50 protein-coding genes and 7 pseudogenes are annotated in these 56519 nt (G+C 57.9%); 33 read left to right on the forward strand and 24 right to left on the reverse strand.

The window, feature by feature from the left end:
* Window positions 1–34 precede the first annotated feature (34 nt).
* Complete coding sequence (locus ACA044_RS12000; protein ID WP_497446528.1) at window positions 35–469, forward strand: PRC-barrel domain-containing protein; 435 nt, start codon at window positions 35–37, stop codon at window positions 467–469.
* A 293-nt stretch (window positions 470–762) separates the two neighbouring features.
* Here the strand turns inward: ACA044_RS12000 and ACA044_RS12005 are convergent, their stop codons facing one another.
* The gene (locus ACA044_RS12005) at window positions 763–1143 is read right to left on the reverse strand and encodes a winged helix-turn-helix transcriptional regulator (protein WP_497446529.1); all 381 of its coding nucleotides are present in this window, start codon (window positions 1141–1143) and stop codon (window positions 763–765) included.
* Window positions 1144–1238: 95 nt separating this feature from the next.
* On the opposite strand from ACA044_RS12005, the gene ACA044_RS12010 reads away from it, so the two are divergent.
* The gene (locus tag ACA044_RS12010) at window positions 1239–1649 is read left to right on the forward strand and encodes a DoxX family protein (RefSeq protein ID WP_497446530.1); all 411 of its coding nucleotides are present in this window, start codon (window positions 1239–1241) and stop codon (window positions 1647–1649) included.
* Between the two features lie 11 nt (window positions 1650–1660).
* Window positions 1661–2404 carry an SDR family NAD(P)-dependent oxidoreductase gene (locus ACA044_RS12015; RefSeq protein ID WP_497446531.1) on the forward strand — a complete coding sequence of 248 codons (744 nt, stop codon included), beginning with the start codon at window positions 1661–1663 and terminating at the stop codon, window positions 2402–2404.
* 149 nt (window positions 2405–2553) lie between these two features.
* Here ACA044_RS12015 and ACA044_RS12020 read toward each other — a convergent pair whose 3' ends face one another.
* Window positions 2554–3453: a LysR family transcriptional regulator gene (locus ACA044_RS12020; RefSeq protein ID WP_497446532.1), complete on the reverse strand. Its 900-nt coding sequence runs from the start codon at window positions 3451–3453 to the stop codon at window positions 2554–2556.
* Between the two features lie 191 nt (window positions 3454–3644).
* Between ACA044_RS12020 and ACA044_RS12025 the strand changes: the two genes are divergently transcribed.
* Together ACA044_RS12025 and ACA044_RS12030 are read left to right on the forward strand one after the other, a co-directional pair.
* Window positions 3645–4673, forward strand: coding sequence for an alpha/beta hydrolase (locus ACA044_RS12025; RefSeq protein WP_497446533.1), 1029 nt, complete (start codon window positions 3645–3647; stop codon window positions 4671–4673).
* Between the two features lie 164 nt (window positions 4674–4837).
* A complete protein-coding gene (locus tag ACA044_RS12030) occupies window positions 4838–6097 on the forward strand; it encodes an MFS transporter (RefSeq protein WP_497446534.1) in 1260 nt (419 codons plus the stop codon).
* Here ACA044_RS12030 and ACA044_RS12035 read toward each other — a convergent pair.
* The 10 genes and pseudogenes from ACA044_RS12035 to ACA044_RS12080 all read right to left on the reverse strand — a co-directional run.
* Window positions 6053–6472, reverse strand: a pseudogene (locus tag ACA044_RS12035) (LysR substrate-binding domain-containing protein); the annotation flags it as partial. The gene ACA044_RS12030 and the pseudogene ACA044_RS12035 overlap by 45 nt on opposite strands.
* A pseudogene (locus ACA044_RS12040) lies at window positions 6472–6993 on the reverse strand (aldo/keto reductase); the annotation flags it as partial. The pseudogenes ACA044_RS12035 and ACA044_RS12040, both read right to left, overlap by 1 nt.
* 58 nt (window positions 6994–7051) lie before the next feature.
* Window positions 7052–7642 (reverse strand): flavodoxin, encoded by a 591-nt coding sequence (locus ACA044_RS12045; RefSeq protein ID WP_497446535.1) that lies wholly within the window; start codon window positions 7640–7642, stop codon window positions 7052–7054.
* 228 nt (window positions 7643–7870) lie between these two features.
* On the reverse strand, window positions 7871–8761 hold the full coding sequence (gene yghX, locus ACA044_RS12050) for a YghX family hydrolase (RefSeq protein ID WP_497446536.1): 891 nt from the start codon (window positions 8759–8761) through the stop codon (window positions 7871–7873).
* Window positions 8762–8998: 237 nt separating this feature from the next.
* Complete coding sequence (locus ACA044_RS12055) at window positions 8999–10564, reverse strand: amino acid permease (RefSeq protein WP_497447212.1); 1566 nt, start codon at window positions 10562–10564, stop codon at window positions 8999–9001.
* 117 nt (window positions 10565–10681) lie between these two features.
* Window positions 10682–11842: an iron-containing alcohol dehydrogenase gene (locus ACA044_RS12060; protein ID WP_497446537.1), complete on the reverse strand. Its 1161-nt coding sequence runs from the start codon at window positions 11840–11842 to the stop codon at window positions 10682–10684.
* Window positions 11843–11845: 3 nt separating this feature from the next.
* Complete coding sequence (locus ACA044_RS12065; RefSeq protein ID WP_497446538.1) at window positions 11846–13237, reverse strand: aldehyde dehydrogenase family protein; 1392 nt, start codon at window positions 13235–13237, stop codon at window positions 11846–11848.
* 23 nt (window positions 13238–13260) lie between these two features.
* Entirely contained in the window at window positions 13261–14634 is a 1374-nt protein-coding gene (locus tag ACA044_RS12070) for a glutamine synthetase family protein (RefSeq protein ID WP_497446539.1), read from the reverse strand.
* Window positions 14635–14813: 179 nt separating this feature from the next.
* Complete coding sequence (locus ACA044_RS12075; protein WP_497446540.1) at window positions 14814–15194, reverse strand: RidA family protein; 381 nt, start codon at window positions 15192–15194, stop codon at window positions 14814–14816.
* 197 nt (window positions 15195–15391) lie between these two features.
* Entirely contained in the window at window positions 15392–15805 is a 414-nt protein-coding gene (locus tag ACA044_RS12080) for a tautomerase family protein (RefSeq protein ID WP_497446541.1), read from the reverse strand.
* Window positions 15806–15958: 153 nt separating this feature from the next.
* Between ACA044_RS12080 and ACA044_RS12085 the strand changes: the two genes are divergently transcribed.
* From ACA044_RS12085 to ACA044_RS12120, 8 genes and pseudogenes are all read left to right on the forward strand, one after another.
* Window positions 15959–16873 carry a LysR substrate-binding domain-containing protein gene (locus ACA044_RS12085; protein WP_497446542.1) on the forward strand — a complete coding sequence of 305 codons (915 nt, stop codon included), beginning with the start codon at window positions 15959–15961 and terminating at the stop codon, window positions 16871–16873.
* A 327-nt stretch (window positions 16874–17200) separates the two neighbouring features.
* Window positions 17201–17865: pseudogene (locus ACA044_RS12090) on the forward strand (DUF2238 domain-containing protein).
* A gap of 566 nt (window positions 17866–18431) precedes the next feature.
* Window positions 18432–19724, forward strand: coding sequence for a TackOD1 domain-containing metal-binding protein (locus tag ACA044_RS12095; protein WP_497446543.1), 1293 nt, complete (start codon window positions 18432–18434; stop codon window positions 19722–19724).
* A gap of 15 nt (window positions 19725–19739) precedes the next feature.
* A complete protein-coding gene (locus ACA044_RS12100; protein ID WP_497446544.1) occupies window positions 19740–21056 on the forward strand; it encodes a glycosyltransferase family 2 protein in 1317 nt (438 codons plus the stop codon).
* A gap of 1 nt (window position 21057) precedes the next feature.
* Complete coding sequence (locus tag ACA044_RS12105; RefSeq protein ID WP_497446545.1) at window positions 21058–21969, forward strand: hypothetical protein; 912 nt, start codon at window positions 21058–21060, stop codon at window positions 21967–21969.
* 6 nt (window positions 21970–21975) lie between these two features.
* Complete coding sequence (locus tag ACA044_RS12110) at window positions 21976–23091, forward strand: HlyD family secretion protein (protein ID WP_497446546.1); 1116 nt, start codon at window positions 21976–21978, stop codon at window positions 23089–23091.
* Between the two features lie 7 nt (window positions 23092–23098).
* Window positions 23099–24046 (forward strand): NAD-dependent epimerase/dehydratase family protein, encoded by a 948-nt coding sequence (locus ACA044_RS12115; RefSeq protein WP_497446547.1) that lies wholly within the window; start codon window positions 23099–23101, stop codon window positions 24044–24046.
* A 265-nt stretch (window positions 24047–24311) separates the two neighbouring features.
* Entirely contained in the window at window positions 24312–27512 is a 3201-nt protein-coding gene (locus tag ACA044_RS12120) for a glycogen debranching N-terminal domain-containing protein (protein ID WP_497446548.1), read from the forward strand.
* Between the two features lie 47 nt (window positions 27513–27559).
* Here ACA044_RS12120 and ACA044_RS12125 read toward each other — a convergent pair whose 3' ends face one another.
* Entirely contained in the window at window positions 27560–27826 is a 267-nt protein-coding gene (locus ACA044_RS12125; RefSeq protein WP_497447213.1) for a hypothetical protein, read from the reverse strand.
* A 160-nt stretch (window positions 27827–27986) separates the two neighbouring features.
* Between ACA044_RS12125 and ACA044_RS12130 the strand changes: the two genes are divergently transcribed.
* A complete protein-coding gene (locus ACA044_RS12130; protein WP_497446549.1) occupies window positions 27987–29048 on the forward strand; it encodes a hypothetical protein in 1062 nt (353 codons plus the stop codon).
* Between the two features lie 16 nt (window positions 29049–29064).
* Window positions 29065–29419 (forward strand): annotated as a pseudogene (locus ACA044_RS12135) (DUF1428 domain-containing protein).
* A 14-nt stretch (window positions 29420–29433) separates the two neighbouring features.
* On the opposite strand, the gene ACA044_RS12140 reads toward ACA044_RS12135, so the two are convergent.
* The gene (locus ACA044_RS12140; protein WP_095635147.1) at window positions 29434–29628 is read right to left on the reverse strand and encodes a hypothetical protein; all 195 of its coding nucleotides are present in this window, start codon (window positions 29626–29628) and stop codon (window positions 29434–29436) included.
* Between the two features lie 125 nt (window positions 29629–29753).
* Here ACA044_RS12140 and thpR point away from each other — a divergent pair, with 125 nt between their 5' ends.
* The 3 genes and pseudogenes from thpR to ACA044_RS12155 all read left to right on the forward strand — a co-directional run.
* Window positions 29754–30293, forward strand: a complete 540-nt coding sequence (gene thpR / locus ACA044_RS12145) for an RNA 2',3'-cyclic phosphodiesterase (RefSeq protein ID WP_497446550.1) — start codon at window positions 29754–29756, stop codon at window positions 30291–30293.
* Window positions 30294–30653: 360 nt separating this feature from the next.
* Window positions 30654–31202 carry a cupin domain-containing protein gene (locus tag ACA044_RS12150; RefSeq protein ID WP_497446551.1) on the forward strand — a complete coding sequence of 183 codons (549 nt, stop codon included), beginning with the start codon at window positions 30654–30656 and terminating at the stop codon, window positions 31200–31202.
* A gap of 128 nt (window positions 31203–31330) precedes the next feature.
* A pseudogene (locus ACA044_RS12155) lies at window positions 31331–31423 on the forward strand (NUDIX hydrolase); the annotation flags it as partial.
* 108 nt (window positions 31424–31531) lie between these two features.
* Here ACA044_RS12155 and ACA044_RS12160 read toward each other — a convergent pair.
* The 3 genes from ACA044_RS12160 to ACA044_RS12170 all read right to left on the reverse strand — a co-directional run bounded on the left by ACA044_RS12160 (window position 31532) and on the right by ACA044_RS12170 (window position 34071).
* Window positions 31532–31774 (reverse strand): hypothetical protein, encoded by a 243-nt coding sequence (locus ACA044_RS12160; RefSeq protein ID WP_497446552.1) that lies wholly within the window; start codon window positions 31772–31774, stop codon window positions 31532–31534.
* 12 nt (window positions 31775–31786) lie between these two features.
* Entirely contained in the window at window positions 31787–32266 is a 480-nt protein-coding gene (locus ACA044_RS12165) for a hypothetical protein (RefSeq protein ID WP_497446553.1), read from the reverse strand.
* 323 nt (window positions 32267–32589) lie between these two features.
* Window positions 32590–34071 carry a leucine-rich repeat domain-containing protein gene (locus ACA044_RS12170; protein ID WP_497447214.1) on the reverse strand — a complete coding sequence of 494 codons (1482 nt, stop codon included), beginning with the start codon at window positions 34069–34071 and terminating at the stop codon, window positions 32590–32592.
* 587 nt (window positions 34072–34658) lie between these two features.
* On the opposite strand from ACA044_RS12170, the gene ACA044_RS12175 reads away from it, so the two are divergent.
* Both ACA044_RS12175 and ACA044_RS12180 read left to right on the forward strand, forming a co-directional pair.
* Complete coding sequence (locus ACA044_RS12175) at window positions 34659–35048, forward strand: hypothetical protein (protein WP_497446554.1); 390 nt, start codon at window positions 34659–34661, stop codon at window positions 35046–35048.
* Between the two features lie 15 nt (window positions 35049–35063).
* The gene (locus ACA044_RS12180) at window positions 35064–35486 is read left to right on the forward strand and encodes an HD domain-containing protein (protein WP_497446555.1); all 423 of its coding nucleotides are present in this window, start codon (window positions 35064–35066) and stop codon (window positions 35484–35486) included.
* Between the two features lie 145 nt (window positions 35487–35631).
* On the opposite strand, the gene ACA044_RS12185 is transcribed toward ACA044_RS12180, so the two are convergent.
* Both ACA044_RS12185 and ACA044_RS12190 read right to left on the reverse strand, forming a co-directional pair.
* Window positions 35632–36063: a hypothetical protein gene (locus ACA044_RS12185; RefSeq protein ID WP_497446556.1), complete on the reverse strand. Its 432-nt coding sequence runs from the start codon at window positions 36061–36063 to the stop codon at window positions 35632–35634.
* A gap of 847 nt (window positions 36064–36910) precedes the next feature.
* Window positions 36911–37747 (reverse strand): NAD(P)H-dependent oxidoreductase, encoded by an 837-nt coding sequence (locus tag ACA044_RS12190; protein WP_497446557.1) that lies wholly within the window; start codon window positions 37745–37747, stop codon window positions 36911–36913.
* Between the two features lie 85 nt (window positions 37748–37832).
* Between ACA044_RS12190 and ACA044_RS12195 the strand changes: the two genes are divergently transcribed.
* From ACA044_RS12195 to ACA044_RS12205, 3 genes are all read left to right on the forward strand, one after another.
* On the forward strand, window positions 37833–38726 hold the full coding sequence (locus ACA044_RS12195) for a LysR family transcriptional regulator (protein WP_497446558.1): 894 nt from the start codon (window positions 37833–37835) through the stop codon (window positions 38724–38726).
* Between the two features lie 213 nt (window positions 38727–38939).
* Window positions 38940–39176 (forward strand): hypothetical protein, encoded by a 237-nt coding sequence (locus tag ACA044_RS12200; protein ID WP_497446559.1) that lies wholly within the window; start codon window positions 38940–38942, stop codon window positions 39174–39176.
* Window positions 39177–39300: 124 nt separating this feature from the next.
* Window positions 39301–39537 (forward strand): hypothetical protein, encoded by a 237-nt coding sequence (locus ACA044_RS12205; protein ID WP_497446560.1) that lies wholly within the window; start codon window positions 39301–39303, stop codon window positions 39535–39537.
* A 154-nt stretch (window positions 39538–39691) separates the two neighbouring features.
* Here ACA044_RS12205 and ACA044_RS12210 read toward each other — a convergent pair whose 3' ends face one another.
* The 4 genes from ACA044_RS12210 to ACA044_RS12225 all read right to left on the reverse strand — a co-directional run bounded on the left by ACA044_RS12210 (window position 39692) and on the right by ACA044_RS12225 (window position 43420).
* Window positions 39692–40585, reverse strand: coding sequence for a hypothetical protein (locus tag ACA044_RS12210; RefSeq protein WP_497446561.1), 894 nt, complete (start codon window positions 40583–40585; stop codon window positions 39692–39694).
* 11 nt (window positions 40586–40596) lie between these two features.
* Entirely contained in the window at window positions 40597–41079 is a 483-nt protein-coding gene (locus ACA044_RS12215; RefSeq protein WP_497446562.1) for a hypothetical protein, read from the reverse strand.
* A gap of 86 nt (window positions 41080–41165) precedes the next feature.
* Window positions 41166–42533, reverse strand: coding sequence for a chromate efflux transporter (gene chrA, locus ACA044_RS12220; RefSeq protein ID WP_497446563.1), 1368 nt, complete (start codon window positions 42531–42533; stop codon window positions 41166–41168).
* A gap of 35 nt (window positions 42534–42568) precedes the next feature.
* Window positions 42569–43420: a CAP domain-containing protein gene (locus ACA044_RS12225; protein WP_497446564.1), complete on the reverse strand. Its 852-nt coding sequence runs from the start codon at window positions 43418–43420 to the stop codon at window positions 42569–42571.
* A gap of 250 nt (window positions 43421–43670) precedes the next feature.
* Between ACA044_RS12225 and ACA044_RS12230 the strand changes: the two genes are divergently transcribed.
* From ACA044_RS12230 to ACA044_RS12260, 7 genes and pseudogenes are all read left to right on the forward strand, one after another.
* Window positions 43671–44291, forward strand: a complete 621-nt coding sequence (locus tag ACA044_RS12230) for a cell wall hydrolase (RefSeq protein ID WP_497446565.1) — start codon at window positions 43671–43673, stop codon at window positions 44289–44291.
* A gap of 311 nt (window positions 44292–44602) precedes the next feature.
* Window positions 44603–46504, forward strand: a complete 1902-nt coding sequence (locus ACA044_RS12235; RefSeq protein WP_497446566.1) for a potassium transporter Kup — start codon at window positions 44603–44605, stop codon at window positions 46502–46504.
* A gap of 333 nt (window positions 46505–46837) precedes the next feature.
* Window positions 46838–48319 carry a tyrosinase family protein gene (locus tag ACA044_RS12240; protein WP_497446567.1) on the forward strand — a complete coding sequence of 494 codons (1482 nt, stop codon included), beginning with the start codon at window positions 46838–46840 and terminating at the stop codon, window positions 48317–48319.
* A gap of 10 nt (window positions 48320–48329) precedes the next feature.
* Window positions 48330–49106 (forward strand): copper chaperone, encoded by a 777-nt coding sequence (locus tag ACA044_RS12245; RefSeq protein WP_497446568.1) that lies wholly within the window; start codon window positions 48330–48332, stop codon window positions 49104–49106.
* Between the two features lie 28 nt (window positions 49107–49134).
* Window positions 49135–51090 carry a hypothetical protein gene (locus ACA044_RS12250; RefSeq protein ID WP_497446569.1) on the forward strand — a complete coding sequence of 652 codons (1956 nt, stop codon included), beginning with the start codon at window positions 49135–49137 and terminating at the stop codon, window positions 51088–51090.
* Window positions 51091–51242: 152 nt separating this feature from the next.
* Window positions 51243–51479: pseudogene (locus ACA044_RS12255) on the forward strand (phosphotyrosine protein phosphatase); the annotation flags it as partial.
* 58 nt (window positions 51480–51537) lie between these two features.
* The gene (locus ACA044_RS12260; protein WP_497446570.1) at window positions 51538–51699 is read left to right on the forward strand and encodes a DUF2986 domain-containing protein; all 162 of its coding nucleotides are present in this window, start codon (window positions 51538–51540) and stop codon (window positions 51697–51699) included.
* Between the two features lie 225 nt (window positions 51700–51924).
* Here the strand turns inward: ACA044_RS12260 and ACA044_RS12265 are convergent, their stop codons facing one another.
* On the reverse strand, window positions 51925–52725 hold the full coding sequence (locus tag ACA044_RS12265) for a GNAT family N-acetyltransferase (RefSeq protein ID WP_497446571.1): 801 nt from the start codon (window positions 52723–52725) through the stop codon (window positions 51925–51927).
* Between the two features lie 373 nt (window positions 52726–53098).
* Here ACA044_RS12265 and ACA044_RS12270 point away from each other — a divergent pair, with 373 nt between their 5' ends.
* The 3 genes and pseudogenes from ACA044_RS12270 (at window position 53099) to ACA044_RS12280 (ending at window position 56055) form a co-directional block, all read left to right on the forward strand.
* A complete protein-coding gene (locus ACA044_RS12270) occupies window positions 53099–53617 on the forward strand; it encodes an isochorismatase family protein (protein ID WP_497446572.1) in 519 nt (172 codons plus the stop codon).
* A 344-nt stretch (window positions 53618–53961) separates the two neighbouring features.
* A pseudogene (locus ACA044_RS12275) lies at window positions 53962–54982 on the forward strand (alpha/beta fold hydrolase).
* A 317-nt stretch (window positions 54983–55299) separates the two neighbouring features.
* Window positions 55300–56055 (forward strand): substrate-binding periplasmic protein, encoded by a 756-nt coding sequence (locus ACA044_RS12280; protein ID WP_497446573.1) that lies wholly within the window; start codon window positions 55300–55302, stop codon window positions 56053–56055.
* The last annotated feature ends 464 nt before the right edge of the window (window positions 56056–56519 follow it).

A 56519-nucleotide genomic window follows, 5' to 3' on the forward strand; every position in this document is an offset into this window, starting at 1 on the left:
TTGATTGATTGGCGATTGCTGATAGGAGATTGCAATGAACTACGTAGATCGAGATACCTATGGCATATACAAAACCAACCTCCTGCGAGATACCAGCGCTGAGGAACAGGGGCCTGGCCCCGACCTGATGGGGGCAGACACACTCATTGGAAATGATGTTTATAACCATAATGAAGAAGACTTGGGGGATATTAAGGAAATCATGCTGGATGTTCGCAGCGGAAGAGTGAGTTATGCCGTTCTGTCCTTTGGTGGATTTCTTGGCATGGGAGAAAAACTGTTTGCAGTACCCTGGAATGCATTGACACTGGATACAGTAAACAAGCGCTTCGTACTCAACGTAGAGAAAGAACGCTTGGAAAGTGCACCAGGTTTTGACAAGGACAGCTGGCCTAATATGGCTGACGAGTCTTGGGCCACAGAAATCCATTCTTTCTATGGAACTAAACCCTTCGATTACAATGGCTAGTTGTCCATATCCGAAACGAAGAGTGATGCGCGCCGAGTGGTCGTTGGGGGCCAGACCCTAAGGCGCGCATTGCGTTGAGAAAAGGTTCTGGGATTCCTATTCCAAACACATGCAGCAGAAGGGACTTACTGCCAACCCAATGGAGTTCACCTACCGATTTGTAGATACCAACCTGATCGCTAATCAGGGCGTCCGCTTTTGGGCCGGCCTCGATCATCCCGCCGGTTGAATCCACAACCCATTGCAGCCTTCCAGACTGCGCAAAGATCGACTCAAATCGGTCCCTGACCCGCTTAAGTGCTTTTTGCTTTGCGGCCACGTGAGGCTGGCTTCACCGGCACGCTTTTCCCGTATTCGTTCCACCATGTCGAGAGAGCCTCCATCGTCGGCCCGAGTGCACGTGCTTTTGCTGTCATTTCATATTCAACACGCGGGGGCACTTCCGCGAAGACCGTTCGCGAGATCAGGCCATCGTTCTCAAGCTCCCGAAGTTGCGCCGTCAGCATATGTTGCGTGATGCCGTTGATCGCCTTGCGCAGTTCCCCAAAGCGGTAGATTCGCTGGTTTAGCAGCCACATGATTTCCAGCTTCCACTTGCCTGAAAGCAGCGAAAATGCACGCCGCATTTCCTCGTGCATGTTGATCTTATCGTCATCATTAGTCTGGTTTTCCATACTAAGCACCACTTTTTCATCCTACTTGTGGGTTTTCATGTTAGGCGACATCTTTGCCCTAAGTTGACGTAACAATACCTGCTTAGGAAAACCTGATGATCGAAAACTATGTTTATTGGATCAGCACGACGCTGTTGTCGCTGCTCTATTTCGCTTCTGCCTCCCTGTACATCGCCAAAGGAGACTATGTTCGAAACGCGCAAGCGAAGTTGGGCTATTCAGCCTCCCACCTTGTGCCTTTGATGATCGTGGTCAAGGTACTGGGGCCCGCCGCGATTTTGTGGCGCTTCAACATGGCACTCAGTGATCTTGCCTATGCCGGCATGTTTTATCACCTGTTGCTCTCCGCTTTAGCACACCTGGGTGTTCGCAAACCCAAAGGCTCTATCCCGGCGGTCGTAGGACTCATCCTCTTGGTCGCCTCCTTCATGACACAAAACGCCGTTCGCGAATCTCCGTCGCCTTATGCACCGCCGGCGGCGGTCATCCAAACGACTCTCAAATAATGGAGGTCCATATGACTCGACTCAGTGGAAAAGTGGCCATTGTCACCGGCGCCGGTCGTGGTATCGGCCGAGCCACCGCCAAGCTTTTCGCGGTGCAGGGCGCGAAAGTCGCGATCGTTTCGCGCACGGCTGAAAATGTCGATCAGGTGGTTGCTGATATCCAGGCCGCGGGTGGCGTCGCCCTTGGAATCGTTTGCGATATCGCTGATCCTGATCAAATTACTGCCGCTGTCGACAAGGTGATAGCTGCCTATGGACGGATCGACATTCTGGTGAACAATGCTTTCGATCCCTCTGTGGTTTTTTCATCGGTGGTCGAGCTATCCGCCGAGCAGTTGCAACGTAATTTTGAAATGGGACCGATTGCTTATCTGCGAACGATGCAGGCGTGCTATCCCCATCTCAAAGCCAGCGGTGAGGGCAGGGTTATCAACTTCGCTTCCCTGGCCGGTGTTATCGGCATGCAGGGCTACGCGCCTTACAACATGGCAAAGGAGGCGGTACGTGCCTTGACTCGCTCGGCGGCCAGGGAGTGGGGCGCTGACAAGATCACTGTCAACAATGTCATGCCGGTCGCTGACACTTGGGGAACTGCGGTCGATGTGCCGGCACCCACTAACGTACTTGGCCGTTATGGATCACCGGAAGAGGATATTGCGCCGGTGGTGTTGTTTCTCGCCAGCAAGGATGCGCAGTTCTTGACGGGATACAGCCTCACGCCTGACGGAGGCCAAATCATCGACAGCGCCCGGTAACTGTAGTGTTCAAACACCAGACGTCGACTTAACCGAAATCACGAGACATGCCTTGGCGTGTCTCGTGGTTGTTGTTCAAGCGGCATCTTGATGGGATTGTGGCGGTCACCGCATTCGATCCAAAGCAACCCTCCATCCCATGCGCTGCGTTAAAAGAAAGCCTCACCTCGAAGAGCATTCAGAACAAGCGTAAAGGCCGGAGTTGGCAAACGACGGCTTGGGTAGTACAGGTGATAACCCGAGAACAAAGGGCACCAGTCTTCTAGAACCCGTACCAAGCGGCCATCCTCAATGTGCGGGGCAAATTCTTCTTCCGGTAAATAGGCGATGCCTAAGCCGTTCACTGCCGCAGCCGGGACGTGTGCGCTTGTGTTCACAATGACCTGGCCAACGACACGCACGTTGACCTTGCGACCGCGCTTTTCGAATTCCCAAGCATCAAGTCCGCCAAGGGTTGGATAGCGTATGTCGATACAGCTGTGATTCACCAGATCCTGCGGCTTCTTTGGCACGCGGTTGCGTGCGAAATATGATGGCGATGCCACTGTAGCCATCCGTACCTCGGGTCCGATTGGAACGGCGATCATATCTTTATCGACGGTGTCGCCAAATCTGATGCCCGCATCGAAGCGGTCAGCAACGATGTCTCGGAAGCCATAGTTGATATCAAACTCAACCTTGATATCGGGGTATTCAAGGAGCAAAGGCGTGAGCCGCGGAAGGAGGATTGTCTTCAGAACAAAATCACCGCAGGTAATGCGCACCGTGCCTGCAGGCTTGTCACGGAGCTCAGTCAAAGCATCCAGCTCGGCCTCGATCTCGTCGAAACGATGACCAATGGCTTGCATCAGGCGTTCACCGGCGCTGGTCGGCGAAACGCTACGAGTGGTGCGCGTAAGTAGACGAATCTTCAGCCGCTTTTCAAGCCCGGAAACAGTCTGGCTCAGCGCGGACTGCGTGACACCCAAGTGGGCAGCCGCTCGGGTAAAGCTGCCTTCCCTGGCGACCGTCACAAAGGCCAGAAGGTCGTTCAGATTATGTCGTGGCATCGAAGCCTGCCTATCTATATTGATTAGCCGTACTTATAACTACAACAAGCTTTCATTAGATTATCAAGCGCGACGTATTCCCAGAGAATAGGGCAAGCCTCACCTGGAGTCACAGGCATGGCTCATACCACTCGCTGATCCAGACCCAGCAACCAGGTTGATCAGCAACTATTCACTGATGGGAGCACTTCATGAGAAAACTCGTTATCTTGCTCGGCCTTCTGATGGCGTCGCTCTCCGCACTGGGAGCAGACATGTCTAACGGAGCTGAAAATTTTTTCAAAAGTGAGAAGGTCACGATGCAGAAGGTGACCTTCAAAAATCAGTACCAGATGAAAACTGTAGGGAATCTGTTTGCCCCTAAAGATTTGAAGCCCGGTAGCAAAAGCGCAGCGATCATCGTTGGCCATCCCATGGGCGCGGTCAAAGAGCAGAGTTCGAACCTCTATGCCCAGAAACTGGCGGAGCAAGGTTTCGTCGCCCTTGCCATCGATCTGTCGTTCTGGGGCGAAAGTGATGGGCAACCGCGCAACGCGGTTTCGCCAGAAATCTATGCTGAAGACTTCAGTGCAGCCGTGGATTACCTCGGCACACAGACATTCGTTGATCGGAACCGGATTGGTGTCCTGGGCATTTGTGGTAGCGGGAGCTTCGTCATCAGCGCTGCCAAGATCGACCCTCGGATGAAGGCCATTGCCACGGTCAGCATGTATGACATGGGAGCGGCCAACCGAAACGGCTTGAAGCATTCCGTCACGGTCGAGCAGAGGAAGCAAGCTATCGCCGCTGCTGCCGAGCAGCGTTTTGTCGAGTTCACCGGTGGCGAAACCAAGTACACCAGCGGAACTGTCCATGTGCTGACGGAAAAATCCAACGCTATCGAGCGCGAGTTCTACGATTTCTACCGCACTCCACGCGGTGAATTCACCCCCAAAGGCCAGTCAGCGTTACTGACCACTCACCCGACGCTGACCAGCAACGCCAAGTTCATGAACTTCTATCCGTTCAACGATATCGAGACGATCTCGCCGCGCCCAATGCTGTTCATCGCCGGTGAAAATGCTCACTCGCGTGAGTTCAGTGAAGAGGCCTATCGACTGGCTGGTCAACCCAAAGAGCTTGTCATCATTCCAGGTGCGGGCCACGTGGATCTCTATGATCGGGTCGATCTTATCCCGTTTGCCAAGCTGACCTCGTTCTTCCAAACCAACCTTAAGTGACACTGATCGTTGGGCTACCAGGCAACTGAGTAGCTGGCCCTGCTATTCAGTGGGGCCTTTCGATTTTATCCGGCTCAACAGTTCTGAACCCCGGATCATTCATCACTCTACGTGCCCACATAGCGAATTCAGGCGTTGGAGCTTTACGTATTGGAGGAAATTAGATGAGCAGCACCACCTTACCCATTCAAGCAGCGAGCCGACAGGTATGGGGAGCCGTCCTGGCGATGTCGCTGTGCGCCTTCGCCCTGGTGACTTCGGAGTTTCTGCCGGTGAGCTTGCTCACACCGATTGCGACCGATCTCGCGCTGACAGAGGGGCAGGCCGGACAAGCGATTTCAATTTCTGGCCTCTTTGCGGTCGTCACCAGTCTTTTCATCTATTCAGTCATTCGCCGGCTCGACCGAAGGCCCGTTTTGCTTTTCCTGACAGCCTTGATGATTGCCTCTGGCACGCTCGTCGCCTTTGCCCCGAACTACTCGACACTGATGTTTGGTCGAGCCATTTTGGGGATCGCTATTGGTGGCAGTTGGTCAATGTCGACCGCCGTCATGATGCGGATTGCCCCCGAGAGTTTAGTGCCTAAAGCCATCGCTTTGATCCAGGGCGGTACCGCACTTGCCACTGCGGTCGCAGCACCCATTGGCAGTTTCATGGGCGGGCTGATCGGCTGGCGAGGTGCATTTTTCTGCGTGGTTCCGCTCGCCGCTTTGGCGCTTTGTTGGCAAGCATTCACGTTGCCGAAAATGCCTGGTCAAAATGAGTCTGGATCTGCACTTGAAGTGTTTCGGCTGTTAGGTAACGCCAAAGTCTCGCTGGGCATGGCAGCAGTGGCATTTTTGTTTATGGGCCAGTTCGCGTTATTCACCTATCTGCGTCCGTTTCTAGAGTTGGTGACCCGCGTTGATGTGTCTGGACTCTCCCTGCTATTGCTGATTATCGGAATGGCCGGATTGGTGGGCACGATGGTGATCGGATCGGTGTTGAACAGAAGCCTTTATCGAGTGCTGATGATCATTCCACTCCTGATGTCGGGGATTGTTGCGGCTCTACTCGTCTTCGGCAGCTCGATGTGGGCGACAGCCGTTTTACTGGGGGTGTGGGGCCTGATTGCTACGTGCGCGCCTGTGGGCTGGTTCACATGGCTATCACGCACGCTTCCACGAGATGCCGAAACCGGAGGCGGTCTGATGGTGGCGGTGATTCAGTTGGCTATCACACTCGGTGCGACGGTGGGTGGGTTGCTATATGACGGAGTTGGCTACCAGGCTACGTTCATCGCGAGTGGAGTATTTCTTCTGGTGGCTGCCGTGCTTGCACTGTTCGTATCGCGAACGGATCTGCCCCCCATGACAATGACAGCCTCAATGATTGGCGACTCAGCGCTTATAGAGCAGTGCATCAACCACGACGCCAAACTCTGACGAGTGCTCACGGCGATTGGGGTAGTAAAGGTGGTAACCAGAAAAGGGTTGGCACCAATCCTCCAGCACCCGCACCAGACTTCCGTCGTCAAGCTCCTTCGACACCATATCTTCTGGCAGGAACCCTAACCCACATCCCGCGACAGCAGCGCGCAGGATCGGACCGCTACTGTTGAACGTCCATTGCCCTTCGACACGGGCTTTGAGTTCGTGACCGTCCTTTTCAAAATCCCATTGCATCAGGCTCCCGTGGGTGGGCAGCCGCAAATTGATGCAGTTATGTGAGGCCAAATCCCCTGGCTCTTTCGGATGAGGCCGCTGTTTGAAATATTCAGGTGACCCCACTACCGCTATGCGCAACGGTGGCCCGATCGGGCTGTCACCGGCTGAACGGCATGGGCTCGCCGAATGGTTTGCACGCCAGCCTCGGACAGGCCGAAGTGCTTTACCTTGCCCTCAGCGATCAAATCCTTGACGGTGCCGGCGACGTCTTCGATCGGCACCTGTGGATCAACGCGATGCTGGTAAAACAGATCGATGCAGTCTGTTCGCAAGCGCTTCAACGAAGCCTCTGCCACGACCCGAATACGCTCCGGTCGGCTATTGGTACCGCCGCCTCGCTCGCCGGTGATGAGGTCAATATCGAAGCCGAACTTGGTGGCCACTACCACCTGGTCGCGGATCGGCTGCAGGGCCTCTCCCAACAGGTCTTCGTTGCTGAACGGGCCGTACGCCTCGGCGGTATCGAAAAAGGTGATCCCTTGATCGTGAGCGCAGCGAATCAGCTTGATCATGTTTTGTTTGTCAGCGGCCAGCCCGTAGGCCGACGTCATGCTCATGCATCCAAGGCCCAGAGCGGACACTTCCAGGCTGTTGCCCAGCTTGCGAGTTTTCATGGGTCTACTCCAATTTCAAAAATCGAGGTGCATACAGTTCAACGCTCTGCACCGCGCATTAGCTTGTGAGATGGCTATCGCTCAACCACTTGGTCACGCGTTCCATGGTCTTGCGCTCCTGCTCACCCTCCATCACAAAGCCCTCCATCACCTTGGACTTGGACGCATGTTTTTTGAGGACGCTGCGGCTATTGCCTAGCCCGTACCCTCCGTGGGTGTTGAAGGGGATGATGGTTTTCCCGGTCAGGTCGTGAGCCGAGAGGAACGAACGCACGACCGGCGGGGCGGTTTCACCCCAGATCGGATAGCCGAGAAACACAATGTCGTAGTCGGCCATTCCCCGAACCTTGCTTTCGAGGGCTGGCTCGAAATTGCTATCGCGTTCCTGGCGCGCCTGCTCCACCGTTTCCAGGTAATCGTCGGGATAGGGCTTGGCCGGGCGGATTTCGAAGAGGTCTGCGCGAAGACCTCTCTGGATGAGTCCTGCGACGACGCGGGTATTGCCGGAGCGTGAAAAGTACGCCACAAGGGTGCGAGACCCCGAACGAGGTGATTCGCTGCTGGTTCGCGTGTCGGCGAGCGACAGAAGCGGGGCGCTCGCGAGCGCGGCGATGACCGTGCGGCGAAGCGGATCGTGATCGTTGCTCATGGCAATGCTCCGTTAACGCCCGACGCGAGCCTTGAGGGCCGCGTGTGCATTTCAATCTCCCCGCGTTTGGTGATCAGCATTGAGCTGATGGTTAGGCAGCACTCGGTGACGTTGACTGAGTGCCGTACCGCTGGGGAAACAGTAAGCGCGCTATCGGATGAGCACTAGACTGGTAAATCGGCAAGGGGCCATGAGATTTACTCATCAGTCTGGTGGCTGAAACAGGCGTCACTCAATCAGGTATCGCCGAAACCAGGCCAGTGTCCTGTCCCAGGCAAGCCTGGCGGCGGCATCATCGTATCGAGGCGTGGAGTCGTTATGGAAACCATGGTTAACGCCCGGGTAGATGTAGGCTTCATACGTCTTGCCCGCCGCTTTCAACGCCTGCTCGAAGGCGGGCCATCCTTCATTGATGCGCGTATCCAGTTCGCCGTAGTGGAGCAGCAGAGGCGCCTTGATTCGGGGGACTTCTTCAGCCTTTGGTTGACGGCCGTAAAAGGGCACGGCAGCCGCTAGTTCCGGATAGGCCACGGCCGCGGCATTGGCGACCCCGCCGCCATAACAGAAGCCGGTGATGCCGACTTTTCCGGTGGTGGCGTCATGTTTCATCAGCCACTCGATGGCGGCGAAAAAGTCATTCATGAGTTTTTCAGGATTGACGGTCTGTTGCAGCTCCCGGCCTTTGTCATCGTTGCCGGGATAACCGCCCACCGACGTCAGGCCATCAGGGGCGAGTGCGATGAACCCCGATTTGGCGACGCGTCGGGCAACATCCTCGATGTAAGGGTTGAGCCCACGGTTTTCATGCACGACCACCACCGCCGGTACTTTGCCGGTGGTTTTCGCAGGGCGCACCAGATAACCACGAACCTGCCCGTGGCCTTTGGGCGAGGGATAGGCGATGTACTCGGCGATGATGTCCGGGTCGGTGAATTGCACCTGCTCGGCCAGCGCATAATTCGGGCTCAGGGCCGCGAGCAGAGCCGTGGCCGTCAAACCGCCAAATGTAAACAGCGCCGCACGATCAAGAAACGTTCGACGGTTGATGTTGCCGTGGGCGTAGTAGTCGTAGAGTTCGAGCAGTTCAGGGGGGAAATCTTTCGCCGTGAGACGGTCCATCTGCATGCTTCCTGTTGGTTGATCCGGATTGCGATTCGGCGCCACTTCATGAAAAAGCAATGCCAGTCAGTTAAGCATGCGAATCCATGTGGGAGCGGGCTTGCTCGCGAAAGCGGTGTGCCAGGCAACATTAATGTCGACTGACACGCCCTCTTCGCGAGCAAGCCCGCTCCCACATGGATTGTGCTTGACTGACTGGCATTAGCGGCCAGCCCCCACTTTTCATGACTGTGGCGATCAGCTTCCTGCTTGTTTATTCAACGCCTCTTCAGCCGCGGCGATTTCCGCCTGACGCTTGATGATCATTTCGCCCACGGGCGGGCCCTGGAAGCGACGGGCTTCAAAGGCGAACCAGATGATTGCCGTCAGAATCAGAAAACCGAGCGTGATGTACAGCGCCCAATCGTTCGGCGGCTGAATGCCGATGACGAAGATCAGCACCATCGAGAGGATCGAGAGGATGGCGAACAACGAGTACAACCCGCGCCCCATGTTCCACGGCCCCATGTGCGGCCACTTCGCAGTCCCGTAGGTAAACAGGCCCAGCACGATGGGGATGATGAAAGAGAAGAACAGGAAGATCACCGTGCAGGAGACCACGATCGTGTAAACCGGCGTTTCGCCAATCGATACCAGGGACGATCCCCAGACGAACAGCACCGCGAGGGTGGCACCGGTCCAGATCGCCGCCACCGGGCTGCGATGGGTCGGTGAGACCGAGGCCAATGCTTTCGAGAAGGGCAGGCCGCCGTCACGGGAAAACGCGAAGATCATGCGTGAGACCGAGGTCACGGTCGCCAGCCCACAGAGCACCTGCGAGATGAAAATGGCCAGATACAGCGCCATCTTGATCGCCGGGTTCACCTGCGTGTCCATCGCCCAGAAGAACACGTTCCAGCCTTGCTTGGCCGCTTCGTCCATGCTCGGCAGCATCAGTACAAACGAGCAGAGCATGACCCAGCCGAACAGCAACGACCAGGCCACTGAGCTGACCATCCCGACCGGTACCGACACGGATGCCTGATGGGTTTCTTCGGAGGTATGCGCGGAGGCGTCATAGCCGGTGATGGTGTAGATCGGCAAGAGCAGGCCGAGCATGAAAATCCAGCCGTTCGACACCTGTGGCCAGACGTTGCCGCCGGCCTCACCGGAATAGTTGCCGAAGGTCACCAACCGGACGAACTCATAGCTGGGTGCAGCCATCAGGCAGACGATGGTCAGCGCGAGCGCCGTGGCGAAGATCAGGTAGCCCGAGAAGTCAGTGAGCTTTGCGGTGAGGCCGATGCCGAAGTGGTTACACAAGGCCTGGAGGCCAGTCAGGATCGCTAGGAAAGTGATCCGCGTGGTGATGGTGTCTTCCATTCCGAGGGTCGGTCCGAAGGCACCGAAAAAGAAGTAATAGGTACCGACGTTGATCGCGCCGAGCACCGTGATCAGTCCCAGCAGATTGAACCAGGCCGTCAGCCAGCCAGTGAAGCGGTTACCCAGAATCGAGCCCCAGTGATAGAGGCCGCCAGCGGTGGGGTAGGCCGAGGAAATCTGTGCCATGGCCATGGCGAAAACCCCGGAGATCAGGCAGCCGAGTGGCCAGCCGATGCCGATTGCCGCACCGCCTGCACCCGAGATGCCCTGTGCCAGCGAGTTGATGCCACCCGAGAGGATGCAAATGATCGAAAAGGAAATGGCAAAGTTGGAAAAAACGCCCATGCGTCGCGAGAGTTGCTGGGCATAGCCCATGTTGTGCAACACCTTGAGGTCGTCGTCTTGTGGCGCGGTGGCGCCGGGTTGGCTTACTGGACTCATCATGTGTGCCCTTGTCAGGTTTTGATCCACATCCATCCGCGTTGTGCATCGCCGAATGGGCTTGTCTTCAACCCCCTGTTGTACTGCTCCTGCCTCTAACGGCTAAAACCGACTGCTCTAGAGACGACCGTGGTAAGCCGCGTCAAAAATTTCTGCCGCGCCGTTCCGTGTCAATGGCAGCGGGTTACCGCCGGCGCAGGGATCGACAATCGCCATGTCTGCGATCAGATCGGCTTGCTGATCATCCACACCCAGTTCAAACAGCGTATGCGGCACGCCGATGTCCTTGCGCAGCTTGAGGACGAAGGCCAGGAAACTGTCGAAGCCAGGGGAGGGCAGGCGCAAATAAGCCGCCAAACGGATGATGCGTTCCTCGATGGCCGGGCGATTGAACTTCAGCACATAGGGCATGAAGGTGGCATTGGTCATGCCGTGGTGGGTGTCGTACAGCGCGCCCACCGGATGCGCGAGCGCGTGCATCCCGCCCAACCCTTTCTGGAAGGCGGTGGCGCCCATCGCGGCAGCTGCCAGCATTTGCGCGCGCGCGTCGAGGTCGGAGGGGGTGTGTACGGCGCGTACCAGGGCATTGGCCACCAGGCGCATGCCTTCCACCGCAATACCTTCGGCCATGGGATGAAAACCGGGGGCGCAGTACGATTCCAGGCAATGGGCAAACGCATCCATGCCGGTGCCGGCGGTGACTTTTGCCGGCATACCGACGGTGAGGGCCGGGTCGCTGATGACTACACGCGGCATCATCTTCGGATGGAAAATGATGCGTTTGGTGTGCGTAAGCTCGTCGATGATCACCGCCGCACGGCCGACTTCGGAACCGGTGCCCGCGGTGGTCGGCACCGCGATGATCGGGGCGATGTTGCCTTCGTCAGCGCGTGTCCAGTAATCGCCGATGTCTTCGAAATCCCAAACTGGTCGGGTCTGGCCGCTCATGAACGCGATGAGCTTGCCCATGTCCAGGCCGCTGCCACCGCCGAAGGCAACCACGCCATCGTGTTTGCCTGCGCGCCAGGCCTCGAGCCCTCCCGCCAGATTGGCTTCGACCGGATTGGGCTTGAGGTCAGAAAACAGTGCTACACCAAGGCCGGCAGCGCGCAAGGATTCCAGCGCCGCCGTGGTGATCGGCGCACGCGCCAGGCCGCTGTCGGTGACCAGCAACGGTCGCTGGATCCCTTGGCTGCGGCAGACCTCGGCCAGTTCGGCGATGCGGCCGACACCGAAGCGGATGCTCGTGGGGTAGTTCCAGTTCGCGGTCAGGCTCATGGCTCAGATCTCGTGGCGCAGATGGAAGGATTTAGCTCGGGTCAGGTGTTCATAGCCAAGGCGCGACAGGGTTACGCCGCGCCCGCTGTTCTTCACCCCGGTCCAGGCCAGAGCCGGGTCCAGATAATCGCAGCGGTTCATGAATACGGTGCCGGTGGCGATCTCGTTGCCGATGCGTTCGGCGGCGACAAGATCTTGCGTCCAGATAGAAGCGCTGAGCCCGAACTCACTGTCGTTCATCAACGCGATGGCTTCGTCGTCACTGGCCACCGGCATGATGCCCACCACCGGGCCGAAGCTTTCCTCGCGCATCACCGCCATTTGATGGGTGACGTCCACTAATACCTGCGGCGCAAGGTAGGCGCTGCCGGGCGCGTCGGCGGGAAAATCCTTTGGATCGATCAGCGCCCTGGCGCCCTGGGCCACTGCATCGGCGATCTGCCGGCGAACGAATTCAGCGGCGCTCGGTGTAACCAGCGGGCCGAGGGTGGTGTTTTCATCCAGTGGGTTGCCTAGCACGTATTGGCGAGTCAAAGCGACGAAGCGCTCGACAAAGGCCGGGTAAATTTTTTCATCGACATAAATACGCTCGACGGCGCAGCAACTCTGACCTGAGTTGAAGAAGCTGCCATCCACCAGGTTTTCCACCGCATGCTCAAGGTTGGCGTCTGCCCGGACGTAGGCCGGGTCTTTGCCGCCGAGTTCCAGCCCCATACCGAGGAAGCCTCCAGTGGCGGCGCTTTCCATGGCTTCGCCGCCGTCCACCGAGCCGGTGAAGTTCACCTGCTGCACACGTCCAGAGGTAATGATCGCCGCGGTATAGGTATGACTGAGCAGCAGGTTATGGAATAGCCCTTCGGGCAGATTGGCGCGGCGAAAGGCCTCGGCGAACCGTTCGCCGACCAGCAGCGATTGCGAAGCGTGTTTGAGGATGACGCTGTTGCCCGCCATCAGCGCCGGGATGATCGTATTCACCGCCGTCAGGTAGGGGTAATTCCAGGGTGCGACGACCAGCACGGTACCCAGCGGTTCACGTTTGATACAGCGCCGAAAACCGATGACAGGCGCAGGTTCAATAGCTGCCAGCGCCTCAGGCGCAATGGCGATCATGTACCGCGCCCGTTCTTCAAAACCGCGCAGCTCGCCAGCGCCGAAGCGCACCGGGCGGCCCATCTGCCAGGCCAGTTCCGGCACGATCTCGGCCTTCATCGCCAGCATCGCGTCCACCGCAGCGCTGCAAAACGCGGCGCGTTCGCTCAGTGGCCGGCGCTGCCATTGCGCCTGGGCGGTTGTGGCAGCTGCCAGAGCCTGCTCGATCTGCGCCGCATCGGCACGGCGGCGTTCGGCGTAGACCCGGCCATCGACCGGAGAGATGAGTTGAATCATCGCAGTCATGATTTTCTCAATAATAGGCGGGCTTAATAGCGCTCGAAGCCGCGCTGCAGTTCCCAGTCGGTTATTCGCCGGTCGTACTCTTTCTGTTCCCAGTCGGCGGTGTGCACGTAGTGGTCGATCACTTCATCGCCGAACGCCTCGCGCAACATGCTCGAAGCCTTGAGCGCGGCGCAGGCCTCGCGTAGTGTTTTCGACACTTCGGGCAAGTGCTCATCGACGTAGGCATCGCCCTCGAAGGGCGCCGCGAGGTTGAGCTTCTCGTCGATACCGGCCAGGCCCGCGGCGATCAAGGCGGCGAAGGCCAGATAGGGATTGAGGTCGGCACCGCCGATACGGCATTCGATGCGGATGGCCTTGCTGCCTTCGGCGCACAACCGGAAACCTGCGGTGCGATTGTCCCGGCTCCATACGGCCCGCGTCGGCGCGAAGGTGCCGGCTTGAAAGCGCTTGTACGAATTGATGTAGGGCGCGAGAAAACAGGTGATGTCGTTGGCGTACTTGAGCTGCCCGGCCACCCACGAGCGCATCAGCTTCGACATGCCAAACTCGGCCTTGGGGTCGAAGAACAGCGGCTTTTTGGCGTTCTTGTCCCACAGCGAATTGTGGATATGGCTGCTGGAACCGGCGGCGTCATAGCGCCACTTGGCCATGAACGTGATCGCCTTGCCCTGCAGCTGCGCGATCTCTTTGCAGGCGTGCTTGATGATGACGTGGTGGTCGGCCATGGTCAGGGCGTCGGCATAACGGATGTTGATCTCTTCCTGGCCCGGCCCCCATTCACCCTTGGAGTTTTCCACCGCAATGCCGGATGCTTGCAGGTGTTTGCGAATGGCTCGCAGGACCGGCTCCTCGCGAGTGGTCTGCAGGATGTTGTAATCCTCGATGTAGTGGCCGGCGGTCTTGGGCTTGTGGTAGTTGCGCTCGTGGATCGCCTGGTAACTCTCGTCGAACAGATAGAACTCCAGCTCAGAGGCGAACATGCCTGTGTAGCCGCGTTCGCGCAGTCGCTCGACCTGTTTTTTCAGGATCGCCCGTGGGCTGTGGGGCAGGTCCCGCCGATGGTGATGATCGAGTACGTCACAGAGCACCAGCGCCGTGCATTCCAGCCAGGGCACGCGACGCAGCGTGGCCATGTCGGGTTTGAGCACAAAATCGCCATAGCCTTTGCTCCAACTGGCAGCGGCATAGCCCGGCACCGGTTCCATGTCGATGTCGTCGGCCAGCAGGTAATTGCAGCAGTGGGTTTCTTCGTGGCCGCTGTCGATGAAGAACTCGACCTGGAATCGCTTGCCAACCAGTCGCCCCTGCATATCGACCATGCAGACCAGCACGGTATCGATCTCGCCTGCGGCAGCGGCGCGCTTGAGTGCTTCGAAGCTGAGGAGGGGCTCGGTCATCACGTCAGTCCTGCGTGAAGGGTTTGGACCTGTCTGAGATAGCTGTTGCAGACGCTCTCCAGAAAAAACCAAAACCTGCAGACGCGAGCATCGTGAGCAATGAGCTGCTGAAAGCTTAGCCTACTGCGGCTGTGCGCAAGTCTCGGCGGTCGGAACCTTGAGCATTGCGCACCGCAGGTTCAGCCCTTGGCCGCCATCGCGGTGACTTCCACGCGCATGCCCTCGACCGCCAGGGCGGCCACGCCAATGGCGGCACGAACCGGCCAGGGCTTGGCGAAGAAGCGTTGGTAGACCTCGTTGAACGCGGCGCGGTCGGCCATGTCGGTGAGGTAGATGGTCAGATGCAGGACCCGGTCCATGGAACTGCCGGCATTCTCCAGCGCGACCTTGAGCGCCTGCAAGGTGCATTCGCTCTGCAGGGCGATGTCGCCCAGCTCCAGGCTGCCGTCGGCGCGGGTAGGGATCTGGGTGGAGACCAGCAGGCCACCAAAACCAGCGACGTCGGAGGAGATGGATTCCGGGTCTGGGTCGGGGAGGAAGGTGAGGTCGTGGTTTGCCATGGGGATCTCTTGCTTGAGGTGGTAAAGGGGCGGTCGTGCAGGGGGCAGCCGAACGCAGCCTCGCTGGGGCTCGACAGCTGCTACGGATCGCATTACGACTGAACGGGCCTTTTGCACGGCCAGTTTACCGCCCCATCGTCGGGCGTTGGTGAATTAGCTCGAAAACCCGCAAGGCAAGCGGCTGGGCGCTCTGGTCTCTACCCAGCAGAGTTATTACCGGCTTGTTGCACCAACGCCATTGCAAACTTGCCATGGCCTACCGACCAGTCTGAATAGTCATTCTCATGCATGAAGATGAAAAGGTCTTGCGGGCGAACCTGTGCCTGAGCGCCGAGATTGTCAGCAATTTTTTTGTATAGCTCCCGCTTCATCGCGTCACTTCGACCTCTACGCATCGTAATTTCAATCACGATCAGATGGTCTGAACGAGCGACGCCATTAAAGGTACGGCTGTAGAAAAACTGTTCCGGATCATAGTCCGCCACCAGGTTGAACAGTTCATCCTCGGGCATGCCAATACTCTCTATCAGCGCTAGGTGTATGCCGTCGACGATGAGCTGACGTTGCTGCTGGCTAGTGCCTTTAATGACGGCTGTTCGAACGAATGGCATGTGAGACTCTCTCAATTGATTTGGGGGGCGTCCCAGCAATACCGGCGACCCTGGACGGGTAACCAGACAGGCGGACACCGGGTAATCTTCCAAAATCTGGACGGGGTTGGAAATCGATTTCTGCGCCCCAGGTAATTGAGTTAAAGTCACTTAATGAAACGTCGTCTCCCTCCCTTGAATGCCCTCCGTTCTTTCGAAGCCGCTGCCCGGCTGGGGAGAATGACGTCTGCTGCCGATGAGCTGTCTGTCACGCCCGGAGCCGTGAGTCGCCAGGTACGCCAGTTAGAGCTGAGTCTTGGGGTGGAACTGTTCGAAGGTACAAAAAACAAACCGCAGCTCACCGCTGCCGGTAAAGAACTCCTGCCAGATTTGACGGCGGCGCTGGATCAGATCGAGGCCGCCGTAGGCAGAATCAGAGATACCGCGACGGGTATTCTGGACGTGTCTTGCTTCAGCACGTTTACGGTCAAGTGGTTGATACCCCGTCTTTTCGATTTCAATGCGAAGTACCCGGATATCAAGATTCGCTTGAATTCCTTTGTCCACGCTACCGATCCGGGCCATGACCGCTATGACGTGATGATCACTGCTGAGCGGGGAGTCCTTGAGGGTCAAAAAAATACCCTCCTGCTGTTTCCTGAGAGATTGGGTATCGTTCTGTCACCCGCGTTATCCGCACGCATCCAACTCACTGAATTAAAATCAGTTTTCCTGCATCCGCTACTGCACACAAAAACTCGCCCGAATGCCTGGGCAAGTTGGAGTGACGCGATTGGGTATCAGGCTACCGCGCCGGCCGGAGTGGAGTTTGAGCATTACTATTTCACATTGGAGGCGGCGATTGCCGGCCTGGGGATTTGTGTTGCTCCCTGGCATTTGGTGGCCGATGACATTCGTCTTGGCCGTTTACTGGCACCGTTCGGTTTTCACCAAAGTGACTACTCCTATATCGCCAAGCGAACTGCGGATCAAAACAAGAAACTGGATCTGTTCTGCACATGGCTGGCGTGCCAGGCTGAACAGGACAGATTGGCGAGTCTTACCGACAGCCAATCGCCAAGAGCTTGACCGTCATTTTCGAGGCGCCCAGCTCAAGAGTCACTATCGGCGACGCACCCTTTGTAGCAGCTGCCGAGCCCGCGAGGCTGCGTTCGGCTGTGCAGCAGTCGTGAGTCCAGCTGACGCGGTCTGCCTGACACACCGCGAGTTCCGGTTTACGACTGCTTCGCAGCCGAACGCAGCCTTCGGCAGCTGCTACAGATCGCGTTACGGCTTAAGCCGGCCGTGCGCGCCGGCCTGAATGAGGCTTTGTGACGGTATGTCGGGTCGTATCTGCGGTGGGCGAATGAAACTAACCTACTGTGGCCGAGCGAGACCTTTTGAGGGGCTCAAGCCATGCAACCGAAGACACATCCGCGATACGACCTTGTGCTGTTGGTAGTGTTTGTTTTTATCGTCGCAGTGCTGGGGATTTCACCCCATAGCCGAGTGGATTGGGTGCTGGAAAATCTGCTGGCCCTGTTGCTGGTGATGGTCTTGGTGGGCGTCTCCCGACGGTTCCGTCTGTCTGCCGTTTCCATCACTCTGGTGTTCGTTTTTCTCGGTATCCATGAGCTGGGGTCGCACTACACCTATGCCTGGTGCCCTACGACCGCTGGTGCTCGGCCTTGACCGGGGTCAGCCTCAACAAAACCCTTAGGTTTGAACGCAATCATTACGATCGGCTGGTCCATCTGACGTATGGACTCTTGATGGTGTATCCGATTCGGGAAGTGCTTATGCGCATCACGCCGCTGCGGGGGTTCTGGGTCGGTTCTGTCGCGCTGAATATCGTTCTGTCGACTTCGGCTGTCTACGAAATCGTGGAATGGATAGGTGGGCAGTACCTGGGAAAAGACACGGCGAAGGCTTTTGTCGCCGCACAAAATGACCCATGGGACTCTCAGGCCGACATGGCGCTGGCAGTGGTGGGTGCCTTCTTCACGCTATTGGTTGCCTGGTTCTGGCGGCGGTTTTTTCATCGAAAGGCTCAATTAAATACCCCCGAAAAGAATTCATAAAATTTATAGAGTGTTCTAATTGAATGATGTCGATAAGCCGCTAATGTAAAGGGGGTGTAACACTTGAAGTGTGTGAGTGGTAGTTGTTTTTCCGACGAATAACTTTGAACTTATTTGTTTCTGGAGAGTATCCATGTCGTTATGTTGTGCCTGCAATTTGACGAGTGTTTTCAACTGGCAACAAGACGCATTTAGAGAGGTTGATATTGAACTGTATATGCATACAAAACCCCTTGTTGTGTAGCTTGCTATAATTATAACTTTATGAATTTAAATGGTTTTATTTTGGTTATTTGCTTAGGGCTTAATGTTATTGATAGTGGCGAGTCATGATAGTGGGTGTCGATATTTTGGCGATGGCAGTGTCAAAAAATAACTCTATAATTAGTCGGGCATTTTTCTGACGGGGTGCTAGTGTTGGTAGTCTTGTGTCGGATCACACTTAGTATGCTTCTTAGGGGGAGTGCATTATGTCGACTCCAAATCCTCGCATTGCGGTTTTCGGTAATAGGGTTGCCAGTTCTAATATCCCGGAACTTGAACACTTTTCAGATCTAAGCAGCTTGTTGGCTGCGCCCGTTTTCGATGTTCTGTTGCTTGACATGCCAGCGGCTTATGCCGGGCGAGTACTGCGTAAATTGCGCTCGGCTCCGGCGTATCGCTATCAACTCGTGTACTGCTGTCGAGACCAGGACAGCTGGTGTGAAGCGCTGGGCGATGGCGTATGCCCTGCCGACACTAACGAAATAAAAATACTGTGGGAGATATGGCGAGAACGCTTCAACCTGTTCAAGCAGGGGTCTGCGCCCGAGCGGTTTGAAAGTCGGGTGCTGTCGTGGCTATGGTTGCGTGCCGACGCCCATGTGTATGCCCTGCGAGACCCCGAAGTCCCCCAGCATTATCGCTATCCGCTGCTCGAAGCACTGGCGGATAGCGAGCAGGTCAACCCGTTTGTCTGGCTCAGTTTGATGGTGCAGCACGAGTGGCTGGAAGAGGGCGTGCTGGTCGATCGGGTACGTCTGTGTTCGGACTGTGGTTCGGGGCGCCTCAACTACATCGATGTGTGCGCCGAATGCCAGGCGATGGACATTTCGCGGCAGCCTTCGCTGCACTGTTTTACCTGTGGTCACGTGGGGCATCAGGAGTCGTTTCTCAAGGACGGCGTGTTGCTTTGCCCCAACTGTCTGAACCGATTGCGGCACATCGGCAGTGACTACGATCGCCCTTTGGAAAATTACCGCTGCCGTTCATGCCAGGCATTTTTTGTCGACGCCGATGTGCAGGCGCGCTGCCTGGATTGCGGCTTGTCACACGCGCCCGACAAGTTGCGCATACGCGAAGTTCGAGACTTTCGTTTGGCTGAAGCGGGGCGTTTCCGTTGTCGCCAGGATTTCAACGATCGATCGATCGAACATTTCGGCCGACTCAATCTATTAGGCGCCAAGGGTTTCTTCGATCTCTTGAGCTGGCAGCTCCAGGTGGTGCGCCGTTACCAGAAGCCGGCGTTCTCGTTGATCGGCCTGCGCTTCGTCAACCTGGCCGAGACATTGTCTCGTCTTGGCGAGCACCGTGGGCATGCCTTCATCGACAGCGTGACCGATCGGCTGAAGGAGTCCGTCAGGGAAACCGACCGCTGCTCCCGAAGTACGGAGGAGTTCTTCTGGATCATGCTTCCACACACCGATGGCAAAGGGCTGGAGTTCGTCAAACAGCGTTTGAGCCGGGTCGCCGAGTTGTTTTCCGCACCGGAAGTCAGTGACATCTCCCTGCGTGTCGTCAGTTTCACAGCGCCTGACGATTTACTCGAACAAGAAGACGGTGAGCTGCTGCTGGCCCGTCTTGCCGGTGAGTTGATTTAAGCCATGAGCCCATTTATGGAGCAACTCTATAACGCACTCAGTGCACTCATGGGGACGGACGGTCTGAGCCGGTTGTTCTACATGCTCTTTCCGTTGTTCCTGGTGTTTGAATTGCCGCTGATGATCATGGTGTTGCTGGGCGTATTGCGCTGGTTTGCCCGTCGGCGCACCAGCGTGCCGAAGAACAGTCTCTATCGGCCCAAAGTCTCTTGCGTCATTACCTGCTACAGCGAAGGGATGGATGTTCAAGCCACGCTGTTAAGCCTGTGCGAGCAGACGTACCCCGGCCACATCGAGATGATTCCAGTGGTGGACGGGGCCACGGTGAATCAACCGACGCTCAGTGCCGTTCGCCGTTTTAACGTGGATCCGCTGTTGTATCCCCGGCGTCATTTGCGCCCGATCGCCAAATGGCAAAGGGGCGGACGGGTGTCGTCATTGAATGCCGGCCTGTCGCTTGCCAGCGGTGACATCGTGATGGCGCTCGACGGTGATACGTCGTTCGACAACAACATGGTCAGCGCTATCGTGCGCAATTTCGAGGACCCTTCGGTGCCAGCGGTCGCCGGTAGCTTGCGGGTGCGTAATGTCTGGGGCTCCTGGGTCACCGCCATGCAGGCGCTGGAATACCTGTTATCGATTCATATGTCGAAAATCGGCCTGGCCGAATGGAATCTGGTAAACAACGTCTCGGGTGCCTTTGGCGCCTTCCGCCGCAGTTTCCTGGTGAAAATCGGTGGCTGGAACACGCACACTGCCGAAGATCTGGACCTGACGCTGCGCATCAAAAGTTACTTCAAACGACATGACTTGAGGATTCCCTTCGAGCCGGAAGCGATCGGGCACACCGATGCACCGGCGACCCTCAGTCAGTTTCTGATGCAACGCTTGCGCTGGGACGGTGACCTGTTTTTTCTGTACGTCAGAAAGCACAACCACAACATCAACCCGCGTTTACTGGGCTGGTCAACCTTCCTGATGATCCTGGTCAGTGGCTTCTTTTTTCAGTTGGTGCTGCCGTTCATCATCTTCATCTACACCTTGCTGGCGTTGTTCGTTCTACCGGGCAAGACGCTGTTGTTTCTGTTTGCGCTGATCTACCTGCTGTACCTGACGATCACCGTACTGCTGTTCGGCGCCATGTTGTCGATGGTGTCCGACCGACCTCGACAGGACGTGATCCTGGGGGTGTTGGTGCCTGTCTTCCCGCTGTTCATGCTACTCCTGCGGTGCTGGAGTGCAGTGGCCATGCTCAACGAGGTGTTTCGTCGTGGCCATGAAGAAACCTCGATGGCGCCGTGGTGGGTTCTTAAACGAGCCACGAGGTTTTGATATGCGATCGGTACTTCTAGCCTTGACCCTGTCGCTGCCCGCTTTGTCCCTTGTGGCGCCTGCCTGCGCATCAGCAGCACTTGAACTCGCGCAACCGCGTTTCTTGTTGGCGTCCACGTCGGCGGCAACGCCGAAGTCAGGGGCCGGGGCAGGGACGGGCATATGGTCCCAGGCCAGTTACGTCTGGGACAGCGAAGCGTTGCTCGATCCTGATCGGCGCGAGGCGGAGCTGCAGGCGCTGCGCAAGGCCGGGATGGACAAGATCTACCTTGGGCTCAAAGGCTCACAGGTCAATGACCTGGTCACCACCCGGCGACAGCTGGAGCAACTGCTTCAAGCCGCGGCTCGTGAGGATCTGCAAGTGAGCCTGTTGCTCGGCGATTCGAGCTGGATCGAGCCGACGGATCGCCACCAGCTCAGCGATTTATTGAAGAAGTTGAAGGGGCTTGCATTCAGCAGTCTGCATCTGGACCTGGAGGTCGAACAACTGGGCATGCCAGTGCCCGATCAACGCCTGAAAAACTGGCTCGACACCTTGCGCATGGCGTCAAACGAGAGCCCATGGCCGGTGGAAATATCCAGCCATCATCGCTGGTTCGCTGAACCAAAACCGGGGCAAACCTGTGTGCCGTGTGCGCTTCCCGAGGCTGGTGTGCACCAGGTCAGCCTGATGATCTACACCCGCAACCCACAAAACAGCGCACGAATGGCGGAGCAGATCGCCCAGCGCTGGCCCGCTCTGCAATTTCGTCTGGCACAAAGCACAGAACCCGAACTGCCAGCCACGGAAAGCTGGGCTGGCGCGTCGACTGAACAGTTGAAACACCAGGCCAGCGCCTGGCGCGAACAATTGCAACCACGGGGGGTTGCCGGTATCGACTGGCAGGCCTGGCGAGACTTCCCAAAACGGTGAGCCGTCATGAAAATTCGTTTCGATAGTCGCAAAGAATTGAACCCCACCCAGGAACAGGGCTTGAGTGTGCTGTACGCACCGGGCAAGCGCATGGCCTTTCGTGCACGCTGGTATTTGATCTTGCTGCTGGTCGCCAGCCCCTTGATCTGGCTGGGTGGAAAGCTGGCGTACAGCATGCTGATGATCGATGCCCCGGCGCAATTGCGCCTGCCGATTTACGAGGTGCGCGCGCGCGATGCCGGCCGGGTCGATCAGCTGTTTGCAAAGGCCGGTGATCAAGTTCAGGCCGATCAAATGCTGGTCAGTCTGGACAACCCGGAATGGCGGGCCCGGCTGTCGCAATTGGCTGCCATGCCGACCAAGGCGACGAACACAGGCACAGGCAGTGCCCAATTGGGTGGACGGGAACGGCAGTTGCTCAAGACCCGAATCGGCAGGGCGGAACAAAAGATCCAGGAATTGGAGTATCTGGTTGCACGAGGCGCGGCCGCTCACGCCGAAGTGCTGGCAGCGCAGTCGGAACTCGACGGGTTTCGGGCGGACCTGTTGGCGTTCGAACGCCGCGAGCAACTGGCGCGTCAGCCCCCCCAGGGGCTTGAGCGCGAGATCATTCAGCAGAACGCCGAGCAGCAATGGTTGAAGACGCGTCTCGCCGCGTTGTCGATCAAGGCGGGGCAGAGCGGCCGGATAGCGGAGGTGCTGGTGACCCCGGGCGAAAACGTCGGCGCCGGCACACTGTTGATGCGCCTGGAGCGCCTGGAGGATCCGCTGCTATGGATTTATCTGGAGCCGCTCAATATCAGTTACGCCGCCATCGGCCAGCCGCTGCGTGTGCGCATGCCGGATGGCCAGTGGCTGGCGGCTCATGTGGTGCAGGCGGTAGACAGTGCCGGGCGCACGCCGACGGTGCTGCGCGGGCCGTTTGCCGCCAGTGAAATGGGCTTGCAGGTCGCAGCCCGGTTTGATGAGCCGCTGCCGCCGCGCTGGCGAATCGATCAACTGCCGTTGAATGTTCGCTTCCCCACCGATTGGCAAGAGATGTTCAGTGCCGGTCGGGCGTTGATGGAAAAAGTTGAGGAGTTCGTCGCGATGGATCGACCTACAACCACTACTCCAGAGTGAATTTGTCATGTCAGCTGATCGAATTCTTGTGACGGGTGGCGCGGGCTTCATTGGTTCGCACCTGGTCGACGCCTTGCTTGAAAACGGCTATGGCGTACGGGTACTGGATGATCTTTCAACCGGCAAACTGGCGAATCTGCCGGTGGACCGTGCGCATTTGAGCCTGATAGTCGGGGATGTCGCGGACGCGCCGACGGTGGAGCGCGCCCTGAAAGATTGCAGCGCGGTGGTGCACCTGGCCGCGGTCGCCTCGGTCCAGGCTTCGGTCGAAGACCCGGTCGCCACTCACCAAAGCAACTTCATCGGGACGCTGAACATCTGCGAAGCCATGCGCCAGGCTGGCCTGAGAAGGGTTGTGTACGCCTCCAGCGCCGCCATCTATGGCAGTAACGGCGAGGGCACGGCCATCACCGAAGACACGCCCAAAGCCCCGTTGACGCCCTATGCCGCAGACAAACTGGCCAGTGAGCATTTCTTCGATTTTTACCGCCGCCAGCATGGTCTGGAGCCCGTGATACTGCGCTTCTTCAACATTTACGGACCGCGCCAGGACCCTTCATCGCCTTACTCCGGGGTCATCAGTATCTTTAGCGAAAGAGCCCAGAAACACCTGCCCGTCACGGTGTACGGGGACGGCGAACAGACCCGGGATTTCGTCTACGTAGAGGACCTTGTAAAGGTGCTGGTACAGGCAGTGAAAGAATCGGGGCCGAGCGGTGAACCGGTCAATGTCGGTTTCAACCGCTCAACCAGCATCAACGAGCTGGCGGCCACGTTGAGCACTCTGCTGGGCCGGCCCCTGGCGTTGAATTACGCTGCCCCGCGCTCCGGTGACATCCGCCATTCCCGGGCCGATAACCAACGTTTGCTCGAACGTTTTCGGTGCACGGAGCCGACCTGCTTTGCAGACGGTTTGGGTCAGTTACTCAGAAGTCTTGAGGGCGGCGACCGCTGAGCGGATGGAACTGTTGCCGCAGGCGTACCGTCAATCGAGGATAGGGCCACCAGACCTGAGTGAGTGAAGAAGCACAAATGCCAGTCAGTCAAGCCGCGGAACCTGTGGGAGCGGGCTTGCTCGCGAAGACGGCGTCACAGTCAACATTGATGTCGCCTGACACACCGCTTTCGCGAGCAAGCCCGCTCCCACAGGGATTTCGCTTAACTGCTGGCATTAACACTGGAGGCCTTTATCCTTCGACCCCATGACGGAGGGCCTCTCCATGAGGATCGCTCAGATCGCGCCGCTCACCGAACGTTGTCCGCCCCGTATGTACGGTGGCACTGAGCGGATCGTGTCTTACCTGACCGAAGAACTGGTGCGCCAGGGACACGATGTCACGCTCTTCGCCAGCGGCGATTCGCAAACCTCGGCACGCCTGGAGCCAGGTTCGCACCAAGCCTTGCGGCATGATCCACGCATCAAGGACGGGGCGCCTCATCACATCCTGATGCTCGATCAAGTCCTGCGGCAGGCGGATCAATTCGACGTGATGCATTTTCATGTCGATATCTTCCATTTTCCGTTGATTCGACACTTGGCCGGGCGCAGCGTGACCACGCTTCACGGGCGTCTGGACATTGCGGACTACCAATCCTTTTACCCTCACTTTCCCGAGGTGCCGCTGGTCTCGGTGTCCAAGGCGCAGCGCACCCCGGTGAAGGGTGACGTCAATTGGGTGGGCAATGTCTATCACGGCATTCCGGGCGATCTCCTGGCCTTCAACCCCGAACCGACCGGCGACTATCTGGTGTTTCTGGGGCGTATTTCTCCCGAGAAACGCCCGGACCTGGCCATCGAGATTGCCTCAAAGGCCGGGCTGTCATTGAAGATCGCGGCCAAGGTCGACAAGGCCGATCAGGTTTATTGGGAAGAAGTCATCGCACCGATGATCGCCACCCATCCGAATGTCGAATTTCTCGGCGAGATCGATGAATCCCAAAAGGCAGACTTGCTGGGTAATGCCCGCGCACTGATCTTCCCCATCGACTGGCCCGAGCCGTTCGGTCTGGTCATGATCGAAGCCATGGCCTGCGGCACGCCGGTGATTGCATTTGGTCAGGGCTCGGTGCCGGAAGTGATTGACGAGGGCGTGTCCGGTTACATCGTCGATGGCGTCGCAGGGGCGGTAGCGTCGGTGCAGCGGTTGGCAGAGCTGGATCGGCGAAGGGTCCGGGCCAGGTTCGACGAACGGTTCACGGTCGAGCGCATGACCAATCACTATCTGGAGTTGTATCGCCATCTGACGGCGGGCAATACCTATGGCCATCCCACCACGCCCTTCGATATTCCGGCCACTGCGTCGCTGCAAGAGTTGCGTTTGCGCAACCTGAAAAACAACGACACCTTCGCGGTGTTCGACCCCAATGGCGACGTGCTGTTTGCGGACGACAGCCCGCAAGGGATTTTCCATACCGATACCCGACACCTTTCCGGGCTCTACCTGACGCTTAACGGCGCGCGGCCGCTGTTGCTCAGTTCTACGCTGCGTGACGATAACGCGATGCTCACGTGCGACCTGACCAACCCGGATCTATTCGACGCCCATGGCGATAAAATCCTGCACCACGATTTGATCCATCTGCGCCGTTCACGGTTCTTGTGGAAAGGCTCCTGCTACGAACGCCTGACTCTTCGCAATTTCGACGATGCCCCCCAGCATCTGCAATTGAGAATCCAGTTTGCGGCCGACTTCAAAGACCTGTTCGAAGTTCGCGGCGCCCGGCGTCCGCAACGCGGCGAAGGGCACCGGGCTGAGATTACCGATGAAGAGGTGGTGCTTTCCTACACCGGCCTGGACCACAAACGGCGTATGACCCGCCTGCGTTTCGCCCCGGTGCCGGCCAGCCTGACCTGCGATTCGGCGTTGTTCGAGGTTCGGCTGGCTGCGGGGGAAAGCCAGTCGCTGTTCATGGACATCAATTGCGGCGTGCAAAATCCGCCATTTACGGTGCGCCACGGGTTCTTTATTTCATTGCGCGATTCCCGGCGCGAGTTACGCACATTCTCTTCGCGGGCGGCCTCTGTGGTGACCTCCCATGATGTGTTCAACGAGGCGGTCAGCCGCAGCGTTTCCGACCTCTACATGCTCATGACCAAAACCCGCGAGGGGCTATATCCCTATGCTGGCATTCCATGGTTCAGCACCGTTTTCGGACGAGATGCGCTGATCACGGCATGGGAGATGCTGTGGTTCGATCCGGGTATCGCCAAAGGCGTACTCGGGCATCTGGCCGCCAACCAGGCAACCATCGTCGACCCCCACGCCGATTCCGAGCCCGGTAAAATCCTGCACGAGATAAGGCTGGGGGAAATGGCCGAGTTGGGCGAGGTGCCGTTCCGGCGTTACTACGGCAGCATCGATTCCACGCCACTGTTTGTCATGCTGGCCGCCGCATACCTGGAGCGCACCAATGACCTGGGCACACTGCGTCAGCTCTGGCCCAATATCGAAGCGGCGCTGACCTGGATCGAGGAGTACGGCGACCGGGATGGCGATGGTTTTGTCGAGTATGGCCGGCAGTCCGCCGAGGGGCTGATCAACCAGGGATGGAAAGACAGCCACGATTCGGTTTTCCATGCCAATGGACAGCTGGCCGTGGGCCCGATTGCGATCGTCGAAGTTCAAGCCTACGTATATGGCGCCTGGACCGGTGCCGCCAAAATAGCCCGTCGGCTGGGGGATCCGGACCGGGCCCAGCGCCTGAAATACAAGGCTCAACGCTTGCGCGAAGAGTTCGATACCCACTTCTTCGACGAAGAACTGGGCACTTATGTATTAGCCTTGGACGGCAACAAGAAACCCTGTCGAATCCGTACCTCCAATGCCGGCCATGCCCTGTTCGCGGGCATCGCTTACCCGGAGCGCGCGGCATCGGTTGTCGACGCCCTGATGGACCGCTCATCCTTTTCCGGCTGGGGGGTGCGCACCGTCGCGTCCTCCCAGGCTCGCTATAACCCGATGAGTTATCACAACGGCTCCGTATGGCCCCACGACAATGCGCTGATCGCTGCCGGCTTCGCCCGTTACGGTTATCGTCGGGACGCGGCGCGGATATTCGAAGGCCTGTTCGCCGCGTCGACCTACATCGATCTGCGGCGCCTGCCCGAACTGTTTTGCGGCTTTGCCCGGCAACGCACCCAAGGGCCGACGTTCTATCCAGTCGCCTGCATGCCCCAGGCTTGGGCCGCTGCTGCGCCGTTGTCGATGATTCAGTCGTGCCTGGGGATGAGCTTTCAGCCGAGGAAACTCAACATCCTGTTCGACGAACCGGTGCTCCCGGCGTTTCTGGACACCATCGCCTTGCGGCGCTTGGCAGTGGGTGATGAATGTGTGGACTTGATGCTCCGGCGCTCGGGGGAAAACGTCATGATCGAAGTTCTCAATCGTCAGGGTCCGGTGCGGATCTTGAGTACCAGTTAGGTGATGAGCGCGGCTTTGTATCAGGATTCCGAGCATCACCCTGTGTGTCAGAAGGTGAACGCTTGTCCCGCCCGTGACGGATGCTGAGTCATTTCAGTCTCCAGCAGATGCTCAACCAGCACATCATTCAGAAACCGAAACTGATCGTTGAGCCCGACCACCTCGTTACTGATGTGGTTGGCCGCTGCTGGCATCAGCAAGGCCTCGAAGTGCTGGTCGAACACCTGCGCGGCCGCTTTGCGAGGGACGACCTGCTGCGAATTCAGTGGTCTTGAGGGCCTATTCGCGAGCAAGCCCGCTTGTGTCTTGCGCAGGAATTAGACTGAGGGTGAGAGCGGGCTTGCTCGCGAAGGCGCCTTTGAGGGCACCATCCATTCATCTGACGGACGGCCCCCGCCCCCGACCTATACTCAAATCAGCATGCTCTTTTACGTCGGACACTCCGTTCGGCGAAGACTGTAGGACACCGCGATCTTGAACCTGCGTTCGCTGATCGTCGCTGTGTTGGTGATATTGGCGGGATGCGCCACGCCCCCGCCTGCCCCCGTAGTCGTGGCGCCGGTGGTGGTGTCCCAGAGCACCTGGCAGCAGGTGGACCGGGAGATTGTCGCCGCTTCACAACAGGCCACCGAGCAGGCCAGGGTTTACGCCCGCGGGTCCATGGAGCATTGGCGCACGCGGGTTTATCAGCAAACCGAAGAAGTCTTCATCCCTTGGTTCAGCAGCTACTGGACCCAGGAATGGCTGTCGATGAAAGTCAGCTGGTACACCATCAATGCCGGGGACGAGCAGGATGCGACGACCAAACGCCTGGCGGCCTATCTGCTGGAGCAATATCACCGGCGAGTGCTGGAACCGGTGGCGGTGGAGATCGATCCCGATGCGATCCTCGGGCAGGCGACAGAGTTTTATGTGCAACTGATGGGTCAGCAACTCGAGGTTATTTCCAAACGTCATGGCGTGCCGATGGCGCAGCTCAACAGTCGTATCCAGAAGGTCCCGGCTATTTCACTGGGCCCGCCGCCCGCCCGTGATGCTTCGCTGTATCAGGTGGTGCATGCCGAACTCAGTAAATTGCCGGCCTACCTGGCGCTGGTCGAGAAGATCCACACGGCGGGCGGCGAGAAGGGCATTGCTTCGACGGACGCCGGCATGGCGCCGGTAGCCAAGCGTGCCAGTAAGCGAATACAAGCCGAAATGGCCCCGCGAGGGGCGGCCAGTGCGGTGGCGGCAGTGGCGGGGAAGGCGGCCGGGGCGTTGATTTCCGTAGGGGTGGCAGGGGTGCGCGCGATTATTCAGGCCAACGACCGGCCCGATAGCGAGGCACTGATTCGCAGCAGTCTGGGCAATTCGTTCGACAAGGCATGGGTGAAGCTGGTGGATAACCCCGCCACCGGCGTTATGGCCGGAACGCTGTACATGGCCAGGCAGATCGAGGGCAGCCTTGCAGAGAGCGCCGAGCCGTCGGTCGGGCTGGACGTGGAGTCTGTCGATTGGAGCCACGCTGATTCGACTATCCAGCAGATCAACCCATAACCCCAGGAGAATGATCATGGCTTACGTTGATGGCTTCGTCGCTGCAGTGCCCACCCGCCAACCGCGAAAAATTCAAGCTACATGCGCAATCCGCCGCTGTGATCTTCAAGGAAAGCGGCGCGCTCAGCCTCGCCGAATGCTGGGGTGACGACGTGCCCGATGGCAAAGTGACCTCGTTTCCCATGGCGGTAAAACTCAAGGAAGACGAAACCGTGGTGTTTTCCTGGATCGTCTGGCCCGACAAGGCCACCCGTGACGCCGGCATGGCGAAACTCATGAGCGATCCGCGGATGCAACCGGACGTCAATCCAATGCCGTTCGACGGCCAGCGGGCGATTTTTGGCGGTTTCGATATGATCGTCAAAGCCTGAACATAATCGCAGGATCACTCCGGCGTCGGGGTGGTCCTGCAACTCTTGCGGTTACGAATCTCGCTGTCCGATGGGCGTTCCTTGATGAACTCGAAGCGCGGCTCGCCTTCGTTGTAGTGAACCAGCCAGCCCCATTCCAGCTCGGACTCATCCTGGCCGGGCTTCGGTGGCGCGGCCCACCATGGCTCTTTGCTGATGATCTGACGCATGGCGCCCTCCCGTCGATTCGGTTGCTTCAACTATAACGTGCATGCCGGCAGGTGCCAGAAATGAGCTTGCTGGCGTGGTATCCCTTTGTAAAATCAGAGGGTCCCCGAGCCTTGAGGTGCCAGACATGAGCGATGAAACCCGTGAGCCGTTCAAGCGGCTGTTCTTCGCCCTGAACTGCGCCCCCGAACAACGCCGGGCCATCGCCCAATGGCGCAGCACGCTGGGGCTCAACGTCGGGCGTCCGGTGCCGGCGGAGAACTTTCATCTGACGCTGCTGTTTCTCGGCACGGTGGGCATGGCGCAGATAGCGGGCGTCTGCAAGGCCGCCGCCGACGTCCGGATGCCCGGCGCTGCGTTGACGGTTGTGCTTGATCGACTGGACGTCTGGCGTCGATCCGGGGTTTTGTTACTGGCACCCGCGCAGGCAGCACCGGAGTTGCTGCGCCTGGTGTATGCGCTGGAACAGGCCATGTTGCCGTTCGGCTTTGAAGATACCCGTCGGGAATTTCGTCCGCATTTGACCCTGATGCGCGACTACCGAGCGCCGGTCCCCGAATCCGCTACGCCGCCAGAGTTTCTCCTGCGCGCTGACCGCTTCACCTTGTTCGAATCCCATAAAGGCCGGTACCGGGCGCTGGCCGAATGGCCGCTGGTTTCTGCATAGGCCCACAAAAAAAGGCGCCCTCGATCCTGCATGGGGGCCGTGGCGTTCGGAGATTTTGTGTCCGACCCATTCCCCCTGTGGGAGCGGGCTTGAACGCGAAAGCGGTGGATCAGTCACCCATGATGTTGAATGTGATTGCCCCTTCGCGAGCAAGCCCGCTCCCACCGTTTCAGCACCACTGCCAGTGCCAACGGCCGTTTTATCCAGCCGTTTATCGAACCTGCTGAGCTCCACCAACAAACGTGATTTAATAGCCGCCTTCCACGGTTCCGGGACGGGAAACGGCGTAATCCGCGGCCACCAGTCGCCCGCCACCCACCCCCATTACCCCTTAAGTAGTCGTTCACACATAAGGCTGTCATGGACACGGGCTCACGACTCAAATTAGTACGCGAAAGCTACAAGCTGTCCCAGCGCGAGCTGGCCCGGCGTAGCGGCGTCACCAATGCCACCATCTCCCTGATCGAACAGAATCGCGTCAGTCCCTCCGTCAGCTCCCTCAAAAAACTGCTCGAAGGCATACCCATGTCTTTGGCGGACTTCTTCACCTTCGACCAACCGCCTCGCGAGCATCAATACGTGTTCCGCGCCAATGAACAGCCAGATCTGGGGCGTCATGGGCTGCGGTTGCTGCTGATCGGGGCTTCGGTGCCGAGTCGGCAGATGCGGTTTTTGCGTGAGCAATACGCGCCTGGGGCCAGTTCGGGGGAAGAACCGATTGTGCACTCGGAAGGGGAGGAGTGTGGGCTCGTAACCCGTGGCACGGTTGAGCTGACCGTAGATGGGCAGATTAGTGTGTTGAATGCCGGGGATGGGTATTACTTTCCGACGACGCTGCCGCATCGGTTTCGGAACATTGGCCAGGATGAAGCGGAAATCATCAGCGCCAACACCCCAGCCAACTTCTGATATCGAAAGCAAACATCAAACCTGTAGCAGCTGCCGAAGGCTGCGTTCCCAGGCGACGGCGTACATCGTCCGGACGCAGTCTTCGACATTCGCTACAGGCATTTTTCAAAGTAAATGGATTTCATTTTATGGCTGAACAACGCATCCGCCCCCTCGCACTCTGCGTCTTCCATCACGATGGAAAAATTCTGGTCAACGAAGCTTACGACTCAATCCGCCAGTGTGCGGATTTTTGTAGACCTTAACCTGGCGTTGTACAGCTCCTGCATAGCGGTAGGATTTATCCCTGGTAGCGATAAATCCCTACATCCCTACATCCCTACATCCCTTCAGCCAATCTGCTCGAACCGCCGCCGCTTCAGGAACAACCCCACCCCCAGCGCCACGGCAAAGATCGACAGCAACCCCAGATCAAACCCCAACAAGCGGATCTGGCTTGCAGCAACGCAGCCGACCGCACCAGCCGCCACCAGCACCACCCCTAGCCACTTGCGCAGCAGATACGGCTTGAGAAACCGATCGAACAGAAAGAACAGCACCAGGGCAATGACCAGTTGGGTAATTTCGGACATGTGCGTCTCCAGTCAGGTCTTGATGATCAGTGTCGGGAGGGTGCGTTGCGGGCCGATACCGCCGTTGACCTGCGCCTCGATGCTGACCAGTACGTCGCCAGCATGGTAGGTGGGCAGGATTTCATTGGCATACATGCGCACACCGGCCCCTACAGGAATACCCACGTAAGAGGAGGACGCGGCAGTGGTGGCGGCAGCGAAGGCAGTGGCGGCAAGGTTGGCGATCTTGGTGCGTTGGGCATTGAGGGCATCGCCCTGTTGCCGGGTCAGCGGCTTGGAGATGCCGATCATCATCACGCACGGCAGGCTCTTGGCCTGCATCTTGTCGTACACCTCGACGACCTTGCTGTTGACCTCATAGTGGGAGCTTTTCGCCTCGCCAAAATGCAGCTCGCGCAGGCGTCCGCGTTCGCTGTCGGTGAGGGTGATCTGCGAGACGTTGAAGACGATCCCGTGAGTGCCCATGTATTGGAAAGTCCCTTCGAACTTCATCGCGCATCCTTTCGAGGCAAAGATGGCGATTCTCTATAAGGAGTGCATTGGATTCAAATCATTTCACCTTGCTGGCAAGGTGTGTTGGCCGGGCGCTTACGCTTTACGCCTGGCAGCTGCATTTGAAACGTCAGCACAATTTTGGCTGAACCTGCAGACTGCAGTATGATTTACGTACAGCTGAGATTGCTAAAGGGGAGCAAATCTACAGGGAAGTCGAGAAAATTCCTCACTGCGCGTAGCTGCAAAAAAGAAGTTTTAGCCCAGCAATATAGCTGGGCTTTTTATTGGGCGGTGAAACCAAGTCGACGGTCACCCCAGTATCAGATCCCAGGCCCCGTCACCTGGGCTGGCAATCTGGCCAAGCGATCCCAGCCGTCTGCGCTGATCCCGGTGCAGTTAGGCAACCACAATGTGTGCAACGGCAGCTGCTCCAGCACCGGCACTGCGGCGGACGTGATCCGCGATTCCCCCGGATCTGCCGTAATTGTCAGGTCTCGCAACGGCATACGCGCGAGATGGGCCACGCCGGCGTCAGTGAGCCAGGGACTGTCATACAAGCCCAGGCGTTGCAGGGGCAGATCCCGCAAGCAGGCGAGGTCGGCATCACGCAGATCCAGTCCGCTTATTTCAAGTTGCTCCAACGGCAATCCCAACTCGGCGAGCTTTCGCAAAACCTTGCCATCAACGCCGCGACAGAAACTGAGGTTCAGCCGCTTCAGCGGCAGGCCAGCCAGTTGCTTCAGCTCTTTCCAAGTGATGTCGTTCAAGGAAAGGTCCAGGGATTCCAAGTCCAAACCGCGCAGCTCACTCAACGTGCTTGCACTGACGCCTTGCACATCGCAGAGCCCCAGCCGCTTCAGTGGAAACCCGTGTAGCACGTCGAGCCGCTCGATCACTTGGCGTGAAGCCTTGAGATCCAGATCGGCGAGTGGCATGCCTGCCAATACTTCAAACTCGTCATCGCAGACATACGAAGACTGGAGCGAAAGCCGCTCGATGGGCAGGTCCCGGATGGCGTGGAGCATGGCGTCTGTTGCGTAACAGTGATCCAGGCTCAGAGAGCGCAATGCGGTCAGGCTGGAAAGCCAGGAAGGGTCCTCCAGGATTGCGCCGCTCCAACCGAGGGACAGTTGTTCGAGTGGGTGACTGCATAAATGCGCCATCCCGCGGGAAGTCAGCTCGCCTACGCGTTCTAACGTGAGTGATCGCAACTGGAGTTTTGACAGCCCGAGAAGACCGTCGTCGGTGACGTCGTCACAACGGTTCAACGACAATTCCTGCAACGGGCTATTGCCAAGTTGCTGGAGGAAAGCGTCGTCGAAGTCTTCGCCGTAGGTTCCCAACTTCAACCGGCGCAGCCGTTCGAGTGAAGGGAGGCTGGTGGCGTTATCGTTGCGGGAAAATCCGCTGATTTCCAAGGTATCGAGAGCAATGTCTGGCAAGCGCTGCCATACACTCTGATCGCAGCTGAATCTCGGACTGTTGAGTACCAGCGTGCGCAACGGCAGCCCTGCCAAGGCATCACACCAATCCGGCTCGGCGTTATTCAACTCCACATGATCGACCGGCAGACCACGAAGCTGTGACAACAATGGCCCAGGGCGATTTTTATGCGCGGCGACATTCAATTGCGCAATAACGACCCAGGCGGCCGGATCACATAAGCCTGCCGCGACGCGTAAACCCTCCAGTGACGCCTCCCCGGTGTCGAACAGATCACGATAAAGCGCAGCACGCGAGGCAATGTCATCGGGTGTGGCGGCGAGTTGGGCGATGAGAGCATTGCGGAGCGGATTGTTCATTGTCATAAGGCGGTCCTTTCGTGAAAAGCGTAGTGCCACCTTTCTGCTGCGAAACAAATAGGTGGCAGCTGTGAGCGGGTTCGCAGACCGAGGACGAGACCAAACCCGGCAGACCCGAAGGTCTCCCACACACAGCCGCCATAAAACGTAATGCTGGCGAAGTTTGCCAGAATTGTTGTTTGACGGTGTTAGGTCATTTCCCTCAGGGCTGCGAAACCCTATCGCTAACTGCGGGCAGCGACAGACCCACTCTAGGCAGTGATTTTGGTAGCCGCAACCGGGCTGTAGGACGCCCATATGGTCATTTTGGCGAGGCGGCTCTTCCCCGTTCTGTGTCGTAACGCAGTAAAACCGGGCGGTGCGGTGTGTCTGAGGAAACGGGCTAGCAGGGGTTGGGGCTGCTTCGCAGCCCAGCGGGAGCAAGCTCCCTGGCCACAAACGGCGGATTCCTACATGTTTTGCAGACTTCAAAATCCTGGCCGCTTCCTCATTAAACGATCAGACGGTGGGGAGGACGCTTGCTTCCGTTCAGCGTCGCCAGCGTCGTAGACTGAAAGCCAATAGCAAATCCAGGATGGAGCGCACCCATGATCGAAATCGGCAGCCGCAACAACGCCCCCACGCCGCAGCACAAAACCCAGGACATCTACCTTTTCCATATCGACCCTTCCCGGCCGGACACGCCTTTTTGTTTTGAGCAGTCCATCGGTGGCGGTCATTGCGAGCAGGGCGGGGCGGTGTGGTTGGCGGTGTCGCAGCTTGAGGCCTGGCCGGGTGAGTGGCGTCAGCACTTGCAGAAGTCCGGTTGTGGTTGGGTCGCTGAACTGGTGGATGGTCATCCGGGCGTCGATCAGGCGACGCTGGTGTCGATGATTCTCGAGCGCCACGCTGAGAGCGCAAAGCCTGTGGGACGGTGGAAAATGATTGCAGGTTGGTTCAAGCGCAACATTCATTTCACCGGCCGGTACGGCGTTTAACCAGAGGAAAATCCCATGAGTCAGTCACTGGAACGCGCCATTGCCATCGCCGCTACAGCGCATGAGGGGCAGGTGGACAAGGGCGGCGCGCCTTACATCCTGCATCCGCTGAAAGTCATGCTGCGGGTGAATACTCTGGAAGAGCGCATCGTTGCGGTGCTGCACGATGTGGTCGAGGACTGCGGCATCAGCTTCGACGATCTGCGCAAAGAGGGCTTCAGCGAAACGGTGCTGACGGCGATTGCGTCGGTGAGCAAAGTGCCGGGCGAGTCCTACGAGGCGTTCGTCGAGCGCGCGGCGCAGAACCCGATCGGGCGGGTGGTGAAGCTGGCGGATCTGGAGGAGAACAGCGACTTATCGCGGATTGCCCAGCCGTCCTGGGAGGATCTGGAGCGCATTGAGAAGTATCGGCGGGCGATGGGGGTGTTGCGTTCGTAGCGGGTGGATGTGGGGTCTAGTGCCGATCACTACGGGATTTGTGGACGTTAGGATGTCCCGGGTTTTCGCTGCATGGCACACCTTGGCGTGCCTTGCAGTAGTTGGCGGTTGTGATTGGTGCGGCACTTGTCAAAATTTTCACCCGTTATAGAGCTAGGTCCAGAGCCTCCATGAAGCTGGGAGTCCTGGCCGCTGCGACTGCATCTCGCCTTGCATTGAGCATCCAGTCCTGCACTCCCACTGCTGCCCCAACACCGGTCAAAGCAACTTGAATGTTGGTAATCACCATCGTGGCAGCATCTCCAGGTCGGTGCAGGGATTGAAACGCAGTCATCGCTTGAGTTTGTTCAAGTATAAGCCTGTCAACGAGTACCTGGATGCGCTGGCCGTCGCCTTCGTATAAGTCTCTTTGAGGATGGTCGTTCACTGCAATCACAGGGACTGTGGCCGCCAGGTACGCGGTCACCTGTGCTCTCAGTTGAACAACCCTTTGATTCAATCTGGCAACAACAGGATCGAATCGCTCGCTGATGAGCGGAGTGGGGTCATGTCGGGCGCGTCTTTCAGTGAGTTGCAAGCTCGATCTGTCGGATGTGCTGAGAAAAGACCCTATGTTTCCTAATGAGTTGATATCTACAGTTCCCCACGGCATAGCTCAATCTCCATTTCGTAGATGTGGCTCATGAGTATAGTCAGGGATTGCGGGACGCTTGTAGGAGCCCTTATGGCGGGGGCTCGGCGTTATTGTCTGGCTTGCGGTGAGTGCGGGTTGTGAGCGATGTGCTTCGGTCCCAAGGCCCACAGCACCAGCCCAATCAGCGGCACGAACACGATCGCCATCATCCACACCACACAGGAGCAGTGAAAGTCCGTCGCGCGGCATTAGTATTTTTCCATCCACCTATCATCCCCCTTGAAAACAATCGGTCTAAAAAGCCCGGCCCAGGCGTCGAACGATTTGCTATTCTGAGGTTGTAGGTGAAGACGCAGACTGATGCGCAAAGGGATAGCGAGGAAGCGTGGGGCGCGCTCCCAAGGGTACACGGTTAGAAAGATCTCCGCGCTGAGATCCAGCCCTTATGCCGTGTGAGGCAGAACAGCCTAAAGTTAAAAATCCTGTTCTGTGAGAGGCCCGATAAACCTTGTAAGCCAGAGACCAGCACTGGCCACCTACTCGATTTCAGAAGCCCGCCTTGTGCGGGCTTTTTCGTGTTCGTGGGGTTAAAGCCGTCATGCGATCTGTAGCAGCTGGCGCAGCCTGCGTTCGGCTGCGTAGCAGTCGTAAACCCTGAGTGCATAGTGTGCCTGACGGACCGCAGTGCCTGATTTTACGACTGCTACGCAGCCGAACGCAGCCTCGCAAGCTCGGCAGCTGCTACAAGCCGAACGCAGGCTGCGCCAGCTGCTACAGATCGCATTACGGCCTAACTCACCACGCTGGATTTTGTGGAGGGGGCGCGCACGCTTGGTTCATCGTGTTCTGCCTGTCTGACGTGAGCCGCAAAGCCAGGCTGATCCGAAGCAATCTCGGCGCGCAACGTGAGTTGCGGAATGTCATACGCCCCGGCGTTCTGCGGCCGGAAGGGAATCGGTGCGGTTTTCCAGAGGTCATCGAGCCGTTGGCCGAGCGCGTCACAGGTCGTTGCAAATCTCGCCTCATCCATGCGGCTGGTTCGATAGGTCACGAACGGTGGCAGCACGTCGAAGCCTGGGTAAAACAGTACGCCATGTTGAATGGGAAATAGCACATCATCGATGGGCCCATTGATGCCCCGTGGGCTGTAATGAGACTCCCATCCACCCGCTGTGACGATCAGCATCGCCCGTTTGCCCGCGAGGGTGCCTTCCCCATAGCGGTCGCCCCAGCGTGCATCGGAGTGTTCCCCTACGCCATAGGCAAAACCATAGGCATAGACGCGTTCCACCCAGCCTTTGAGGATCGCCGGCATCGAGAACCACCACAGCGGAAATTGCAGAATGACGGCATCAGCCCAGAGCAGTTTTTCCTGTTCGAGGACGATGTCCTGTCGTTGCCGGCCTTCTTCGAAGGCGCGCTTGGAGTCCAGCGAAGGATCGAACCGCGAGTCGGCTGGCCGGCCGAGGCTGTCATTGGCATCCAGCGAGGCTTTCCAGTCCATTGCGTACAAATCCGAGACCTGCACCCGGTGGCCGGCAGCCTCCAGGCGTTTGACGGCAAAGTCTTTGAGCGAACCATTCAATGATGTGGGTTCGGGATGGGCATAAACGAGCAAAACATTCATGGCTGAGTCTCCAGTGTCAGGAGCCTGCAGAATCGGACGTTGCCCGGTATATTGGAAATGAATAACCAATATGCCAGGTATTATCATGAATAATCTGCGACGCCTGGACATCAACCTGCTGCTGACCCTTGATGTCTTGCTCTCGGAACACAACGTGACCCGTGCGGCGCAACGCCTGAATTTGTCTCAACCTTCGGTGAGTGTTCATCTCGCCAAATTGCGGGATATTTTCGCTGACCCGTTGTTACTGCCAGGGCCTCGGGGCATGCGGCCCACGGCCAGGGCCGATGAGTTGCGCGAGCCGTTGCGCCAGGCACTGGAGGCCCTGGAACGCGCCGTGTCGCCCGCCAGCCCTTTCAACTCGGCTGAGGCGCGGCAGACGTGGAACGTCATGGCGTCTGACTATGGCGAGTCGACCATCGTTTTGCCTGCATTGGCCGGGCTGCGTTCGGCAGCACCGGGTACGCGTTTGGCGCTGTTTGACCTGGTTCCGCCACAGCTGGCCAGGCAAGCGGAGCAGGGGGCAATCGATCTGGCTTTTCATACCAGCGAAGACGCTCCCCTCGGCTTACGGCGTCGGGCGTTGTTTACCGAGCACTATGTTTTGGTGGGGCGTGCCGGTCATCCGCGGTTGAAAAAGCCACCGACACTGGCGCAGTTCTGTGAGCTCGACCAAGTGATCGTGTCACCGGATGGCGGGGGCTTTCAGGGCGTTACCGATAAGGCGCTTTCGCAGATGGGCCTGACGCGACGGGTGGTGCTGTCGGTCCCGCATTTTCTGTTTGTGCGGTCGGTGGTGGAGAGTACCGACATGGTCGCGATGCTGCCGTCGCGGCTGGTTCGCGATGCGCGTGCGCTGGAGGTGGTCGAGCCACCGCTTGAAGTCGCGGGTTACGAGATGTCGATGCTCTGGCCCGAGCGCTGTCATCGCGACCCTGCGCATCAATGGTTGCGCGAGTTCATTGTGAATGCGTTGTGATGGGCATCAGATAAACGCAATCCTTGTGGGAGCGGGCTTGCTCGCGAAGACGGCGGCACAGTCAACATTGATGTCGCCTGATACACAGCTTTCGCGAGCAAGCCCGCTCCCACAGGTCCCGCGCCTGGCATTGACCCGTCTCCTTGTGCTGCCGTCATCGCAGCTCAGCGCTGCATGGGTTACGCTGATAGCAACGATGGGAGGAATGCAGTCATGACTGAGCGCCATATGATCCACTCGGAAACACTGTCGAACGGATGCAGCATCGAGGTTAAAGCCGAGATATTGAGAGATGGCTCGCTGAAGATGCTCATCGGTGTTTACCGGCCGGACGGTTCGGTCATCGTTGAGGACAACCACCCGTCACCGCACCTGCTGGACATGGAAGCCGCGCTGGACTGGGCCATCGAAAAAGCCAAAACCATCGGTAACAGCCAAAGAACGCTGTAAGGCCCGGCGATAAATGAATCATTGATCGGCTGGAAGGTCGTATCTACGGGTTTGAACGCACTGCGATTGAATTCGCGGATAGCGTCACCTCATCCCCGTAGCTCTGACTTTTTAGGATGTTCAAATGAAGCGCATTGCGATAATGACCCTGGCCATGGCAAGTACTCTCCTGTTGGGAGGTTGCTTTCCTCACTGGGAAGATGGAGACAGGTACGATCGGGATCACCGCCGTGAATACCGTCGCGATCATGATCGGAACTACGATCGAGACTATGATCGCCGCGATGACCGGGATGACGACCGTCGTGATGATCGCCGTCGTTACCGCGACCGGGATCGTGACGACCGAGACGACGATTGACCCTTGCCCACATACCTTCAGAGCGGAGTCATCACCGCTCTGAAGGCTTGCGATCCGGTTTTTCAGTACGAGGAAACCGGTCGTTTCCGGAAACAGGCTTACAGCTGTTTCATCGCCGCACCGGCCAGCCCTTCGATCCACTCCTTGCCGCGTTTCAAGAACGTATAGACATGGAATCCAGAATTTCACAATTGCGTGCCTTCGCCTGGTCGTAGTGGGCCAGTGGACTCTTGACGGTGGCCACCACGAACTGGTCGGGAAAAAGTTTGTGGTCTCGAATCGTGGCATCAGGAAAGGGTGAAAAGGTGTATGAATCATGGAAGTGGAATCGAGTCGCCTTTTTATCAAAGGGCTTGATCCATGCGGGACTCATGGCCTTGACCAGATTGATATTGAGTGTGTTCATTTTCCGAACCTCTTTTTCGGAAAGCTCAGGTACGATTTGAACTCTAAAAGATGAAGTGATTTTATTTCTGGACGTTTTAAAGCTTTCAATTTCCGGGGCTTGGTATATCACGCCTTCTTCTGATTGCCGGGTATTCTGCCAGGAAGCTGGAATTTTGAATGTTAGTGATTTGAACTCAATTGTTTTAAATTGACAGTCACTGTAACTGCTTTGTAGTTCTGTCAAGGCTTCAATGGTGTGTGTTGCCATTTTTTTTACATCTTCGTCATCGCTGGCTACTCTTTTGTCCTCGAGAAGCTGGAATGTTTTAGCTTCCAGAAGCGCGTTATTGAAAAAATAGCGAATGCTGTCGAATTGAACCCATTTGCAATCATCTTCCAATCCCTTTTCCACCCAGGGCAGGACTTGGTCCTTAAAGCGAAAGTGAAGGCAGGTGAAGGCAAGGCTTGCAAGCCTGCGCATTTGCATGTGCTCGTGGGAGCACAGTTCCTGAGCGATAAAATCCAGATCCTGCTCGTCGTTCACCAAGGAGGCGACTACGCTGGCTGTCGACATCAGTTCGGAGAAGGGAACTCCGCCATTCATCAGGTCATCAAGAAAAAGTGAAAAAGTAAGCTTGAGCGTTTCAATAGTGTCAGACATGAGAACCTGCTTTAAACCTGATTAAGCCAAGTAAAAAAATCGGCGTGCTTGTCTTCAATGCCTTGAGGTGTATTTCCAAGGGATTGTTGAAGCCGGTAATAAGCCTTTATCTTGCTTTCGAGTTCTGGTGTCATCTTCTGTTGAAGCAAATCCAAGGGGTTTAAATCCAGAATCTGAATTTCGTCCTGAGTCAGGGGCCTTGGACCTCTTCTTTCTACTACTGTTAACTCTGTGGTTAAAACGTCCAGTTGAGGTTCGCTGGCCGGCGAAAGCGTGATTTTGGCCCATGTGGGACCTATCAATTCCCCGGCGGTTATATGCCGGATATCCACCGCGCGCGCCGTCGCATAGACAATAAAAACATCATTGGGCTCGGCGGGCCACTTAAGCGGAAAAGGATCACTGATGAACGATCTCCACGTCAGTTCCGCTGACGGCGCAGGTTGGTAGATAGACGGCCATTTTTTATCGACGACTTCCTGGACTTTTCCCATCGTGAAATCCTTGGCTGTTGCAATGGAAGATAAAAGGAGCAGGCATAATATGAATCGCATCTGAAGACTCTGATGTGAGTTTGAGGTCAGGTCAAAGAGCGCAGCAGATGCACCGCCAGCCCGATCAGCCCGCACCCCATCAGCACCTCGATCACGCCCCGCTTGAAGCGGAACAAGGCAATGGCCGCTGCAATGGCGATCAGCGCCGACGGCCAGTCGAGTTGGCCGCCAAAGCCGTTGGGCCAGAGCACGTGGTAGCCAAAGAAACACGCCAGATTGAGAATCACGCCGACCACCGCGGCAGTAATCGCGGTCAGCGGTGCGGTGAGCCTGAGTTCGTTGTGCGTCGACTCCACCAGCGGGCCGCCGGCGAGGATGAACAGGAACGATGGCAGGAAGGTGAACCAGGTCACCAGCGTGGCAGCGAGGGCGCCGGCCAGGAACACATGATCGGGACCGAACATCGGGTGAACATAGGCACCGATAAAACCGACAAAGGCCACCACCATGATCAGCGGCCCGGGGGTGGTTTCGCCGAGCGCCAGGCCATCGATCATCTGCGTGGGTGTCAACCAGCCATAGTGGCCGACAGCGCCCTGATACACATAAGGCAGCACGGCATACGCGCCGCCGAACGTCAGCAGTGCCGCTTTGGTAAAGAACCAGCCCATTTGGGTCAGGGTGCCGTCCCAGCCGAACAGTACGGTGAGAGTCCCCATCGGCAACACCCACAAGACAGCGCCCACCAACAACAGGCGCAGCAATCTGAAACTGCTGAAACGGGCGTGTTCGGGAGTCGGGGTGTCGTCGTCGATCAAGGCCGGGCCGAAGGATTTTTTTGCCGCGCTGTGGCCCCCGGTGCGGAACCTTTCAGGCGCCAGACGTCCGCCGATGTAACCAATGATCGCGGCGCCCAGCACAATCAAAGGGAAGGGCACATTGAACACGAAGATGGCCGTGAATGACGCCGCCGCGATCCCCCACAGCCAGTTGTTCTTCAGTGCCCGTGAGCCGATCCGGTGGGCCGCCTGCACCACAATGGCGGTCACGGCCGGCTTGATCCCATAAAAAAGTCCGGCCACCACCGGCACTTCGCCAAAGGCGATGTACACCCACGACAACACGATCAGGATGAACAACGACGGCAGCACAAAGAGCGCGCCGGCAATCAGGCCGCCCCATGTGCGGTGCATCAGCCAACCGATGTAGGTCGCCAGTTGCTGAGCCTCCGGCCCGGGCAGCAACATGCAGTAGTTGAGGGCGTGCAGAAAACGCCGTTCCGAGATCCAACGCCGGCGTTCCACCAACTCCTGGTGCATGATCGAGATCTGTCCGGCCGGCCCGCCGAAACTGATGAACCCGAGCTTCAGCCAGAACAGGAAGGCTTCCCGCAGGCTAATTGCTTCAGGCTTCGACAGATCCTGTTCGACGGTCGAAGAGGGCGCTTTATTCAAATGGATGTTCCTTATTCAAATGACGGTTCAGGCTTTCACGGTGTACCAAACATCGCCGTCCAGTAGATGCCCGCATCACTCTTCGGGTCCACCGCATAGGCCGCACCCAGTTCGCGAAATTGCGGGTTCATCAGGTTGGCGCAATGGCCCGGGCTGGCCAGCCAGCCATCGACCACCTTGCGTACCGTGTCTTGCCCGGCGGCGATGTTCTCACCGACCTGCTGACCGGCGTAACCCTCCAGTTCAGCCCGATCACCCGGTGTGCGGCCATCGCGGTCCTTGTGATCGAAAAAGTTATGGTTGGCCATGGCCCGGCTATGGGTCTCGGCCGCGGTCCCCAGCGTGGCGTTCCAGGCCAGCGGCGTTGTGGCGGCAAAGGCTTGGCTGCCGCACTGGCGCGCCTGCTTGCGGGCGCTATTCATCGCTTCAAGCAATTTCTGTCCCTCCGCCTGCCAGTCACCCAAACGCCCGGTCAACAGCGGACGCGCCAGCACGATGCGCCACTCACGGCCATCCCGACTGACGCCGATGTCGACGAACTGCGGGTCCAGCACCACTTGGCAGAAGCTCTCCTGAATCGCCTTCATGGCCGACGGCGCATCACGGGGGCCGGACAAGCTGATCGCTTGCACATTGACCATCGGATAAGCCGCGCGGGCCAGCGCCTGCTGCAGGTCACCGATGCTGTTGGCGGACAGGGCCAGACGCGGATCGCTCGCCAGCGGCGGCAACTCCGAAGACGCCTGGCCGCCGCAGCGCTGCGCCTGGCTACGGTAAACGTTGATCGACTCGACCAGCTGCGGTTCCTCGGCCGCCGATGCGGCGACGCTGAACACGACCCCGAATGACAACACGGCAAGATGCAAAACGGATGACAGGCTGCGCATGAAAATCTCCCTTTAGCGGACTAGGGGGGCGTTCTCAATTAGTTTCCCTGCCGCGGCGGGGAAACTAATTGAGAACGCCCCCTTTACCCATGATGCGCGATTTCACCCCTCCCGATGCAATGCCTTTTCGCATTGAAATACATCTTCTGTCAGGCGGCTGGAATCACTGGCGGCGACTACAATCAAGCCAAGTCAGCGCTGCAACATCGACGTTTCATTGCCCAAGCCAGTTTCATCGGATGGATCGATCATGCGATTTAAATGGGTAGTCACCTGCTTTGCAATCATCCTTCTGTGCGGGCAGGTATTGGCGACTGACCAGGAGCAAAAACAGGAAGTAGCTGAAGACAAGGCGCAGGTTCTGGAAGAGAAAGCCGCCGAGAAGGACAGCGAACTTCCGGTGCCCAAGTCCGAGGTCATCACCCCCTCCGAAGTGCAGGCGGTCGATCCGGCAGGCGCAGCCCCTCTGGACGATGCAATCACCTGCCTTGCACGCAGCATCTATTGGGAATCCAAAGGTGTGGCCGGTGCGGACATGGAAGCCGTCGCTAGCGTGGTCATGAACCGGCTTGGCCATGAGGGTTTTCCCGATACGGTGTGCGCCGTGGTCAAGCAAGGTTCTGAAACGGGCGCCTGCCAGTTTTCGTGGTGGTGCGACGGGCGTGCGGATCAGGTAAAGGAAGACGACGAATATGCCCTCGCCAAGGAAATCGCGCGCAAGGCGCTCAACAAACAACTCACGGACCGCTCCCATGGTGCTTTGTATTTCCACGACAGAACGGTGAAGCCCGCTTGGGCGAAGAAATACACCAGGACGGCCAAGACCCGGAAGTTTCTGTTCTATAAACCTCGTGGTGGGACGGCGAAGTAGGTGCGAGTCGCTGGCGGAGCGTGCTATCGGTAGAATTTTACGGTTTTTTTACGGTGGATATTCTTCCCCGCAACGATACTGGCCGCGTTTTTTTGATCGTCGATAGGCCTACAATTCTTCCTGATGCCAGTCAGTTAAGGTGCGAAACCTGTGGGAGCGGGCTTGCTCGCGAAAGCGGAGTGTCAGGCGACATCAATGTTGACTGTGCCACCGTCTTCGCGAGCAAGTCGGATCGCCGCACCGCCGCTCCCACATGGATTTCGCTTAACTGACTGGCATTGCAATCCTTCCTCCTTATCGAGAAGCGACCCGTGAGCGAAACAGCAATCCCTGCCCATGAAGAATCCCACTCCAAAACCTCGGGAGTGGGTTTGCTCGTCGCTGCAGTCGGCGTGGTTTATGGGGATATTGGCACCAGCCCTCTTTACACCCTCAAGGAAGTGTTCGCCGGTCACTACGGAGTCCAGGCCAATCACGACGGTGTACTGGGTATTCTGTCGTTGATTTTCTGGTCCCTGATCTGGGTCGTCTCGATCAAGTACGTGTTGTTTATCCTTCGCGCCGACAACCAGGGCGAGGGGGGTATCATGGCCTTGACGGCACTGGCGCGTCGGGCCGCGGCGCCGTATCCCAAAATGAGCAGGGTGCTGGTATTGCTTGGCCTGTTTGGCGCGGCACTTTTTTACGGGGACAGCATGATCACCCCGGCCATCTCGGTGCTCTCTGCGGTTGAAGGGCTACAGCTTGCGTTTGATGGCATCGAACATTGGGTCGTTCCGCTGTCCGTGGTCGTCCTGGTAGCCCTTTTCCTGATACAGAAACACGGCACGGCTCGTATCGGCATCCTGTTCGGCCCGGTCATGGTGCTGTGGTTTGTGGTGCTGGGTGCACTCGGTATTTACGGCATCTTGCAACGGCCGGAAGTTCTGCAAGCGCTGAATCCTGCGTGGGCGGTGCAATTTTTCGTGGTTCATCCGGGCATTGGCATCGCCATTCTGGGCGCCGTCGTGTTGGCATTGACCGGTGCTGAAGCACTGTATGCCGACATGGGCCATTTTGGTCGCAAACCCATTGCTCGTGCCTGGTTCATCCTGGTGCTCCCCGGCCTGCTACTCAACTACTTTGGCCAAGGCGCGCTGATCCTCGGAAATCCTGAAGCGGTACGTAATCCGTTCTATCTATTGGCACCGGCCTGGGCGCTGCTGCCGATGGTCGCGCTCTCGACACTGGCCACCATCATCGCCTCCCAAGCGGTGATTTCCGGGGCGTTCTCACTGACTCGCCAAGCCATTCAGCTGGGTTATGTGCCGCGTATGTTTATCCAGCACACCTCCAGTCAGGAGCAGGGGCAGATTTACATTGGCATGGTGAACTGGGCGCTGATGGTCGGCGTCGTGTTGCTCGTCATCGGCTTTGAATCGTCCAGTGCGCTGGCGGCGGCTTATGGCGTGGCGGTGACGGGGACCATGCTGATCACCACCATTCTGTCCTCGGCCGTCGTCTTGCTGCTGTGGAAAACACCTCGTTGGCTGGCCATTCCGATGCTCTTGGGTTTTCTCTTGGTGGACAGCCTGTACTTTGCCGCCAACGCACCGAAGATCTTCCAGGGCGGTGCGTTCCCGGTGATTGCGGGTATTGGCCTGTTCATTTTGATGACCACCTGGAAACGCGGCCGGAAGATCATTGTCGAGAGACTGGACGAAACCTCGCTGCCTCTGCCGTTGTTCATCAGCAGCATCCGCTCGCAACCTCCTCATCGTGTACAGGGTACCGCGGTATTTCTGACGGCCAGGGCTGATGCTGTTCCTCATGCTCTTTTGCATAACCTGTTGCATAACCAGGTGCTGCACGAGCAGGTGGTGTTGCTCACCGTGGTGTCTGAAGACAGCCCGCGTGTGGCTGCGGATCGGCGGTTCGAGGTCGAGGCTTATGGTGAAGGGTTCTTTCGAGTGAGTCTGCACTTCGGTTTTATCGAGGAGCCCGACGTACCGCTGGCGCTGAGCCTATGCCATTTGAACGAGCTGGATTTCAGCCCGATGCGCACCACTTACTTCCTCAGCCGGGAGACGGTTATCCCGACCAAACGCATCGGCATGGCCCGGTGGCGCGAAAGCCTGTTCGCGTTTTTGCTGAAGAACGCCAACAGCAACCTCAAGTACTTCAAGTTACCGCTCAATCGCGTGATAGAGCTGGGCACGCAGGTTGAGATGTAGACGGCCACAGTCAGTCAAACGCCCATCCATGTGGGAGCGGGCTTGCTCGCGAAAGCGGTGTATCAGACAACATTAATGTCGACTGACACTCCCTCTTCGCGAGCAAGCCCGCTCCCACAGAAATATCATGTGAATTCACGATGACATTTTTGCCGAGCTTCTATACTGAATCTCGCAGAGGCGCGCATCCCCCAATTCAGCGGGCCTCATGAGGGCAGTTCCACTGTTGACATAGCTGCACCGTTAACATGAAGTCGCGAACTGCAATGGATTGCAATCGGTGTGACGACACAGTCGCCACGCCCGCGAAATGCTGCAAGGGAGGGTGCGTTCATGGACGCGGTTCGACAAGATGTCGCGACACTTGGCTCCGGATGGAACAAAGTCTTGCTCAACTATGCGCTGGCAATGCGCGAGCTGGACAAGCTACCCATAACCGATCGCAACAGTTGGAAGTTCCTGGGCGCCATCCACGGGTTCGATCGGCAACTGTGGATTGACGAGAACGTCCTGGGTGAGGACGACCCGGTTCCGCAGGATCTGACCAACAATACATACGGCAGTCAGTGCCAGCACAGCAGCTGGTACTTCCTTTCCTGGCATCGCGGTTATGTGTTTGCATTCGAGGCGATCGTCGCCGCAAAAGTGAAGGAACTGACCGGCGAAGATTGGGCGCTTCCGTACTGGAACTACCTCAACAGCGGCAACCCGGATGCGCGGCGTGTTCCGGATGCTTTCCTGGAGGAAACCTTACCCGACGGCACCCCGAACCCTCTCAGCAAATATCCCCGTCGAGAGGGGCTGACCGCCCTGCGGCCAGGCCCACGTGATGGGTTCAGCCTCGCCGCGATGGAGGAGAACGATTTCCAGGTCGGCAATGATGGAAGCATCGGATTCGGCGGCGGAGTCACCGGTGATTTCGTTCAGTTCGCCCGCTGGACCGGCGATCTGGAGAGCAACCCGCACAATACGGTCCATCGTCTGATCGGCGGCGACCGGGGATTCATGGCCGATCCGTACCTCGCGGGCCTGGACCCGATCTTCTGGTTGCACCATTGCAACATCGATCGGCTCTGGGAAGCGTGGATGAACACGCCGGGCAAGACGATGGTTCACGATCCACGCTGGCTCAACGGCCCGGCTGACCGTACCTTCATCATGCCGGTGCCCGGCGGCGCGGCCCCAGGAATGAAGTTCTCCGGCCGCGACACACTGAAAGATGGCAAATTGCACCGTCGCTATGCCGACTTGCGTATCGGCACCGGTGTAACACCTGGAGCAGAGGCTGTGGCACGGGTCAAAATGGGTTCGCCGGATCAACAAAGCATCGAGCCCATCGGTGCCAATGCATCGGTCGTCAGGGTTGGTGGGGTGCCGGTGCGCACGCAGGTCAACCTCGACCAGCAAGCCACCACCGCCGGCATCGCCGCGATGGGTGCGATGGAGCCGGGCAAGGAGGTGACCCGGCTTTACCTCGCGCTTGAATCGGTGCGCGGCTCCGCGCCTTCTCCTCTGCTGGAGGTGTACGTCAATCTGCCGGAAGGCGTCGATCCACACCTTCACCCCGAGTGTCATGCCGGCAGCCTGACGCTGTTCGGACTGAACGTCGCCTCGCGACCAGACGGCGGCCACGGCGGCAACGGGCTTGGCTATACGATCGACATTACCGACCTGGCCCAGCTGCTGACGGATGCTGGCGACTTCGATCCGAACCATCTGCGTGTGACCCTCGTCCCGGGCGAGCAGATATCGGAAGCCAAGCCTGTGACAGTGGACCGAATCAGCGTTCTCAAGCGAAGTGGCGTCGTGAGTTGAGTACGGCCTCATGCAGCCAGGTTCGGTATTGCGCAGCTTCACCCAGGCACCCTGGCCGTTGCTTTTCGCGACGGCCGGATTGGGTCTGGCCCTTTGCGTTTACAACACGGGGCACGCTGCGCATCCCACCTTCTGCAGCTCTGTGGAGGGGCTGTCTCTCGTCACGCTCTGGCCCGCCGCGCTGGAGGCGGAGTTCGCCCTCAATCCACTGCACCGCATCCTGGCAGACTGGGCCCTGATGCTTGTCGCGATGATGCCGCCCCTGCTGGCGATGCCGCTCATGCATGTCTGGCGCTCCAGCCTGCCACGCAGACGCCTGCGAGCGTCAGTCGGGTTCTTGCTCGGTTACTGTGCGCTATGGATGGCAACCGGACCGATCCTGACAGTCCTCGCACTGTTGCTGCAGCTCACCGTCGCAGAGGCAGCCCTTTCCGGTGCATTGCTCATGGCGACGCTGTGGAGTGCCAGTCCGTGGCACCGCGCGGCGCTCAATCGTGGCCACCGGATGCGGCGGATCGGTCTCTTCGGCTGGGCTGCCGACAGGGATTGTCTGATCTTCGGCGTGACGCATGGCGTCTGGTGCATTGCTTCGTGCTGGGCGTGGATGCTGGTGCCACTGCTTGGCGGGGCGTGGCACATTCCGATCATGCTGTTTGCAGGCGCAATGATGCTGGCTGAACGCCTGGCCCCGGCCGATCGGCCGCGCTGGCGCTGGCCGGCGATTTTCCCCCGACTTGATCTCGGCTCTATCCTTCCTGCGCGCAAGGTGGCGCGCTCGCATGACTAGGCGGGCCTGTCTGGCGATCGGGGTCAGCATGCTAACCCCGACCCCAAACCAGGCGTTACGCTTCGCGTACCTGGACGGAGCCGTGCTCGCCGCCCGTTCAATTGGCAACTGGGCGCTCAGTTCGGGCTTCGGCGCCAGCAACGTAAGAATCGTCGACGACGGCGACTCAGGCGACAATCCAGTCACACGTGAGCGAGTGCAGCAAGCGGTCGATGAGCTGTTTCCGGCGGGAGCCGAGGTGGTCGAGCAACTGATCCTGGCGTTTTGTGGTCATGGCCTCACCAATGGGGATTTCGGCTCTATCTTGTGGCTGTTCAGCGATTCCCTGCGCTCGAAGTACTGTGTTGGTGCCGACCGGTTCTACGAGGAGTTGTTGCTGCACGGCGTCCAGCGCATCACTCTGATTACCGATGCGTGTCGCGAAGCGCCGCGGAATATTGAGCTGATGCGCCTTGATGCCGTGCGCGGGATCGTCGTGCAGGGCACGAAAGTTGACAGCCCCAGGTTTGATCACCTGGCCTCCTGCCAGGACGGACAACTCGGTTATATGGTGTCTGAGCCGATGTCCGGTGCTCCGGGCAAGTGTGTGTTTTCTGGCGTGATCGCTGATGCGCTCTGGGGCATCGAACCTGCCGCCATCGTCGATGGCGTGATGACCACTGCGACATTCGGTGCGTGCGTGCGATCGCGCACAACCGAGCGCGCGAAAGAGTATCGCCTGAAGCTCAACCCGCAGTGCCAGGTCGATGCGGAACCGGCCGTGCTCTACAACACCGCAAGTCCGCTGAAGGGCCCCGCCGGACTTCAGCCTTGGCCGCCTGCGGGAGGTGCCGCCGTCATGGGCGCGGTTGCGGCGGTTGGCGCACCGGATTCCGCCGAGCAAACTCTTGAGCGGGTGCACACCGACCTGGACTTCCGGCAGCGGATGCTCGGCAGCAATTTTGGGCTCAAGCGGCATGATCTGGTGGTTCCAGCCGACCACTTCATCACGATACCCGACGGCAGTAAGGAGCTGCTGCAGGATTTGGTTGAGCTGCGGCACCAAACCACTCGCACGCCTGGAAAGCAGAAAAAGGTAAAGGCGCTGGTTCAGCGGCTGGAGGCTGATGCGGCCGCTGATGTGCGCCAGTCTGCGGCAGGGGAGGTTCGACGCAGGCTGGAACAGATCAACAACCCCGGTGAGGCGAACTTGATCGTCTGGGGCGATCAAGCGAGGCTCTTTTCCCGGGATCCGATCGAGCGACTAGGCCCAACATCCGCGTTCGAGAGCTTGCGCGTCAAGAGCGATCCGCAGGGGATGCCAGTATTGGTCGAGTTGGCCGATGGGACATTTACACCGGTTGTTCCGTACCAGGACCTGTACGCCGTCGTAGCACCCAGCACCGCCGGGGACGTTTTTCAGGCCTATGGGATGCGCAACTCTCCCGAGCGCTATCGATGGATGCTCAGTGCAATCGACGATTTCGCGGCCGGCCGGCTCCGAGCCGACAGCATTGATCGGCTCGCCGCAGACCTACGGCACGAAAAGCATGCGGACCCCATGCTGGGTGTGATCTGTGCCTATCTGTATCGTGCCGTTGCCGACTACGACAGCATCCGTCGCATGGCTTATTTTTATGTTGCCCATGGCCAGCCGGTGCCCTTTGACATCGCGCTACTCGGGGCGATGCAGGTGACCGTCGAGGTGAATGGCGCTCCGCGGTTGCACGTGCCGGCCGTAAAGGCGCGCGAACCCCAACCGGATGCGCCGGCTCTCCCTGGCTACGTCATGCAAGCGACGCCGGCCGTGCAGGCCTGGATCGGTGGGCGATGCCCGTGGCTGGGACTGGGTTGGGACTATGTCAACGACCCGCGCCCGGAATGGGCCGCGCTCGTCGAAGGACTGGCCGATCATGCCCGGACGGTTCGTCGCAGCGGATCCACGGTGTTGCCGAACAAGGCTGCATACAGGCTTGCAAAAGCCTGGAATCTGCAACCACGGTGAGCCGGCTATGGTGAACTTCCTTAGGCCGTATACGTCGCATTTTTAACTTTGGCTTCCGGTCAGAAGCGGGCGCTGCTGGTATCGGGAACTCAACAACCTAGCCACTGCCCCCGATCCACGCTTACCATACTCCCACTCGTATTACCGCGGCTGCCCGCTCGGCGGGCACCAGCCCGAACGCACGCAGACCCATCAGCCCAGCGGATATCCGCTGGGCCGATGTCATCTTTGTCATGGAACGCAAACACCTGAATCGCCTGCAGGCCGAGTACGCCCGTCTGCTTGAACACAAGCGGATTCACTCTCTGGATATTCCCGACGACTTTCGCTACATGGACCCTGGGCTGGTGGACATGCTCGAAGACGCAGTGAAGCCCTATCTCACTACCCAGGCTTCGTGCGCAAACCTCTGCCATCCTTCAAGAACTGACAAGCCGAGTAGAAAATATGAATCGTCGTAAAAAAATAAAGCAGTTATTAAAGGCTCACGCAAAAAAGGCCAGTGCCAAATTGGCACCGCCAAGTAAGTCTAAATACATTAGTAAAGCTGACCGATTGAAACTAGCTGCTGAACCCAGTCCAGACTCAATCATTTCCCCTGAGAGCTGATCTATGAATCTTAAACATGGGCCAGGTATTCCGATGGCACGTACCGCGAGAACGTGGCCTGACAATGCACTCAACGTCGCTCTCTTCGGTTGCTGGACGCTGTGCGATAAAGCCGCGTAACACCGACTAGTTCTATGTTAGCCAATGCCTGCAATGGGTTGAATGCAACCCTTCGCGACGGGCCGCAATCGGCCGAAAACGGACGATCGTGTTCAACCGTTTATCTTAGTTATCTGCGAGGCGGTACAGTGCTTGGGCATGAGATATCGTCAACCCGGCACGTTGCAGATTTCGGCGACTTTGGGAGCTGGCCAGTGCGGTCGCGGCGATCAAGTGGTAGCCATGCTTCTTCGCTTGCTCAATTCGATGAGATATCAGTGCTCCATGGTAGCCAAGGCCCCGGGCATCCTTTCGGGTGGCAGTCGTTCCAAGGTAGGCAATGCCATTACTGGCAAAATACATTGAGGCTCCTGCCACGACTTTCCCATCAGCTTTCAGGACGCAGATTTTCAGACGTCCGCTCGACGTCTGCTCTGCGAAGGATGCTTGATTCAGTAATCGGTACTCTGGTTTGGTATGAAAACCGCCCGCATGCACATCTGCGAACTGAGCAAGAGTTTTTGACGTGACTTCCTCGATTTCGAATGAGTGGCGACTCAAGACCACATTCTCGATGGCACACGCGAATTGCAAGTGAGTCCAGCCCCTCAAACGCTCAAGCTGCGCTTCGCCCACAAGTGAGTACTGCCCCAACGCGGAAGGTTTCCCGATAAGGGGAGTTACGGCCGAATGTTCCGCTGAATCTTTGAGCAACTTCAACACTGCCTGGGGATCACGGGCGCTGTCGCCGTAGATGCGGTTGAACATTGGGCTAGGTGATGCGTTCACCTGAAAACACGGAAAGTCTCCGTTGGAAAAAACACGTGCGCCATAAGGATTTCCGCTTACCCCTGCCAAGTTCTGAACACGCGAACGCAAATACTCGCTTTCTGCGGCCTCAATCTGATGTGCCAGTTCAACATCCATGTAAGTCGTCCTTTTTTGAAGATTTCCAAGGGAGGTAAAACGCATCGAACAATACGCTTGCGTCCAAGTACGTACCAGTAGCTGGCTCTGCTTCACCGTCAGCTTTGGGTTGTGGATTCAACCGGTCGATGCAACACAAGAAGTAGCTGTCGTCGCGCAGGTCACATCCCCTTGCCAAGCAGATACCGTACAGATACTGTCAGCTTTATGAATCAGCCACGCATTGCCTCGACCACCACTACCACGACCGCCCGAGGCGGGTCGTAAGAGGTGTCGTGAGCCAATAACGCACGAACTTCAAAGGCCCGCCAGTGATGGATAGGGCCTTTTCTTTTGCCCTTGTGTCGCTGGTCCAAACGCAAGGAAAAGCACTATGTATGCACTGTTGATTCTCGATATGCAGGTTGGATTGTTTCATGGCCCAGATAAACCATGGGCTGGCGAAGCGCTGCTGAACACTTTGAATAGCCTGTTGAGCAAAGCCCGGAGGGCAGGCGCGCCAATTTTTCTTGCTCGCCACGTAGGTCCGCCTGGCTCGCCTATCGAATCTGGAAGCCCGTTGACGCAACTGGTGCAGGAACTGTTGCTACAAGGCGACGAAGTGATCTTCGAAAAAAGCCGACCTAACGCTTTCGCCATGACTGACCTGGCCGATCGGCTAAAAGCTTGTGGAGCTCAAGGCGTGGTTATTACTGGAATGAAGACCCAGTATTGCGTCGACAGCACCTGCCGCGCCGCACGAGATCTTGGATTCGATGCAGTGCTGATCGCCGATGGTCATACCTGCACCGACACCCCTGCGTTGAAGGCCGAAAATATCGTCGCTCATCACAATGCAACCCTGGCGGGCCCATTCTGTTGTGTCGTTCACGCTGAGAACTGGCATTTCTAACCGGCATTGATAGATCGGCTCAAGATTGGGTCGATCTGTCCGCTTTGGGTTGAATCCACAGTCGAAAGGCCCAGGAGCAGACGTTAGAGGTCGGTAAATGTCTCTGTCCCCAATCCTGACCCAAATTCCGCCACCCTGTACAAGCTGCCTAGGGGCCTTCATCCCGCAGCGATCCTGCTTCTGCGCTGTGTATCACAGTGCGTCTGACTAGCCTCTTGATACATGGCTTATCACCTGGCCTGCGATTCGACACAGGCCAGATACGTCGACGCGTTCAAATGCAGGCAAGGTTTAAAGGGGATCAGCCAGAACCCCTGGCCAACGGCTTGCAACGGAGACATCACATGAAGATGACACTGCAGAGCAAAACCGGCAAAACTCGCCGCCGTCTGGTTGGCTCGTCGATCCTCGCATTTACCCTGTTCAGCGAACCGCGATCAGTGCCGGCGCCACTCATGCAACACCTTCTCCATTCGGCCCGCTGAAGCATGTCAACGCCGGACTGCTGAACGTGGCATACGCCGAACAGGCCCGGCTGATGGGCCGGTGGTGATTCTTCTACACGGCTGGCCGTACGACATTCACAGCTATGACGAGGTCGCACCCTTGCTTGCCGCGAAGGGCTATCGAGTGCTGATGCCGTATGCGCGTGGCTATGGCGATACGCATTTTTTGTCCGATAAAACCGTTCGCAATGGCCAACCGGCTGCGCTGGCCAGTGACGTCATCGACTTTATGGATGCGCTGAAGATCAAGCAAGCCGTGCTCGGTGGTTATGATTGGGGTGCGCGTTCGGCCGACATCGTCTCGGCGCTGTGGCCAGAGCGGGTCAAGGCGCTGGTCTCGGTGAGCGGCTATCTGATCGGTAATCAGGCGGCTGGCAAGAATTCGCTGCCACCCAAGGCTGAGTTGCAGTGGTGGTATCAGTTTTACTTCGCCACCGATCGCGGTCGCGCCGGGTATGAAAAAAATACCCACGACTTCGCCAAGTTGATCTGGCAACTTGCTTCGCCGAAATGGGCATTCGATGACGCCACTTTCGACCGCAGCGCCAAGGCTCTGGATAACCCCGACCATGTCGACATCACCGTGTTCAACTACCGCTGGCGCCTGGGTCTGGTCCAAGGCGAGACCCAATACGAGGCTCTCGAGCAGAAACTGGCCACGGCGCCTTCCATTAGCGTGCCGACCATCACCCTTGAAGGCGATGCCAACGGCGCACCGCATCCTGCCCCCGAGGATTACGCCAAGCGCTTCACCGGTAAATACGAGTTCCGGCTGATCAGCGGCGGCATCGGTCACAACCTGCCGCAGGAAGATCCGCAGGCGTTCGCCAAAGCTGTGATTGATGCGGATCACCTTTGAGGCTAATCCAACATCCGTGCACTTCCCTGAACAAACAACCTTCACAACAGGGGCTCGTTTTATTGAACGAGCCGTTTTTCTGCAATCAGCCCAGGCTGTGTTAAAACGCAGGCACCGTCTTGAAGTCTGCGTTGCTACGTAAAAATCTGTCGGTGTTGGTTCGCAAGCCAGGCTCCAAGTTTGTCGCAGATCGCGGCGTTATCAATCTTGCCCCCTACGGGACTGCACCAGCCGATAGAAACGTGTCTGGGTCTATGCTTATCTTGCCTTTTAATCAGGTCCACCGATGAACACCGGGCAGTCCACCAGGAGAACACGTGAAACATTCGACACCTGCTGCAGCGCTACTCTGTCTATTGCTCGGCACTGTTGTCAGTGTTGTCAGGGCCGAGCAGTATCAGGTCGTTACCGAAGAGTGGGCACCGTACAACTACCAGGAGAACAATCAGCTCACTGGCATGACCACGGAGATCGTTCGGGCCATCATGGCGCTGACCGGGGATGACTTTAAGGTGCTACTGCAACCCAGTATGCGAACCACCCAGGCATTGAGGACCCGGCGCAAGACCATCATGTACTCCCTGTTCCGCACGGCGGAGCGCGAGCCGTTGTACAAGTGGGTCGGACCGATCGTGGAAGAGTCCATTCATCCCTATCAGTTGGCCAATGCGCCGCCGGTGAACTCCCTGGAGCAACTGTTGCGCGCCCCGCAGATCACCACGCGACATGCCGGCCTGGTGCCCGAGATGCTGCAGTCACTGGGCTTCAACAACCTGGACAGAAGTGCAACCGAGAGCCGGCAGCTCTACCGCATGTTGCTCGCCGGACGCACCGGCATCATCATCGGCGACACCGATGCGGGGGTGGCTTACTACAGCCGCCAGTTGAACATCGCCCCCGGCACGCTGCGACAGATTCCCATCGAGCTTTACCGTTCATCGCTGTACATTGCCTTCAGCCTCGACTGTGAAGACGAACTGGTAGCCGCGTGGGCCAGCGCCCTGGAGCAGCTGCGCCACTCTGGCGAGTTGGAGCGCATCCAGCATCGGTACGAGCAACCCATCGGGCAATAAAAGCGCGGAACCGGCGAAAGCCCGCCCCGCATTACTTCACACCGTGTGTTTTGCTCAGGTGATCGCTTTCAGAAATCGGTGGGTGCTGAAGTCAGCTAAAAATACGGGGCTGTTTCAGATCATCCATAGCAAGCCAATCGGGGGAAAAACCAGGGATTTCTTCTGGTCGCTACTGGCAGGCTTGGGTTGTGGATTCAACCGGTGGACGCAACAGATTGGTTAAATCGTTCAGCGGGCGTTTTCGCGTCAGTATCATTCGACACAAGGCTGGTCAAACCTGCATTACGTGAACAAAGGGGAACAAGTGAGCGAGTACATACTGTTGATGCATCAGGATGCCTCCAACTTGGAGGCTGCATATGACCCAGACCAGTGGGCTCGATATATCACCTAGCTACGCAGCACCGGTAAATTCGATGGCGGTAGCTCGATTGGTCAGGGGGAGCGCCTACGGAAAGGTCAAT

This window comes from Pseudomonas sp. LBUM1673, from assembly GCF_059695645.1.

What these genes read in the sequence shown, in the direction of transcription:
- ACA044_RS12160 (WP_497446552.1), bottom strand. Translation starts at nt 31,774, where the DNA reads ATGTCCGAAATTACCCAACTGGTCATTGCCCTGGTGCTGTTCTTTCTG.
- ACA044_RS12180 (WP_497446555.1), top strand. Translation starts at nt 35,064, where the DNA reads ATGAGTCAGTCACTGGAACGCGCCATTGCCATCGCCGCTACAGCGCAT.
- ACA044_RS12250 (WP_497446569.1), top strand. Translation starts at nt 49,135, where the DNA reads ATGCTAACCCCGACCCCAAACCAGGCGTTACGCTTCGCGTACCTGGAC.
- ACA044_RS12190 (WP_497446557.1), bottom strand. Translation starts at nt 37,747, where the DNA reads ATGAATGTTTTGCTCGTTTATGCCCATCCCGAACCCACATCATTGAAT.
- ACA044_RS12015 (WP_497446531.1), top strand. Translation starts at nt 1,661, where the DNA reads ATGACTCGACTCAGTGGAAAAGTGGCCATTGTCACCGGCGCCGGTCGT.
- ACA044_RS12100 (WP_497446544.1), top strand. Translation starts at nt 19,740, where the DNA reads ATGGAGCAACTCTATAACGCACTCAGTGCACTCATGGGGACGGACGGT.
- ACA044_RS12075 (WP_497446540.1), bottom strand. Translation starts at nt 15,194, where the DNA reads ATGGCAAACCACGACCTCACCTTCCTCCCCGACCCAGACCCGGAATCC.
- ACA044_RS12225 (WP_497446564.1), bottom strand. Translation starts at nt 43,420, where the DNA reads ATGCGCAGCCTGTCATCCGTTTTGCATCTTGCCGTGTTGTCATTCGGG.
- ACA044_RS12260 (WP_497446570.1), top strand. Translation starts at nt 51,538, where the DNA reads ATGAATCGTCGTAAAAAAATAAAGCAGTTATTAAAGGCTCACGCAAAA.
- ACA044_RS12030 (WP_497446534.1), top strand. Translation starts at nt 4,838, where the DNA reads ATGAGCAGCACCACCTTACCCATTCAAGCAGCGAGCCGACAGGTATGG.
- ACA044_RS12110 (WP_497446546.1), top strand. Translation starts at nt 21,976, where the DNA reads ATGAAAATTCGTTTCGATAGTCGCAAAGAATTGAACCCCACCCAGGAA.
- ACA044_RS12265 (WP_497446571.1), bottom strand. Translation starts at nt 52,725, where the DNA reads ATGGATGTTGAACTGGCACATCAGATTGAGGCCGCAGAAAGCGAGTAT.
- ACA044_RS12055 (WP_497447212.1), bottom strand. Translation starts at nt 10,564, where the DNA reads ATGAGTCCAGTAAGCCAACCCGGCGCCACCGCGCCACAAGACGACGAC.
- ACA044_RS12020 (WP_497446532.1), bottom strand. Translation starts at nt 3,453, where the DNA reads ATGCCACGACATAATCTGAACGACCTTCTGGCCTTTGTGACGGTCGCC.
- ACA044_RS12165 (WP_497446553.1), bottom strand. Translation starts at nt 32,266, where the DNA reads ATGAAGTTCGAAGGGACTTTCCAATACATGGGCACTCACGGGATCGTC.
- ACA044_RS12150 (WP_497446551.1), top strand. Translation starts at nt 30,654, where the DNA reads ATGGACACGGGCTCACGACTCAAATTAGTACGCGAAAGCTACAAGCTG.
- thpR (WP_497446550.1), top strand. Translation starts at nt 29,754, where the DNA reads ATGAGCGATGAAACCCGTGAGCCGTTCAAGCGGCTGTTCTTCGCCCTG.
- ACA044_RS12170 (WP_497447214.1), bottom strand. Translation starts at nt 34,071, where the DNA reads ATGAACAATCCGCTCCGCAATGCTCTCATCGCCCAACTCGCCGCCACA.
- ACA044_RS12175 (WP_497446554.1), top strand. Translation starts at nt 34,659, where the DNA reads ATGATCGAAATCGGCAGCCGCAACAACGCCCCCACGCCGCAGCACAAA.
- ACA044_RS12005 (WP_497446529.1), bottom strand. Translation starts at nt 1,143, where the DNA reads ATGGAAAACCAGACTAATGATGACGATAAGATCAACATGCACGAGGAA.
- yghX (WP_497446536.1), bottom strand. Translation starts at nt 8,761, where the DNA reads ATGGACCGTCTCACGGCGAAAGATTTCCCCCCTGAACTGCTCGAACTC.
- ACA044_RS12140 (WP_095635147.1), bottom strand. Translation starts at nt 29,628, where the DNA reads ATGCGTCAGATCATCAGCAAAGAGCCATGGTGGGCCGCGCCACCGAAG.
- ACA044_RS12200 (WP_497446559.1), top strand. Translation starts at nt 38,940, where the DNA reads ATGACTGAGCGCCATATGATCCACTCGGAAACACTGTCGAACGGATGC.
- ACA044_RS12230 (WP_497446565.1), top strand. Translation starts at nt 43,671, where the DNA reads ATGCGATTTAAATGGGTAGTCACCTGCTTTGCAATCATCCTTCTGTGC.
- ACA044_RS12205 (WP_497446560.1), top strand. Translation starts at nt 39,301, where the DNA reads ATGAAGCGCATTGCGATAATGACCCTGGCCATGGCAAGTACTCTCCTG.
- ACA044_RS12105 (WP_497446545.1), top strand. Translation starts at nt 21,058, where the DNA reads ATGCGATCGGTACTTCTAGCCTTGACCCTGTCGCTGCCCGCTTTGTCC.
- ACA044_RS12210 (WP_497446561.1), bottom strand. Translation starts at nt 40,585, where the DNA reads ATGTCTGACACTATTGAAACGCTCAAGCTTACTTTTTCACTTTTTCTT.
- ACA044_RS12070 (WP_497446539.1), bottom strand. Translation starts at nt 14,634, where the DNA reads ATGACCGAGCCCCTCCTCAGCTTCGAAGCACTCAAGCGCGCCGCTGCC.
- ACA044_RS12120 (WP_497446548.1), top strand. Translation starts at nt 24,312, where the DNA reads ATGAGGATCGCTCAGATCGCGCCGCTCACCGAACGTTGTCCGCCCCGT.
- ACA044_RS12025 (WP_497446533.1), top strand. Translation starts at nt 3,645, where the DNA reads ATGAGAAAACTCGTTATCTTGCTCGGCCTTCTGATGGCGTCGCTCTCC.
- ACA044_RS12010 (WP_497446530.1), top strand. Translation starts at nt 1,239, where the DNA reads ATGATCGAAAACTATGTTTATTGGATCAGCACGACGCTGTTGTCGCTG.
- ACA044_RS12240 (WP_497446567.1), top strand. Translation starts at nt 46,838, where the DNA reads ATGGACGCGGTTCGACAAGATGTCGCGACACTTGGCTCCGGATGGAAC.
- ACA044_RS12085 (WP_497446542.1), top strand. Translation starts at nt 15,959, where the DNA reads ATGAAACGTCGTCTCCCTCCCTTGAATGCCCTCCGTTCTTTCGAAGCC.
- ACA044_RS12245 (WP_497446568.1), top strand. Translation starts at nt 48,330, where the DNA reads ATGCAGCCAGGTTCGGTATTGCGCAGCTTCACCCAGGCACCCTGGCCG.
- ACA044_RS12080 (WP_497446541.1), bottom strand. Translation starts at nt 15,805, where the DNA reads ATGCCATTCGTTCGAACAGCCGTCATTAAAGGCACTAGCCAGCAGCAA.
- ACA044_RS12060 (WP_497446537.1), bottom strand. Translation starts at nt 11,842, where the DNA reads ATGAGCCTGACCGCGAACTGGAACTACCCCACGAGCATCCGCTTCGGT.
- ACA044_RS12270 (WP_497446572.1), top strand. Translation starts at nt 53,099, where the DNA reads ATGTATGCACTGTTGATTCTCGATATGCAGGTTGGATTGTTTCATGGC.
- ACA044_RS12115 (WP_497446547.1), top strand. Translation starts at nt 23,099, where the DNA reads ATGTCAGCTGATCGAATTCTTGTGACGGGTGGCGCGGGCTTCATTGGT.
- ACA044_RS12065 (WP_497446538.1), bottom strand. Translation starts at nt 13,237, where the DNA reads ATGACTGCGATGATTCAACTCATCTCTCCGGTCGATGGCCGGGTCTAC.
- ACA044_RS12045 (WP_497446535.1), bottom strand. Translation starts at nt 7,642, where the DNA reads ATGAGCAACGATCACGATCCGCTTCGCCGCACGGTCATCGCCGCGCTC.
- ACA044_RS12215 (WP_497446562.1), bottom strand. Translation starts at nt 41,079, where the DNA reads ATGGGAAAAGTCCAGGAAGTCGTCGATAAAAAATGGCCGTCTATCTAC.
- ACA044_RS12195 (WP_497446558.1), top strand. Translation starts at nt 37,833, where the DNA reads ATGAATAATCTGCGACGCCTGGACATCAACCTGCTGCTGACCCTTGAT.
- ACA044_RS12000 (WP_497446528.1), top strand. Translation starts at nt 35, where the DNA reads ATGAACTACGTAGATCGAGATACCTATGGCATATACAAAACCAACCTC.